We start from the raw sequence: 57,133 nt of genomic DNA, 5'->3' as shown, positions 1-57,133 counted from the left end.
CATCCGCGCGATCGAGGCTGTCACCTCCGTCCCGCTGGTCATCCACGGCGGGTCGGGTGTGCCGCACGGGCAACGGGCCGCACTGGCGCGCAGTTCGTCAATTTGCAAATTCAACATCGGGACAGAATTGCGTCAGGTCTTCGGCAGCGCGCTGCGCAAGACGCTGGCCGACGACCCTGCTCTGTTCGACCGGGCGCAGATCCTGTCCCGGATCGAAGCTCCGATTCGGAATGCGACCGTTGCCGTTCTGCGGTCCCTGGGCGACTGATCGAAACCCCGCTTCAGGATATGGCGACATTGGCACCGTTCAAGAACAGTTATACCGCTGCCTGCATCGCAATGTGATCACAGGGTGTAAGACGCTGTGTCTGTGGCAAGCGTTTCTCAAATCTCTTGATAAGAGCCTTTTATTCAATGCATGAGCGTATGTCAGACGATCTTTCGGGAATGTCCGACCAAGCTTCAATCGACCAGCTCCACCTCGCACCCCTGAAACCGCGCCAGGGCCTGTAGGCGACCCAAGTGATGCGTGCGCAGGAACGAGCCGTGAAATTTCGACGGCACCTTCAACCGCAAGACCCTGTTCCGTTCTCCCAACGATACCAGCGGCGCAAACCAGGCATTGAATACTCCGGGATCGTCAGCCTGCAATCGTGTGGCGATCTGCGACCATGCGCCTTCGCCCGCCACTGGAAAAGCCACGACTGTCGGATCGGACGCCGGTTCCGCAGGTTTGGCCCCCATCCGCTCCACGAAATCCGGGCCGACACATACCCAATAGGGTTCGGTCTGCATCAGGATCACATCCAGCCCCAGACCGTAACAGGCCACGCGACCGCGCGTCGAAGCACGTTTCAGAACCAGCCATCCCATATCGCGCAACCGCGCCATCTCACGCTTCACGGTGCGTTCATCGACGGACCAGAGCGCTGCAATCTCGCGCTGGCCTGTCGTCAACGTATCGTCCTGCCAGTTGTAGCGAGCAGTCACGAGGGTCATCAGGCGCAGCGCCAGACGCTGCCGATGTTTGTCACCTCCGCAGGCATAGGCCCCGAGGGCAGTCAGGACATCGTATTTCAGCGAGGCCGCATACCGCCCTGTAGCCCGCGTTGTCTCCCGCCGTTTCATTTGTGTCCTGTCTGGCCGAGACCCATCCTGTCCTCCCGCCCTTGCCGCTCAATCCACCGTTATTTCGGCAGTTGCCCTGATTTGCGTTGAGCGGACCGATTCTGTCAAGCACTCCCATGCCTGTCATTCATCCTGAAAGAAGAATCCGGTATGAATCTGGTATAGGGGGACACTCTGGTTGTCCTCCTATAGGACAGAAATGTCCCCTCAAAAAGCTTCGCGCTAGGGTCGATGTCACCCCAAATCAGTCTCTGGGACGCATATGGTGCCGAATCGGCATTGGCCCTTGCGTCATGGGTCCCGTCTTTCCCCGCGGGGAAATCATCCATCGCTGTTTCGTTCTAATCCGGGATTTACGCGGAGGTCAAATTCGGCGTATTCCTGATTACATGATCGAACAACGTTGAGGCAGACGGATGCTAGACTACCGCGACCTGCAGGAGCTGCGCGACAGCTCCCTCAAACTTCAGGGCTGGATACGACGGCAGACCTTTTCGCCTGGACATGAAAAGACGCTCCGCCGGTTCTCCTCATGGGAGGTATCGGAGCTTATTTTCCGCGTGAACCAGAATACCTTTCGCGGCCGCCTCGCCGCCGACCCTTCCCTGCCCTCCGGCGAAGTGGAGCAGGACGGACGGCAACGCTGGTTCAGCCTGGACGAGGTGAACGAGCTGCGCCGCAAGATGAAGATCAACCGCAAGTCGCTGATGCCCGCGCGCCCGACGGGCAAGCGCGCGATCCGGGTTGCCGTCAGTAACTTCAAGGGCGGCGCGGGCAAGTCGACGACGGCCCTGCATCTGGCGCATGCCGCCGCGCTTGACGGCTACCGCGTGCTCTGCGTCGATTTCGATCCGCAGGCGACACTCAGCCATTCGATGGGTCTGAGCGACGTTAGCGAGGACCACACCGTCTGGGGTATTCTGGCGCGCGATCTGATCCATGAAACACGGCGCATGAACAGCGCGACGCAGGGCGCAGAGTCGGGGCGCCAGATGCCGCAGCGTCGCTTGCCGACATCGATTGCCGACACCGGGCTTGGCGAATTGCGGGTGGCTGATTTCATAAAGCCGACCTGCTGGTCGACTATCGATCTGGTGCCAAGCTGCGCCAATGCGGCCTTTGTCGAATTCGCCAGCGCCCAGTATCGGCACATGAACCCGGATTGGTCGTTCTTCGCCGCCGTGTCCCGCTGGCTGGATGCCCTGCCCCGCGATGCCTACGATATGGTGATCTTCGATTGCCCTCCGGCCATCGGCTACCAGTCGATGAATGCGGTGTTTGCGGCGGATGTCCTCTATGTGCCGTCGGGGCCGGGGTATTGGGAATACGACAGCACCACGTCGTTCATCGGTCAGTTGTCGGAAGCGCTGGAGGATCTGGTCGGCTTCGGTGATTTCCCCGCGGGGAAATCGGATTTCGGCAAGAGTTTTCTGGACATCCGGTTTCTGCTGACCCGCTACGAGCCGGGGAATGATCTGCATCGCGCGATGAAAGATGCGTTCCACAAGGTTTTCGGTGACCGTATGGCGCTGCATCCGATCGAACACACGCGCGCGGTCGAGCAATCGGGGCGGTTCCTGAGTTCGGTGTATGAGATGGATTATCGCGATATGACACGGGAAACCTGGCGACGGGCGCGATCGACATTCGACGTCGCTTATGAGGAATTCAGGGACACCGTGCTGGCCGCATGGGACAATATGGAGGATGACGCATGAGCCGCAAACGCCGCATATTCGACGTGGATCTGCCGGAAGACGCCGTTTCAGAGCCATCCGACATGCCCGAGCTGGAGACGAAATCTGCGCGGCGCGGACCCATGGCTTCGGCCATCGGCGAAGTTGGCGATGCCCGGCGCTATCGTGAAAAGGTCGAGGCGGATATCAGGGCTGAAAATGACGCCCTGGCCCATGAGCTGGTACGCCTGAAGAAACTGGGCCTGGTGACCGATTTGATCCCGTTGGATTCGGTGCGCACGACCAAGCTGACACGGGACCGCCGTTTGTCGGACGACATGGATCTTGGCGATCTGAAAACATCGTTGCGCGAGATCGGGCTGAGCAATCCGATCCGGGTCGAGGCGGACGGGCAGGGCGGGTATGAACTGGTGCAGGGTCTGCGCCGATTGACCGCCTACCGGGAACTTCTGGTCGAAACCGAAGACGCCAGGTGGATGCATATTCCGGCGGGTATCTTCGCCACCGGGGAGAGTGACGCGGGTCTGTATCGACGGATGGTGGACGAGAACCTGATCCGGAAGGACGTCAGTTTCGCCGAGATGGCATCGTTGGCGCGGGCCTATGCCGCGGACGGGGTCGATGGCTGTGCGTCGCTGGATGCGGCGGTCAACGCACTGTTTGCAAGTGTTTCGCCCCAGAAGCGAAGCTATATCCGGCGGTTCGCTTTGCTGCTGGCACGTCTGGACAAGGTGCTGGAGCATCCGGCGGCGATGCCCCGCTCGCTTGGTCTGCAACTGGCAGATCGGCTGGAGGCCGATCCGGCGTTCGTAGGGGTTGTCAGCGATGCCTTGCGCGCCGCGCCGACGCGCGATGCGGCGGAGGAGCTGGCAATCCTGCGACGCGTGATCGAGGGGCATTCGGTGCCGCTACCGGTCAAGGCGCGGGGCGTGCCCAGGGGGCGGCGGGGCAGGGTGGCCCTGACGGTTCCGGTCGGACCGGGGGTGCGGGCAACAGCGACCCAGGGCAAGATGGAGCTGCGCGCCGATATTGATTTCGGGGCCGTGGACCGGGCCCGGCTGGAACGGGCGATCGAGGCATTTTGGCATGAGATCGGAGATGCGGAGTGATTTCCCCGCGGGGAAATGCAGTGATGAATTAAATATTATATTTCAATAGGTTGCCAATAAGTGATTGAATGGGCTAGTGGCTCTTGCCCTGTGCCGGGGGTGCGTCGTCCTGGCATCCGGCAACGTCTTGCCGAACGCTTTCCGTGGCTTTGGCCGCATTCATAATTCTGCAAAACTGAAGCGTATTTACCTAAACTTTTGGCAGGGTTGCGAAATATTGCCGATTAAATTACCCAAGGTCAGGGGGCGGCATGTCCATGGACTGCCGGACGAAGGGATGTGAGTGTGAACGGTTTCCGGCTTTTTAGCCTTCTGATGATCTGTGCCGCCAGCATATATTGGCCTCAGCAGAGTCTTGCCGCCGTCTACGAGGACTGGGCGGTATCCTGCCGAAATGACGTCTGTTTCGCCGAATCGACTGTCCTTGCCTCGGATCGGACCTGGTTGATGACGGTCCGTGCACGGGCCACGCATCCGGGTGCCGAGGTACAGGTCATCGTCCCGGCGGGCGTCCATATCGCCAGCGGCCTGTTCGTGGGCGTTCCTGGCGGAACGGTAAAGCAGGCGCAGTTCGTTCGCTGCGAAGCGCGCGCCTGCGAAGCGCAATTGAAACTTTCGGAAGCGGAATTGCTGGGCTGGAAGCGAGGGCGGGCAGCGCAGGTACGATATCGCCCGCGGGTCGCCGTGCGTCCTGTGGCATTTGAACTGTCGTTGAGTGGAATCACTGCCGCGATCCAGGACCTTGAGGAAAAGCAATGACGATGCGGGCATATCTTGCGGTCATGGCGGCCATCCTGACAATCCTCGGCCTGCCGCAGGTCGTACAAGCCCAGACCTTCGAGATTTCAGGCGTCGACTTTTCCGACAGCGTCTATCTGGACGAGGCGGAGTTGCAGGCCGTCGCCGCGCCCTACGTCGCGAGGCCCGTCGAATTCGACGATCTGCAAAAGCTGCTGGGCGAGGTCCAGGGCCTGTATTCCCGTGCAGGGATCGTGACGGCCCAGGCCATCATTCCGCCGCAGGAGTTGGTGAACGGTGTTCTGAAAATCGAACTTGTCGAAGCTTCGGTCGAGACAGTACGGGTCGAGGGGTTCGGCCGGACGCAACCTGATTTCCTGCGCCGCAACGTGTCGTTGAGACCGGGTGATCTGCCGGATTTCGAGCGGTTGGAACGTGATCTGCGGGTGTTCGACCTGAGCCATGACGTGACCCCGACGATTTCCTTCGAGCCGGGTGAGGCACCGGGGACGACGGTCGCTGTGATCCGTGGCGAGGCCCCGAAGCGGAATGTCTTCGGCGTGAGCCTCGACAACTATGGACGCGAAGAAACCGGAGAGGCGCGACTGACCCTGTCGGCGGTGCGGCGCAACCTGACCGGTGTGCGCGACACGCTGACCGCACAGACCACACTGACCAGCGGATCGGTCTCCGCAAACATCGGGTATTCGCGGCCCGTGGGGCCAGGAGGCGGGCGGATTCTGGGCTCGCTCAGTTATTCGACGTCGCAGATCATTGCCGGAACGTTCACGCCAATTGCCGTGTCGAGCGACAACATGGGCGTGACGCTGGCCTATCGCCGACCGATCCGGGTGCTGCCGTTCAGCCACGTCATCGTCGAGGGTGGGCTGGCTTATGAAACGTCGGAGTCGGTGACCAACGGCCTGCCGTTCTCGGACATCAAGCTGACGGAATTGTATGCGCAGGGAAGCTATTCCCGGCGGCTCGAAAATTCCGCCTTCAGCCTGTCGCTGGGTCTGCGGGCCGGATCGGCACAGGCGGCGGGCACCACACAGACCGAAGGCAGTTTCACGCTTCTGTACGGCAGCGCCAGCTATGCACGTCCCCTGACCGAGAGGTTCATGTTCGACGGCAACCTGCGGTTCCAGGTCGCGCCCGATCAGAACCTGCCGGTGGCGCGCCTGTTTTCGATCGGCGGTGTCGGATCGGTGCGCGGCTATCCCAACGATATCCGGTCGGGCGACAGCGGCGCGGTGCTGAACTTTCAGGTGTCGAAGCGCGAGCCGTTCAGCGTAGCGGGAGACCGGCTGTCGATTTCACCCTTTGCGTTTGTCGATATCGGGGTCGCGGTGCCGTTCAGAGCGACCAATGCCGGATTCAACAGCGATCAGGACCTGCTGTATTCGACAGGTCTGGGCGCGTTGTTCGATCTGAGCGGGCGACTTGACGTGCAGGCGGTCGCGCTGATCGGTGTGCCGCTGAAAGAGACCTTGGGATACCCGGACCCAAAGGCCCGCGCCTACATCGGACTGGATTATAAATTTTGAATGGTTCCCGGAGCGGAGCCCTGAAAATCGCGACTGAACTAAATGAATGAGGAACGAATGAAACTGACGGGATTGATACTGGCATTGAGCCTGACGGCAGGTATGGCAGCAGCGCAGGACGCCACAACCGACACGGAAACTGACGCTGCAACCGATGCGTCAGCAACCTCGCAGGATCTGGCGAACGGCACGACCTTCGGCGACTGGCTGGTGGCCTGCGAGGCGATCTCTGTGCGCGACACCGCATGTCGTCTTGTGCAGACGCTGACGCTGACCGACGGGCAGACGCTGGTCTCGAATTTCATCACCGTTCCGTCCGAGGATGGTGCCATCCTGATCGCGCAGGTTCCGATGGGCGTCTATCTGCCCGGCGGCGCGGTCTATCGCTTCGCTGGCGACGAGGACGCCGAGCAGCGCGAGATGATCTGGCAAAGCTGTCAGGGTCAGGTCTGCGAGGCTGCCGCGCCGCTGGACACCGAGGAGCTGGCCGCGATGGATGCGGCAGGCAAGCTTCTGTTCGGCTATCGCATCCGGCCCGACGCCGACCCGGTCGTGGTCGAGGTAGACGTGACGGAATTGAGCGAAGGCCTCGATGCGCTGCGCGCGGCCCGCAGCCAGTAACGACCACGCGCCCGTTGGCGCGTGATGTAAAGGCCGGTCGGCGCAGCCTGCGCCCGCCAGCAACCGAGACGAGTTAGGACGACCTGTGGTTGATCGCATCAGACAGACGAACGGAACGCGGGCAGGGGGCATCGGCCTTCTGTTGCTGGCCGGACGAATGGTCAGCCGAACGATCGCCATAGCGGCCTCCGTCTCGGTGGCCGTGGTGCCCGCGATGGCACAGGTCGTGGCCGATGGGGCGACGGCGACCAGCGTGACCTCCGGGGGCGCTGGCGTGACCAATGTCACGACGGCCACGGTGACGAACGGGACCGGCTACAACACCTTCAGCCAGTTCGACGTCGCGGCCGGCACGACCGTCAATGTGGTCGAGCCGACGGACGCAAGCGCGCTGGTGAACATCATACGGGGCGGGCAGTCGAACATCTCCGGCACGGTAAACGCGCTGAAGGGCAGTGCGGCAGGCCCGGTCGGCGGCAACGTCTTCTTCGTCAATGCAGACGGGTTCATGATCTCGGCCAGTGGCGTGATCAATGCCGGTAACCTGACGCTGAGCGCACCGAACCGCGATTTCGTCGACAATCTTGCAGCCGAAGCGACAGGGGGCATCGGGGGGTCCACGGCGGCGCTGTTCGCCGGGACGGAAAATCTGGTTGGCGGCGGCGATATCACGGTTGAAGGCGCAATCAACGCCAGCCGTCTGGACATGCGGGCCGGTGCGCGGATGATGATCAGCGGTCAGATCACCGTCGATGCACCCGATGCGACCGGTCGGATTCAGCCCGCGGTCAATGCGGAGGGCCGCCCCTCGGCCGGCGGTGTGTCGATCGGATCTGACGGAGTCGTGCGCCTGTTTGCCAAGGGCGACGTTGATCTGTCCCCGACCGTTGCGGCCCCGGCACCCAAGATCACGGCCAGCCGGGGCGATAGCGGCGGTCTGGTCGAGGTCATCGCCGAAGGCGTCCTGACGATCGACGCCGATTTCGACGTCTCGGGCATGAACGCGGGGCAGGGCGGTGCGGTCACGCTGTTCGCCGAAGGCAACGCCGCGATCAGCGACGCGACCGTGATCGATGCAAGTTCCGTCGCGGGCGACGCGGGCTTTTTCGCGCTGACCTCGAAAGCTGGCGATGTCACGGTCGGTCAGGTTGCATTCAAGACCGCCGAAACGGTGATCGAAGGCGAAGGCGTCACGGTTACCGGTGCCGTGACGACCGACGGCGGCAGCATCGCGCTGGTTGCCGACGACGCCGCGCGAATTGCCGCAGGAGCGAGCATCGATACACGGGTCAGGACGGGTGCCGGTGACATCGTTATCGTGGGCGAGACTATCAGCGTCGAAGCAGGTGCGAAATTGCAGGCGCAGAACTCGGCGGCGAGCGGACTCGTGGCCCTGACGGCACGGGCCGTCACCGAAGGTGTGGCGTGGAATTTCATCCCTGAAGAAAACGTCGCCAGCGTCACCATCGACAGCGCCACGATACGGGGTGGCACGGTGATCGTCACGGCGCTGGCCACGGCCTCCAATACCCTTGGCAGCGACGATGCCGCCACCGAGGCGGCGCAGGTCGCATCGATGGAGGACGGTGTCGCCGCGTTCGAGGCAGAGTTCGCGAACACCATCGACCGGATCGAAGGTCTGATCACCGACGGGTTCGAGCGCGGGTTGCAGACCGTTAGCGACCTTCTGCCGGTGCAAGTGCAGATCCTCAGAGCCGACGCGCGCGTGACCATTACCAACAGTGTCGTGAACGCGGATGGACGCTGGACACCTGCTGCCGTCACGACGGCGGATGCGACGGTCGACGGATCGGTTGACGGTGTCTTCTCCTCCACCGCACTTGGCGCAGGCACCACCCCGATGGGTCTGCGGATCGATGGATATGCCTTGTTCTCGGGCGGAGCGCTCGGGGTGAAGGTTTCCTTGCCGGCGGTGTTCGATACCGCTTCCGAGACTATGCTGGTTGCCAGTCACGCGCTGACCCAGTTTGCGATTGCCCCAAAGGCCTATGGGCTGGGCGTCGCGGTCGCGAACGCCAATACCACGTCGCGCACCACAATTACCGGTGGATCGCTGGTCAATACCGGCGGCGGTACGCGCCTTCTCAGCACGGCTTACGAAGATCATGCGCTGACCCTGAATGCCAGCAAGATCGCGAACGGTTCGAATGCGGTGGGCGTCGTTGTCCGCAGCCTTGAAAACCAGTTGCGCGTCTCGGGCGGCACGGTATCGACCACGGGCAACCTGATGTCCGAGGCGTTGACCGGAAAACGCCATTCCCTGTCCGTCGGGGCCAACGGCGGCACCAACGGTGTCGAGGCGGTGGCGATCAACGTATCGGTCGGGCAGGGGCTGACGGAAGCCGCGCTCGGAGGGGCGATAACGGTCGGCGGCGATCTGGGGCTGAGAGCGGAAACCCTGTATTTCGACAAGAGCTTCGCCACCACCGCCGCATTGGGTGCGGCGAATGTATTGACGACGCTTCGCAACAAGATCGTCGCGGGTGCCGCCCGCTCGCGCGGTCTGACCGCGATTGCCGACAAGGTTCAGGGCAAGCCCGCCGACCCAAACCGCAAGCCGCATTTCGGTATCGGTGCCGCCATCGGGGTCGAGGTCGATAACGACAATACGTTTGCCAGCCTAGGCGGCAGCTATCGCAATCTGGACGATCCGGCCCGTGCACTGATCGACCTGGGCACGACGACGGTTACGGCTGGAAATGTCGATGTCGTGGCGAATCTGCGGTGGGCCGATCGGCTGACCGAGGGTGGTGGCAGCCTGTCGAAGTCTGCCAGTGCGGCAATGGGCAAGATCAACTTCGTCGCCAAGAAACAACTCGCGATCTACAACGCCGCGAACGATCCCGATATCACCGAAGACGAATTGCTGGGTCGGTTCGACAACGCCATCATGCTGTCGGTCGGCGTCGGCGTCATGAATGGCGAGACGATGGCCGAGATCGGCGGCAATGCCACGATCAACGCCGCGACCCTGGATGTGAACGCGCTGACGCGCTATCCGAACACCAACGCCTTGGCCAATATCAAGACCGCATGGAGCGATTTCGCAACGGCGGTGTCGGATTACGAACTGTTGCCCGATGGCTTCGATCCGGCCAATCCGGGCGCCACGCAGCCGACGCCTCCACCCTTGAACGAGATGATGATCCTGGTCGATCAGGTCAATCCGCTGACCTATATCACGACCGAGGGAAAGGCGAAGGCCAAGGCCTCGACCCCCAGCGACGGAAGCCGCGACGGCATCGACGTCGAGGATCAGAAACTGGCCTTCGGTGTCACGACGGACGTTCTGGTTCTGGACAACACGACTGTGGCGACAATTCGCGATGGTGCGAGTCTGACCCTGTCGGCGACGGCGAACATCACGGCACTGCAACAAAGCCTGATGCTGCACATCGTGAACCTGCCCAAGGGCAATCCGCTGGGCGGCGACGTGAACGACAGCATCGGCGTCGGCATCAGCGTCGCGACGATGGCCAGCACCGTGCGCGCCGAGATCGAGGACGGAGCCACCGTCACCCTCACTAACCGCAGTGATCTGAATGTGACGGCAGGTCAGCGCAACATACGCGGAATGCTGGCATTTTCCGGAGGACAGGGGAAGAACACCGGGCTGAACGCTTCGGTCGCCGCCCTGGTCAGTCAGGCCGACACGCTGGCGCGGATCGGAGAGAATGCGCGTATCCTGGCCGGTGTCGTGGCCGTCGCGGCCGAAGACAAGTCTGTCAGCTGGTCCACGGCGGGTGCGGTCAGCGCGTCCGAGAACATCGGCTTCGGCGGATCGGGTGCGATCACCTTCACCAGTCGCAAGGTGCGTGCAGGCGTCATGGGGGTCGACGGGGCGGTCGGCTATGGCGCGACCGATACTGATGTCGTGATCGATGCCACATCGCTGGCGGTGACGGCATTGAACGACACGTTGGATGTGACCGTCACGGTCGCAGGCAGCAAGGTCAACGAAGGCAAACCCGACTCAGCGCCGGACGATCAGGGCCAGCAGGATCAGGACGACAAGATCATTCCCGACTGGCTGTTCGCCGATGAGGAAGAGGACGCGCTGAATGCGCAGAATAACGTGGAGACACCCGCCGCCGAGGACGGGTCGAAGCAGAAGAGCGGCTGGGCCGTTGCCGCCGCCGCATCGGTGAACCTGGTGCTGGCGAATGAAACCAGTGCGACGATCGCCACGGCGGGCCGGATCGAACTGACCGATGACCTGACGGTCACTGCCACCAGCAAACAGCTTGGCGTAACGGTCGCGGGGGCGATTTCCGCCGCCCTTGGCAAGACGCAAAGCGCGAATGCGCTGGCCGGGGCGTTCGGCGTGCACGTCGATACGCGGGCGCTGTCCGCCACCCTGCGCGATGCGACCGTGGTCGCAGGCGGGGCCGTCACCGTGGCCGGTATCGACCAGGCCACGGTCGTCAACGTCGCGGTCGGCGGCGCGGGCACATCCAAGGGCAAGATCGCGTTGGCCGGATCGGTTGCCGTGGCCGTTCTGGACGGTGGAACCGATGCGCTGATCGCGGATTCGGACGTGACGTCCGCCAGTCTTGACCTGAGCGCGACCGACACCAGCACGACGGTGAACGTCGGCGGCGCGGTCGGCATCAACATGTCCGCCAACGAAGGCGCGGGCGTCGGCGTCGGCGTGGCCGTGGCGGTCATCGACCGGGCAGCTCAGGCAATGGTGGCGGGGGTCTCGGCCTTCGATACGGGTGCGTTCTCGGTGACCGCGACCTCGACCCAGCGGATCTATGGCTTCGGTATATCGGCGGGGGTCGGCAAGACCGGACTTGCCGGATCGGTCGTCGTGAACACCATTTCGGGTGGGGCCAAGGCGCTTGTCGCAGGCACATCGACGGCGCGGATGGACCTGAAGGCCGAAAGCGTTGCGGTCGCCGCGACAGAAACCAACAGCATCTTCGCCCTGTCCGGCGCGCTTGCAGGGGGACGGCAGAACGCTATCGGTGCGGCAGTCGGCGTTAACGTCATTACGGCGGCGACCGAGGCGAAACTGGCCTATGCCGATGTCACCAACGCATCTCTGGGCACTGTCGACCTGACGGCCACCGGCACCAGCACCATCACCTCCATCGTCGTCGCGGGGGGTGCCACGCCCAATCAGACGGCAGTCGGTGCAGGTATCGGCGTCAATGTCATCACGGCGGGCGTCACAGCGAACGCGACTGGACTGGCAGTTACCGACGCGACAGGCTTTGCGGCCACGGCGACCGGCGGGCGTGAGATCTTCGCCATCGGCGGCGGCGCGGCCATCGGCGGGGCCGGCGCGGGTGGCGCGGCTCTGGTCGTCAACGTTCTGGCGGCGAACGACACCAGGGTTCTGCTGGACGATGCGAATATCTCGACCCGCGAGGGCGGCGCCATTACGGCGACGATGACGGCGGCGGATGTGATCCGATCGCTGGCGGTGGCGATTTCGGCCAGCAAAGGGACCAGTGTGTCCGGCGGTATCGCTGTCAACGTCCTGACCGGGAACAACGCCCTGTCGGCGAAAGGCGCGATATTGGCATCGGATGCCGGCGTGACGCTTGCCGCGAATTCCGGTGGAACCATCGAAAGCCTGTCGGGCGGTGCCGCGGTCAGCCTTGGCGGCACCGGCGTCGGTGCTGCGGTGTCGGCGAACTTCATCGACCGCACAAGCGATGTGATCTTCGACAATGCGGTCCTGACCACGAACAACAGTGCCCTGTCGATCACGTCGAACAGCACGACCGGTATCAAGGCGCTGGCCGTCGGGCTGGCTGTGTCGACCGGATCGACGGCGGTCAGCGGGTCGATCGCCATCGGCGACATCGGCAATACCGTACGCGCCGCCGGGGCCGGGGCGCAGCTTCTGGACAGCGGGGCAGGGTCCAAGACCATTTCGGCAATCAAGACGGACACGATCGAAATTCTGTCGGGTGCGGTGTCGGCCAGCGGATCGAATGCCATCGGCGGAGCCATTACCTCGGCCACGATCAATGGCGGCGCGGAAGCGCGGCTGACGGGTCTGGCGGGTCTGACGGGCACAGGCGATCTGACCGTAAGCGCAAGCAAATCCGGTGTGATCGATGCCATCGCGGTGTCCGGGTCGGGCAGCGGCGCAACCTCCATCGCAGGGTCCTTCGTGTTCACGATGATCGGCAAGCCGGGCGCGAATGCCGCCCGCAGCCAGGAAGTGCAGGGCGACACCGGCGGGTCCCCCGTCGCGGATGCCGAGGCGGATACGATCGCCGAGCGGGACAAGGCCGTCGCCGATCTGAACACCGCGCTGGCGAATAATGTCGGATCGCGGACGACCTTGCTTTCAACGCAGTCGCCGACGTTGACCAAAGACGACGTTACCGTCGCGGAACTCAGCGAAAATCTCACCGACGGACAGTTGGGCGCAACCAGCGTCACCGCAACCGACGGCGCCAGGATCCGGTCGCTGGCCGGGGGTGTGGCCGGAGGCGGCACGGCGGGTATCGGCGCGGGCATTTCGGTTAACCTGCTGTTCCAGCAGACCTTGGCCAGCATGAGCGTCACCGGCGCGAATACCATTACCGCAGCCAATGGCACGTTGGGTCTGCGCATTGCCGCTACCCAGACTGGCAGCGTCGAGACCGCGGGTATTTCCGGCGGTGTCGGAGGAACGGCGGGCGCGGCGGGCAGTATCGTCGTCAATGTCTCCGACCGCTCGACCGTTGCGGAGTTGCGAGGCACTACTACGCAGGCGACGCGCGCCAACCGGGGCATGAATTCCATCGCCGTCGAAGGCACGGATGTCGGCATTGACGTGACGGCCACGCAGACCGGAACCTTCAAGGCCCTGGCCGGAGCTGTCGGCATCGGCGGAACCGCCGGGGGCGGTGGCGCTGTCGTGGTCAACGTAATGTCCGACGATGCGCGCGCCAGCCTGAGCGACGTGGCGGTCAGCAGTTCTGATCCGGCAGACGCGGGAAATGTCGTCAATGGCGGTCTGGTGCAGGTCGCGGCAACACAGACCCTGACGCTGGAGGCCCTTGCAGCCGCCGCCGCCGGAGGCTCTACCGGCGCCCTGGCCGGCAGCTTTGCGATCAACGTGATCGACGGCGGCGTCACCGCGGAAGTCCTGCGGTCGCGCATCGCCGCCGGGTCTATTGCCATCAATGCCTGGGCGACGAACACGCTGCGTGCGAATTCCGGTTCCGTAGCGGCGGACGGCGGGGCGTCGATCGGTCTGGCCGTGGCGTCGAACACCACGGCGCAGAAAGTTCTGGCAGACATCGCGTCCAGCACCCTACAATCGGCGGGCAGCTTGACGGTCGGGGCGCAGGCGCTGACCGGATTGGGCGGAAACGCCATTTCCGGCGCCTTCTCTGGTGGGGTCGGTGTGACCGGCACGGGCGTCGGCAACGTGGCGCGCAACGATGTGCAGACGCGCATTCGCGCAGCGGGCGCGGCCGAAGCAAGCGATATGCTGGCGCTTGGCACGGTTGTGCTGCAATCGCGGGCGACCAATACGATCAGCCTGCTGGGTGGCGCGAAAGAAAAACCAACGGACAGCGATTCCGGTCCCGGCCTGAACCTCAGCCTGTCGGGTGGCGGGGCCGCCGGTGTTGGCGTTTCGGTCACCGTGAACCTGATCGAGAACATCGTCCGGACCGAAGTGATCGACGGCTCGGTCGCCACGGGTCTGGGCAACGGCGCGGCAGTCACAGCGCTGTCGGGTCTGAGCGGACGCGGCACAATCGCCGAGGCGACGGGCAGCACGAGCATGTCGATGGCCGCCGCCAACGGCTCCGCCGGAGGCGTGGCCGGGATCAGCGCGCTGGTCGTGGTGAACCTTCTGAAGGACAGCGCGCGCGTCGTGATCGGCTCTGGCACCCGCGAGACGGGTGGAGCGTTAGGCAGCTACTTCGATGGCGACACGGCCCCGGCACTTGGCGGAGCTACGGGTGTCGCCTTCGCGGCCTCCACGGCGCAGGATACGATCCTGAATGCGAAGATCGTCAATGCAGTCGAAAGTTATGCCGTGGCCATCGGCGTTGGCGGGTCCGCAGGAGTGGGCGCCGCAGTCGGCACGAACGTTGTCGGCAGCACGTCCGAGGTTCTGGTGAACACCGGCCAGATCGAAGCGAAGCGCGACGTCGGGATCTATGCCGAAACGCAGACGATCATGGAGAACTGGGTGATCGGGGCCGGCGGCGGGTTCGTCGGCGCAGCCGGCAGCGTCGGCGTCAGCATCCTGCGCGGTGATGCGCTTGTCACGCTGCGGATGGCACAGGTTCTGGCCAACCGGAATGTCGTGATCGACAGCTATGCCAAGAACGACGTGACCTCCTATGTCGGCGCGGCCAGCGCGGGCGTGGCGGCCCTGGGTGGTGCGGTCAACGTCACCTCTCTGACCGGACGGTCCGTGGTCTCGATGGAGCGTCAGACAGCCCTGGCGGCTCCGGTCGACGATACGACCACTGTGGGCATCGACGAAGACCGTGACAGCCTGATCGACGCGCAGGGCACCGTCACCGTGACAGCCCGCACGACAACGGATGTCGGCACGGCGGCAGCCGCCGGATCGGCGGGCGGAGGCGCGGTCGCCGTTGGTGCAAACGTGACGTTGAACGACGCCACCACACAAATCGTGCTGGATGCGGATCAGCGGATCAGTGGCGTCGGTGACGTCGCGCTATCGGCCAACGAAACCATCGATATCGACGGTCTGGGCGGTGCGATTGCTGCAGGGACCGGGTTCGGAGTTGGCGCAGGGCTTGACTACGCGCGACTGAGCGGTCTGACCGCCGTAACCATCGGCGACCGGTCGCAGGTCAATTCGCAAAGCGGCGCGGTGTCGCTGACGGCGAATTCGGCGCGCACGATCGACAGCATTGTCGGTGTCGGCGCTCTGGGCGGAGTCGCGGGCGTCGCGGCGGCGGTCGGCATCGTGGAGGCGGGTGGAACCGCGACCACCTCCGACAGCGAGGTCAACGACGACAACACGCAGGTCAGGGCGGATGCACAAAGCGGCCTTGCCGGAAGCGCCGACGAAGGCGACGGAACCGAAGCCGGAGCCAGCGCCGACGACAAACGCAATACTGCGAATGCGATGGCCGGATATGCCGGCGGCACGGACACCGACATGGAGGTCCGCACCGAACGACGCGCGCTGAACGTCACCGCTTCGGCCCAGCCGGATGCGGTGACGGTGTCACTGGGGCAGGATGCCTCGATCTTCGCGGGCGGAGCGGTGAACCTGACGGCAACCGCTGGTAACAGCATCACGCAGAACGGCGGCGCGGTCGCGGTCGGCGGTCTGGCAGGCGTGGTCAGCGGCACGCTGGTGACGAATATCGGCACGGCGGCACGCACCACTCTGGGCAATCGCAGCCGCATCGAAGCCGGCACAGACGTGACGTTGCGGGCGACGACCGGCGGTGTCGGCGGCGCTGCGGCGCTGGACGCGAATGCGGTGACGGTCGCGGCATCGGGATCCGTCGCGGCGGGCGTCGGCGTGGCCGTGGCCAACCTGAGCAGCGCGGCAGAGGTCACGCTGGGCGAGGGCGTCTCGATCACCGGCCCGGCGGCGCGAAACCTGAATTCCCTGACCCTGGAGGCCGCGCGCAGCGAAGTGCTGGACGTGCGCGTCGACAACGTCGCCGTCGGCGTGGTCGGTGGCATCGGCACAGCGGTCACACGGGTCAGCAATACCGGCGTGTCGGCGGTGAAGACGGCTACAGGCGGAACCCTTGCCGTGCTGCGCGCCACCACGGCGCGGATCACAGCCAGCGACGCCAGCCGCATGCTGGCCACATCGGTAGGCAGCGCGGGCGGCATTCTGGCCGGAGCCAACGGATCGGATGCCGAGGCGCGCAACAGCGGTCGGACCGAGTTGCTGCTGGATCGGGTCGATCTTCAGGGCACCACGTTGACGCTGGCGAATCTGTCGACTGCCGAGGCGCGGGCCAAGGCGACCGGCGTTGCCGTCGCCGGGGGCCTGGCCGTGGGTGTCAGTCTTGCGACCGCACGGGTGGACTCCACACTGACCACTCGCCTTGGCGGACGCACCGAAGGTCAGATCGTCGATATCCGGACGGAACTTTCCGGGGTTCGGGCGGGTCAGACCGACCCGTCGCGCAATGCCTATGCCGAAGCGAAATCCACGTCAGGCGGCATCCTCAGCGGCAACGGCGCGAATGCGAAGGCCTGGCTTGCCTATACGATCTCGACCGATGTGGCGGGCTCCCTGCGGGGCACGTCCGGCACGTCGTCGCGGATCACGCTTGGCTCCGATGCCAATACCGCGACGGCGGAATCCTTTGCCTCGGGCAAGGTATTCGGCGGCGTGGCCATCGGTGCGACGCTCTCGTCGGCCGGACAAGAGGCCGGAAAGGTCGCGTCGGTCAGCACGACATTCACCAATGCCACCGTCACCGGCCAGAATGTAAGCCTGCGGGCGACCAATGATCCGACTGTGCGAACCACCGCGGAAAGCGGCTCGGGCGGTCTGGTGGCCGGATCGGGTGCTGAAGTCGACCAGCGGATCAATGCGAAGACAGCCCTGACGTTTGCAGGCACGACGACGCTGGCTGCCCGCAACCTGAGCATTGCGGCGCGCCAGACCGGGCGCACCAGCAGCAGCCTCGATACCCTGTCCGCCGCCCTTGTGGGTGTATCGGGCGCGAAGGCCAAATCGACGCTGATTGCGGATACCGACGTCACGCTGGGCGGTGGCACGGTGGTTCTGGCCGATGCGCTGGACATTGCGGCGGTTACCCGGTTCGAACGTCCGCAACTTGCGGCAAATGACGGCTTCAACGTTGTCAGCGGTTCGGGCGGGGCACTGGACGTGGCGGCTATCGTCAGCACCGTGACGGTGGATGCGAACACCGACGTCACCATCGCCGGTGGCGCGCGTCTGACGCAGACCGCCGCGCGTGAAGCCGGGGCCCTGTTCCGCATCGGCGCGGCCAGCGACATGGAATTGAAAGACCGTCTGAATCTGGACAGCGGTGGCGCAATCGCTATTCCGATCGGCAATTCTACTGTAAATGTGCGGACCAATGGCGTGAAGGTCACGATCGGTGGCGCCGAGGTGCGGGCGACGGGTCTGTTGCAGCTTTATGCGGGTGCCGAAGCGGACATGCGGTCGGAGGTCGATACCTCGACTTACGGACTTGCGGGTGCAGGCACGGCGAACAGCCGGGCGTTGTTCGCCTCCGATACGCAAATTCTCCTGAACAGTGGCACGCTGCTGGAGAGCCTTGGCGATGTCGAAATGTTGGCGGGCTATACAGCCAATGGCGCGCAGGCGATCAAACTGCGGGCCGAAAGCCGGGTGTTCAACAAGACGGCCATCCCGATCCCGACGGTGCCGGTCGCCGATGCGACCGCCAACACGATCTCGGGTGTTTTCGTAGCCGACGGTGCAAAGGTGCTGGCGGTTCGCGACGTGACACTGTTCGCCGAAGAGGGCGGGCGCGACATCGTTGGCTATGGGCGTGGCAAGGATCTGTATCGCGAAGTCCTGGGGGCCATTGCCAGTGCAGTGTCCAACGCCTTTGGCGGCGACGACGTCAGCCTGGATATCGAAAGCGGGGAAAGCGTCAGCCTGTCCAACGATCTGATTACGGTGGACGGCATCGTCCGCGCCGGGTCGCGCAACAAGCAGGTCCTGATCCTGGATGCGAACAACGAAATTGATAACTCGATCGCCGGAGATTTCCCCGGCGGGCCGTTCACCAACGCCGACGCGGAGGGCATCACCTATCGCGTGCTGCTCAACCAATCGGTGTCGAGTGACCTGAGGAACCGTATCGACGAATTGACCGGGTTCCTGACCAACACCACGCTGAACCAGGACGCCAAGGCGGTCACCGCCTGGACCGCCGAGCGCGATCAGCTCAATACCCGCCTTGCTCTGGAGCCGGGCGGCACCCGCACCGTGGTCGAACTGGATCCGATCATCGCGATCGAAGGCAACATCTACATGCGCGCCGATGCGGTCGTGGGCGGGCCGAACGGCCTTTTGAAGGCACCGGGCGACAGCGTCGTGCTGGTGCAGTTGCAGTCCGGCGCGACGCTGAAGACATCAAGCATCACGATCCCGTCCGATGAAGGCGGACGCATCGTGTTCAATGACGTCGACGTGGACAGTGCCGCGAAGATCAATCAGGTGGGCGATGGCCGTGCCGGCAGCTATGCCTACAGCGTCGTCAACGGCGAAAGCTCCGACGATCCGGTCGTCAATCTGGCTACGGCCAACGGCGGGTCGATCATTGTGAACGGCGCAATCTCGAATTTCCGGGGCCTGGTCGAAGGAAACTCCGACAAGGACGTGGACATCCGTGCCGATATCACGGCCAAAACGCTCAAGTTCAACGCACTCAACGGCAGCTTCACGCAGGGCTTCACCTGGGGCTTCACCGAAGTCGATGGCAGCCCGGAGGCAATCTATGATGCGTTGTTCGACAGTTACGAAAATTACTACCGGACATTCGTCCGTGCTTCGGCAACCGGCACGGCGGTAACCTACTCTCGCGGCACAATTCCTCTTGCGCCGCGCCAGGGCGAGATCCGCGCCGGGGCAAACGTGTTCATCACGGCGGATTTCCTGAATATCAACGGTCTGGTTCAGGCCGGTCGGGGCACTTACGACGTGACGTTGGGTGCAGGGTTGCAATCGCGTCTGGACACGCTGGCGACTGTCGCGGGCGCGGGTCGCCTGCAATTGCACGATCCTCTGGAGACCGGGACAGACCTGGTTCCGCGCGACGTTAACATCACGTCAAACGTCGCGGTCTATTACAATTATGAGACCGACACGATCGAGCTGGACCCGATGCTTGTGCAGGGGGGGACGATTGTCCTGACAGGTCAGGTTCTCAGCACCGGATCGGGTGAATTGCAATCGCTGGACGGGTTTGGACGCATCAATGTCGTCAACGAGACGACCGCACCGATCTATCTGACGCGCACGGATCTGGGACCGGCGGGCGAGGGCATCGAAGGCCTGGTGCGGATTACGGACACGTCGAAGCCGCTGGGCGGCGGACGGTTCCTGACCACCGAATACCGGCGTCTGGGGAACACGATCCAGCAGGTGGACAACACGACGTTCACGACAGTGACCGACGAGTTCGGCCTGACCCGCGAAGTGCCCACATTCGAGGTGGCGTCGTTCGGCGGACGCTCGAGCACATATCAGCCCGTTCTGAACCGCGATTATGTCGTTCTGCGCGGTGAAAAAACCGTCACCGAAACCGATTTCCTGCGGAATGAACTTGTCGTCATCGGCATCAAGGGCAGTAAGACGACAGTCACCAACTCCACCACTGACACACGGGCATTGCCGATCGAACAGCTGGGAAGCGGACCATATCTGACGGCATCGCTGGGTGGGGACGACTATGGGTATGCCCTTACGGCCACTAAGCTGTCGGAGAGCACGCAAGAGGATGTGAACTACCGCAAGACCCACGACAGCGTGCGGTGGTATAAACTTGGCTCCGGGTATCGTCATTTTCGCTGGACCGACATTCGCACAACCGTGCAGCTCTATGAACATCGTCTGAAGGCCGATTATCCGATCGCTGTAACCTTTGGCGGCTCCGACAGTGGGTCATTCAACGTTGCATCCGTCGGGACGGTCATCTTTGGCGACGCACTGACCAATTTGTCCGGAACCAGCACGGTCACATCTACTACCGGGTCGATCCTGACCGGGGGCACCCAGATCGTGTTGGAAACCGGCGATCTGAGCCTGACGGCTCTGAACGGCCGGATCGGGTCGATCAACGGTGCATTCCGTATCGACCAGACTGCAGGCGCGGTTTTGACGGCACTGGCCGGAACCGACATCAACATCCGAGAGATGGACGGCGACATGAACGTCGCGCGCATCGCGACCACCAACCGCAGCGCCGATTTCGGGCGTAACATCGTGGGGGCTGTCAAGCTGGACGCACAGGGCGGTATCTTTGCCGCAACCGGTGCCTCGGCGGTTCAGGTCACCGGCAGCCAGATCGAGCTGAAGGCCGCGACCGGGGGAATCGGCGCGTTGACCATAGACACGCAGGAAGGCGATCTTATCGCGCTGGCGCAGGACAATATCGATCTGACCGAAGTTTCGGGCGATCTTGCCCTGCGGTCTGTCGAGAGCCAGTTGGGAAGTGTCGCGCTGACCGTGGACACGGGCGCGCTCTTGGACAGGAATGCCATCGAGACCCGCGATCTGAGGACCGAGGCGGAGCTGTCGACGCTCTATACCGAGCAGCTTGATCTGAATGGAAGCGAAGCGGCCGACCGTTCCACGCAGCAACTGGATGCGTTGCGCGCCGAACAGGTGCGGCTCTATGACGACTATTGGGATCGCCGCGAAGCCGGCGATACCGACCCCACCTTCACGCTGGATGCCGCGACACGCACCGTCCTTCTGACGGGTGCGGGCAACAGTGCGGCGGAACAGGCCAATTATGACGCGCAACTCGACATCTATGTCGCCCAGCGGCAGGCCTATTTCGACCAGTGGGATGCCGATGCGGCGCGCAACGACAGTTTCGTACCGGTTCTGTCCGCAGAACAGACGGCGTCCGCACTGGACGGGATCGAATGGACGGTAGACGAGCTGACACGCTCGCTGGATGCCGGGCTGATCCTTGGGACGGCGGACACCAATACGCGCGTCGAAACGCCGAACATCACGGCCAAAGGCGACATCACACTTCGGGTGCAGACCGAAGTGGGCGAATTGCGCGACCCCTATGTCATCTCGGGTGGTCGCCGTCTGACAACCGAGGACCTTCTGGTTCTCAGCACTGCGGAACGCTCGGATCTGGATCTGACCATTCCGGGTGAGGTAACGATCCGGCAGGCCGAAGACCTGAACTTCGCGATGGGCTCCGAAGGCAAGCTGACCATTTTCGCGGGGCAGGAAAATATCTTCCTCGGCTCCGATGGGGCGGCGGACGTGGCGCGCATCCAGGGCACCAAGGATATCCGTCTGAAGGTGGATGGCGACCTGACCAATGCGGGCACCAACCCGGTGGCCATCACCGGCAGTCTGATGATCCTGGAGAGTGGCAACAACGGGTCGATCGGCACGGCGGCCAACCCTCTGACGCTGGAGGTTCTGGCGGGTGGCAATGCGGTCCTTCGCGGCGGCACGGGGGTCTATGTCTCGGCACCCGTTGGCGATCTGCCGTTGGGCGAAGTGTTCAGCAATGCGCGGGCGGTCCTGTCTGCGCAGGGCGCGATTACCGATTTCGTCGGAAGCGGCGTCAGCCGTATTCGCGCTGCCTCGATCTCGCTGGATGGCGGATCGATCGGGACATCGGCAGTCAAGTTGCCTGTCTGGGTCGAGGGCATCGACGGAACGATCGAGGTTACAACCCGCGTCGGCGACGTGAACCTGATCAGCGGGCGCGACGCAGGCAATGGCGTTACCGCCCTGCGGTTCGGCAAGCTGGATGTCGCTCAGGGCGGCGAGATCGAGGCCGAAGGTGAAGCGACCCTGCTGGTGGCGGCGAATTTCGGCGGCACCTCCACATTGCGCTTCACACTGGCCGAAGGGCTGGGCGTCGATCCTTCGCTGGGCACCGCGACCGTCCTGACCGGCGGCACGGCGATCTTCACCAGCCGCGGCCCGGTTCCTGCAGGAACGGGTGTCCTGCGGACCAGCCTGTCGGGTGTATCCTTCGCCGGCACCGGCGCGACCGCTTTCACCTTGGCGAACGACCGCGATCTTGTGGTCGGATCAATCACGCAGAACGATGCCGACTCCACGGTCACGCTGACAGTCGCCGGGGCACTGGACGCGGGCACCATTGCGGTGCCGGGGCTGGTGCTTGCGACGGCGGAATCAGTGACACAGGGCCGCGTTTCTGCCGGGCGATTGGTGATCGACAGCACTGGCGACGTCGGTGCGCTGGCGGCGCTGGACCTGACGGTCGGCAACCTGAACCTGAAGACGGACGACGGCAACGCTGATCTGATCCTGCGGGATCGGGCGACCGAAATCGAACGGATCGTTCTGGGCGGGATCAATTCCCTGATGCTGGACGCCACGGGCAGCGCGGTGACGCTGGCCGCAGGTGAGGGCATCACGTCGCAAGGCGGGGCGCTGACCTTCGCCCTGTCGAGCCTGAACGCAAACGCCGACATCCGCAGCAATGGCGGAGCTATCGGAATCGACGCGACAGGTGTCGTGACGCAAAGCGCAGGCACAGAGATCAACGCCGGGGCCGGGACCATCCGGGCCGGACTGGCCGACGATGCGGTGTTGTCCGGGCTGGTCACGACAAACGCCTCCGCCAATGCACTGGGCCTCACGGTGGGCGGCACGCTTTCGGTCGCGGCAGGCGAATTGGACGACGTCCTGGTCGCCAACGCGGCTGGTGCGGTGACGACCCTGCGTCTTAACCGGGCGGCCCCGATCGGGCCGAACGGATTGCGCGTCAACCTGGATACACTGGATGCCGAGACGGCTTTGGGCGACCTGCATGTGCTGGAGCGTGATGATCTGATCCTGCGCTCCGCCACGATGGCGGACGGCGCGCTGGATCTGCACACTCTGGCCGATCTGACGGTGCAGACCGTCGCCGCCACCCGGCAGGTCACGTTGACCGCAGGCGGATCGCTGCGCGGCGAAGGCGCTGCCATCGGCGGCACCGACATCCGGCTGTTTGCCTTCGGCGGCGATTTGACCGGCGTGACCGGCAACCGCTTCACGGCGGACACGTCCGATGGGTCGATCCTGCATTTGCTGGCGCTGGACGACCTGCGCTATGTCGAGACGGCGGGCGATCTGGTCGCATCCTTCGCACTCGCGGAGCGGGGCGATCTGGAGCTGGAGGCCGCCGGATCGCTTACGCTGGGTCTGTTGGGCGCGGGCGGGACGTTGCGCCTGTCGGCGAATGGCGACCTGACCGTGAACCGGATCGGTCATGCCCGCGTGGACATCGCCGACGAGGTGGCGCTGCAACTGGTCCGGCCCGAACTGATGGGCATCAAGCTGGCGTCGTCGCCGATGCTGGCGTCACTGACAGCGAATGGTGTCGGTGCGACGCTTCGGGGCGGATTGCTGTCGGTCAAGGATCGATTGGAGCTCCGGGCCGAGACGGTGCTGGTCACCCTGCGGGACGACACTACGGAGGACGGACTCGATCTGGTGGTGACGGATGCAACCGGAGCGATGACCGGGCTGGTTCAGGTCGATCAGGTCGATGGCGGCATCGCACCGCTTCTGACCGATACTTTCGCACCGGTGACCGGGCTGGACCGGGACCTGGACTATACCGGCGAGACCCGACTGGTCGAAAGCCTGATCGGCAATGGCGAGGTCACGGTGCAGGGCACCGCGCTGTTGGCGGGGCCGGACTTGCGGATCGGCGGGGACGTCTGGCTGCGGCAGCGCGAATTCGATGTGCTGGCGACGATCACCTATGTCGACCTGGACCTGGAGGCGGACGCGCAGCTTCTGGATCTCAACCAGACCGGCTTCCAGGCGGATCTGCGAGAAGGGCTTGATCTGACGGTGAACAACATCCTGGTTCTCAACCGCCGGACTGGCGGGGTCGGGGTGAACGGCGGACAGGGCTTCGGCTTCCTGGTAGGAACCGAGACGGCGATTCTTGGTCTCAGCTTCCGGCAGGGGACGGGGGTCAACAGCACGCGCCGCTTCGGCGGCATCCTGGAGACAGGGGTCGTACGCCTGCCAGTGCAGGTCGACGAGGATCAGGAGGAGGAACAATACGTGCCGATGATCCAGGCCGCATTGCGGTGAAGGGGGCGTACGCGGGAGGAGAGCCTCCCGCGTTGCCGTGCGGCATGAGATCTGGCGGGCTATCGCGTTAATACGAAGCGATGGCCGGGATCGATCGCATGCTCTGATGAAACAAGCGACCGTTGCTGACCGCATCGCCCTTCGGGAAGACGGTCGGTGGTCAGTTTCGAAAGCTGTCGTGTCAGCACCAGGGGCTGTACCCGCCTAGACCATTTCTTCAGGGATACCGGGCAGATTTCGCCCGAACCGACGCGCCGGGGCGGAGGCATAGGGCACAATGTACCCATCCCGATCTTCCGGGGCACGGCGGGCATTGGCATGGGCCCGGGCCCACCACGCATCAACGGCGCGCTCTGGATCGAGAAAGGCATCGGGTACCGGCCCGTCAAGCCAGTGCGAAATGCACCTCATCTTCAGGTCTTCGATATGAGCCGGATCCGTCAGGGTCACCCCGGCCTCCGTGTCCCACCGGAAACTGCGCCCGTTCAGGTTTGCTGACGATACGATGGCGGCGGTGTCATCGAAAATGGACACCTTGGCATGCAGATAGATCAGTGGCGCACCATAAGTCGTGGCACGGCTGTTTTCCTCGGCCTTGCGGCGCTGCGCGGGGCTGCCGATGAACAGGCGGTCGCCGAAAGCCTTGCGCAGAATCGAAACGCATTTGGCCTGGAGAAATTCACCATATTTGGCATCACTGTCGCTGTTATTTTTGAAAGCGATATCGTCGGGTGCGGCGGGCAAGATCAGTACCATGCTCAGCTCGGGGGTGCGCCGGGCCTTGCGGGCCAGCAGACGGGCAAAGGACGTATCGCGGAAAAACTGACTTTCCAGATATATCAGGCCTGTCGCGGCACGGGCGCGTGCGGCATGTGCCTCGGCAAGTTCGGTGAGCACCGGCATTGGTGACATGAAAGTCGGCAGTGTGTTTCGGCGGCGCGAGATCGTCCGCAGAAGGTCAGGAGCATCGACAGGCGGTGCGCCGTAGGTGACATCACGAAAGTTCGCCAGATGCGCTTCGGTTTGCGCCGCGACCGGGCCGCGGATCAAAAGCTGCGTATCGTGCCAGGTTTCGGACGCGGGACGGTTGTGGTCAGGCGTGTCGTAGCGACGGTCGTTCAGGTCCAGGCCGCCTATATAGAGCGTGTTACCATCGGCGACGGCAACTTTCTGGTGATGCGTCACCGGGCACAGACGCGGCAATTTCAGGGATTTCAGTGTGACTTTGCGTTCACCATCCTCGATGAAATAGGGCCGAAGCTGTGGCAGTTCCGACAGACGTCGTGCGCGCGCAGCGGACGAGAGTGCATTCAACTTTACCCCGGTCCGCAACAAGAAACCGCGCGCGCGTATCCAGAGCACGAGGCTGGGCAACCAACCGACACGGGCCGGGTGCAGAGAGGCACTGGCACGCAGACGTTCAGGGTGACCCGACACTTCGGCAGCGGCCAGTGCCAGCCGCACACACCGCGTCGCACGTTGGTGATAATCAGGGCAGACAATGGCGTCAAAGTCACTGACCACGAGGTCTATTTCCACACCGCGCTTCAACGTATGGACGATCAGGTCGAACCAGTCCTTGCCGATCGTCCGCGCTTCGGGCGAATGAAGCTGGGTTCGGGGATCGAAGATACGAAACCCAAGGGAAATTCGACTTTCCGCATTCAGAAAAAGTCTCTCAAGTGCTGGAAAAGCCTGCGATGCGGTCAGCAGCGGTGTGGATTCGATAATTGCAGGAGATGTCTGCTTCGATGCTTGCGACATCAGAAAGTTCCTGGCGCTGGCGCGAATTCAGACGCCGTGAAAGTTACCGTGATGGTATAACGGCCGTCTGCCTGAGAGGTTGTCACATCGGCGGCAAGCTGCGTAGCAAAGGCCCGGATCAGTTTGTGTCCCATCCCATGTCCCGAACGGCGTCCATCGGGCTCATCGGATATCGGGTTGGATAATTCGAAGCGGCAGTTCCGGTCCGTGTCGCACGTGAATTTCACCGCCATCAGACGCGCCGCGCCGGACGGGTCGGTGGGTGCCATATGTTTGAGCGCGTTGATCACTGCCTCGGATGCCAGAAGCGACATCGGCACGGCCTGATCGGGATAGAGCCAGATATCGCCGATATTGATCTGCAACTCCAGATCGTTGAAGTCAGGAGTAATGTCTATGGTCTTGCTCACGACCTCCTGCACCAGGTGTGCGGCATCGACCAGTCCGGTCTCATTGGTCTGATACAGATCTCGGTGAATGGTCGCCATGCTCAGTACACGGTCCTGCGTTGCGCGCAGGGCGTCTTTCGCTTCCGGTGACGTGGCTTCGCGAATCTGCATGTTGATGATCGAGGAAATAAGCTGAAGGTTGTTCTTAACCCGGTGGTGGATTTCTTTCACCAGCACCGACTTTTCGCGGATGGCGTTTTCCAGACTGGCCTCGTCACGGATCAGGGCATCGGTCATGCGATGGAAGGCACGCTGAATGCGCAGAATTTCGGTTGGGGGGCTGAGGGCTGCATCTTCTTTTGGAAGTCGTCTGGCAGCGGTGAACAAGGCCATCTGGCGCCCAAGGATCTGAAGATGCCGTATGACCAGGTGATGCACTGCGAAAAGTGCGACCAGCAGTCCCGCAAACCACATCAGAGCCGGAAACAGCGAAGTCAGTATTTCACCATCCGCCTGCCGCGCCAGGCTGGCCGAGCTGTCCCATATGCCAAGAACATAAACCTGGCCCGGCTCGATCGTGGCGACGGTGTAGATGCGACGGCGCCCCTCGACATCTTCCAGGGTAGAGGCATCGTTATCGTCGACGATAAGATCAGACAGCTGTAAGTCGCGGGGCAGATTGCGCGCAACGTTCTCCGGCTCACCGATCGATGTAAGAATGTCGCCTTCGTCATTGAACATCACCAGGTTGAGAAGCGATTGCTGTACCGTCTCACGGCCGGGCGGGACCAATTTGGAAAGCGGGATCGAAATTGCGACATAGCCGGAAAATTCGTTCGTTGCACCGAAAACCGGCGTCGATACCATCAGGACAGAGGTTCCACTGATCGGCGCATTTTGGTTCAATGTGATCGTGGATATCTGGTTCGCGCTGAGTTTCGCAAAGGTCGCCGTGTCACTGAAATCGAGCGCACGTGTGGCGGAGTTACAGGTCGACTCCCCCGAAACGGTGGTGAAACCGGCATAGGAAAATCGATCCGATTTAGCGACAAAATCCTGCATGATCCGACTGCATGTGTCGGACTGATCGCGCAGTTCCAACATCACGATGGCCAGAGCATCCGCCGCACCGCGTGCAAGACGCAGGGTCAACTGCTCGTCCACGGCAGCCTGTTCCGTCAGGGCCAGAAGTGCCAATTCGGCATTGGCCTGCGCCTTGGACGCGACACTGAGGGTCTGCATCACGGCAATCAGGCCGATCGGCAACAGCGCAATCGACAGAAGCGCCGCCATTCTGAAGCGCAGACTTCTGTACCATGGGTCAGGTATATTTTCGGACGGCGTCAGCGGAGGACGCCGCCGCCGCCGGCAACAACCGCCATCGTTGCATTGTCTGTCATTTCCAGAGGGCTGTTTTCGTCAAGCGACATCAATTCGGTCAAGCGGGCGCGACCGCGATTAGCACGGCTCTTGATGGTGCCGATCGCGACGCCACAGATATCGGCGGCCTCCTCGTAAGTGTGACCGGATGCGCCGACAAGAATCAGCGCCTCGCGCTGTTCGTCGGGCAGGGTCTCGAACGCCTTCTTGAAATCGGAAAGGTTCAGATGGCCGTCATGGTCAGGCTTGACCGACAGGCTGTTGGTCATCGTGCCTTCCGGGTCGGACACTTCGCGGTTAAGCTTGCGACGGCTGGAATAATAAGTGTTGCGCAGAATGGTAAACAACCAGGCGCGCATGTTTGTTCCGGGCTGGAACTTATCGATGTTCGTCCAGGCCTTGACGACTGTGTCCTGCACCATGTCATCGGCCGTCGCTCCATTCCGTGTCAGGCTGAGAGCAAAGGCGCGTAAAGCGGGAAGGTGGTCAAGCATCGCTTCACGCGGGTCGCGATCACTCATCGCTTGTCCGCCTGCTCGGCGTCCTGAGCCTTTAGAACGGCCAGAAGGTCCTTGAATCGGTCCGGCAACTCTTCCTGAACAAGATCGGAGTAGACCCGCTTGAGGTTCTGATCGATAAGTGCAGCAATTCGCGGATCGCTGTCGTTGTCTTTCTGATTCATGTGCCAGCTAACTTGTTCGAGAATAGTTTTTCACCGTTTTCCGGGAACCGAACAGTGCAGAGCGCTGTTTGGTTCCAACAAAATCGAAAATAAGGCCTAAACGTATGTCGTCAACCATCGGGACCACAGACTTGTCGGACCGCATCGCATCTGAACTTCCTTACCTTCGCCGGTATACGCGTGCCTTGACCGGCTCGCAGTCCAGTGGTGACAAATATGCCATAGCTACTCTCGAAGCCATTCTTCAGGATCGAAGCATCTTCGCCGCGGACGTCCGCGTCCGCGTAGGTCTCTATAAATGTTTTCACGCCATCTGGAGCAGTACAGGCGCCCCTATCGCTGAAGCCGGTTCCGGCGTGATCGGACGCGCTCAGTCGCTGCTTCAGGCACTCGGGACGAATACGCGCGAAGCCCTGTTGCTGTCCACGGTCGAGGAGTTCTCGATCGACGAGATCGCGGCCGTGATGGACCTCGAACGCGACGAAGTGCGCCATCTGATCGCGACTGCCCGCAGCGACATGGAAGCAAGCGTATCGGGCCGTGTCATGGTGATCGAGGACGAGCCTATCATCGCCGCCGACATTACCGCGATCGTCGAGGACCTGGGTCACAAGGTCATCGGTGTGGCCCGCACCCGGACCGAGGCCGTCGCCATGGGCATGGACCAGAAACCGGATCTGATCCTTGCGGACATACAACTGGCGGACAATTCGTCCGGTATTGATGCAGTGAACGACCTTATGGCGGACATGCCGGATACGCCGGTCATCTTCATCACTGCCTTCCCGGAACGCCTGTTGACCGGGGATCGTCACGAACCGGCCTTCCTGATTTCGAAACCCTACAAGGAAGAGCAGGTCCAGTCCGCCGTCAGTCAGGCGATGTTCTTCGCTTCGACGGAAACGCTGCGGGCCTGACGAACAGCAGCCTTCGATTGTGCGCCTCGCGAAATGCGGGGCGCTTTGCTGTGAGGCCTAGAAAACCGAACAGGCCCGACACTATCGCACGCACAGGCATACGATTGCTGAAACAAGCATCTGGGTTCCTTTTCTGGATCGAGAACGATGTAGCGGCGGTAATCCCGCGCCGGGCCGGGCAGCCGGATGACGCAGCCTTGGTTAACTGACCGGGTTAGATCCGTCCGTATTGTATAATCGCTTTCGCTGGGCGCAGGATCGGGCGACATTCACATTACAGTGTCGGCCCGATAGATGGTCAGTGAACAGAAACTGTCGTTGGGGGGGTCATGGCCGTCAAATGCGAAAACTGCCCCTTGCGCAGCAAGGATATATTCCTGTCTTTCACTGCAGAAGAGCTGAAATTCATGCAGCGGTTCAAAGTCGGCGAATTGACCGTCGATCCGCAGACCACAATCCTGATGGAAGGGTCGAATTCACCGCAGTTGTTCACCGCTCTCCACGGTATGGGACTTCGCTACAAGCTGCTGGAGGATGGATCGCGTCAGGTGATAAACTTCGTGTTTCCGGGTGATTTCCTGGGCTTGCAGGCCGGAGTAATGGGTGAAATGGGGCATTCTGTCGAAGCCTCCAGTCGGATGACGCTTTGCGTGTTTGACCGGGCGGAGCTTTGGTCGCTCTTCAAATCTCACCCGGACCGCGCCTTCGACCTGACGTGGCTCGGCGCATCGGAGGAGCTGTTTCTGGGCGAGGCGCTGTCGACCGTAGGCCAGAGATCTGCCTTTGCATCTGTCGCCTGGGCGATGCTTCGAATTCACCGGCGCGGCATGTCGCTGGGACTGGTAGATCGCGGTGCAATGGCGCTGCCCTATCGCCAGCAGGATCTGGCGGATGCCCTCGGCCTGTCATTGGTCCATACCAACAAGACGCTGGCCAAATTACGCAATCGACAATTGATGCATTGGAACGATGGTGTGCTGACGGTCTCAAACGTGGAAAATCTGGCCATCGCGGCCGGAATCGAGATCGAGGAACCGCGCCGCCGTCCGCTGATGTAATCGGGCCATCTGACCGGGTCTGGGCAGAATGACCTGAAATTGGGCAAAAATTGCCCGGATGCTGCCACAATAGGGTCGCATCCTCGCGCAGGTGGGAGCGCTTGCGCAAAGGAACGCCTCATGGCGAATTGCATCGAACTTCCGTTCCTGGGGCAAACCTGCCTGGGTGATATGACTGTGCGTGTCGGTAACTTTCAGCTCGACCTGACCCATCCCGGTGTTCTGGCGATGCTTGTGATCGTAGCAGCACTTGGCATTTTCGTCTTCCGCAGCCCAGTCTGATCGCCGCGATTTCCTGGAAGGCGCGGAGCCCGAAAGCTCGGTCGCGCCAGGTTTGAATTGGATCAGGTGGGACTTACCGCTCAGTCCGCGCTGACGGTTCGCAGCTTGCCGACTGCTGCGATCAGGTCGGCGGCAGAATACGGTTTCTTCAGCACCGGGGCCGGGGGAAACCCATTCGCGGCACCAGTGGACTCGCCATAGCCAGTGGCCAGCATGAACGGGATGCGCCGTTCAACCAATGCCTCCGCCACGGTCAGCGACGTTGCCGATCGCCCGAGGTTGATGTCCAGAATTGCCAGATCGATGGTGTTGGCGTCCAGCAGTTCCATCGCCTGTTGCGCTGTGGCAGCGACCAGAACCTCTTCCGCGCCTTCGCCTTCGAGAATATCGGCGGCATCGAGCGCGATGACCATGTTATCCTCGACCAGAAGCACACGGCCTTCGATGCCTTCGGGCCGCGCTGCGGCGGCCGTGGCCTTGCCCCCGACGGTGGATGTCATTTCAGGTATCTGGGCGTCGGTTATATCGCCGACATGACGGGCCGGTATGACAAAGCGGGCCGAAATACCCGTCGACGGGAAGGTCAGCTCGGCCTCTCCGCCGAGTTCGAAAGGAACCGATTTCTCGATGATCGTCGTTCCGAAGCCCTTCCGTGTCGGCGGACTGACATCGGGGCCGTTCCGGTCTGTCCAGGTCAGGATGAAAGCACCGCCATCATCGATCTCGAATGTCATCGCCACATGCCCTTCCGGAACCGACAGAGCCCCATATTTGGCCGAGTTCGTGACCAGTTCATGCAATACGAGGGCCAGCGTCGCATAGGCGTCGGGTACCAGCGCGAGGTCCGGTCCGGTGATCACGATCCGCTCGGACCCGCCATAGGCCGCAAACTCCACGTCAATCAACTTGTGGACCGAGCTGGCGGACCAGTCGGTCTGGGTCAGTTGATCGTGGGCACGGGCCAAGGCGTCGATCCGGCCATCCAGGACCATGGCGAAATTCTCCGGTGATCCCGACGTGTCCCTGGTCTGGCGTACCAGGCCCCGGATCAGGTTCAGAATGTTGCGGACCCGATGATTTAGCTCGGCAATCAGAAGGGCCTGCGTCTCGCTGGCACGCTGCCGCTGGTGATTTGCCTCGTCGGTGATCTTGAGAACGACTTCCAGAAGGGTCACGCGAACCGATTCAGCCACGGCCAATTCGGCCTTGCTCCAGCGCGCACTCTTGCCTTCGACCTGCTGTTGCCACGCCTGAAAGCTGCTGCGCGGCGTCAGGCGGGGGCCAAGGGGACCGGTTTCCATCTTCGTTTCGGGCTTTCCTGCCCAGTGAACCGTTTCGACGACTTCGCGGCGGAACAGCACGATATAGTCGCGCGGTGACCGCGAAAGCGGCAGGGCAAGAATACCCGCTGCGGGATGTGAGAATCCACGCGCGGCCGGATATTTATCAAACAGGCGATGAGTCGAGAATATCTTGCCCGGTGCGGTGGCGATCAGATCGTCCACCAATCCGACGAACTCCGTTTCTGACGGAGCATGTCCGCGGGCGATATAGGCCCCATCAGACAGCACCGCGATGCCGTCGAAGTCGATTGCGCCCGAAATTTCCTGCGACAGGATATCGACATTTTCGGTGAAGTCGGCACCCCGGCCCGCCCGTGCGACCATCGCGTCGTGCAGGCTGCGCGCCTCGGTGCTGCGTGTCAGCACCTGATCCGCTTCCTTTTGCAGCAACTCATAGGAAAACAGCTGCGCGAAGATCTCGATTGCCGTGCGACGTTCCAGCCCGATGGGTTTCGGCCCGTCCAGATTATGACAGGCGAACAGACCCCAGAGCTTGCCCTTGTCGATGATCGACACCGACATCGACGCGCGGACCCCCATGTTGCGCAGATATTCCAGATGGATGGGGGACACCGCGCGGGTGACCGACATCGACAGGTCCAGCGGGTCACCGGACCCCATGGTTGCCGAAAGGATAGGGTGGGTCTGGGCGTCCACATCGGCAATCAGACGCATCGGATTACGGGTATATAGCGCACGCGCCTGCTGCGGAATGTCCGAGGCCGGGAACCGCAGTCCCAGAAACGAGTCGACATCCGGGGCAGTCGCCTCGGCGATTACCGTGCCCGATCCTTCGTCGTCGAACCGATAGACCATGACCCGACCGAAATCGGTCAGCGCGCGGATGGCGTGCGCGGCCTCCTGCGCGGCCTCCTCGACATGCGGCGCGGCGCGCACGCGTCTCAGGAGCGGGTGGATCAGCGACACCTCCTCCAACTCGCGGTCGTCCTTGCGCGGTTCCACCTCCAGCACCACCAGCTTGCCTGACAAATGCAGAGACAGGTCCGTCGCGCGCCCGCCGACCTGCACGCCGAAAACCCGAATACTGTCCTGCTCCTGACCGAGCAGGGCCATGCGCGCACGCAGATTCTGGACAATGTCCGCAGGCAAGTGATCCGTCAGCGTTTCACCGATGATCGAATGCGGATCCAACCCGATTATAGTTTCGAGATTGGTCGACACGTGCTGCACGACCCAATCCGACGTCATGGCGATCAGTCCACCGTAAGACTGAATCTGGCCCAGCAAATGGATTGGTTCACGATCACAATTGTTCAGATCGACGGACCCTATGGGGCGCTGGTCTTCAGGCATCTAGTGTCGCTCCTGTCAGATGGTGCCTGGCAGCGGCGGCGAATATGGCGAACCATGCGATTGCCGCAGCCACCGTTCTGTCGGCGGCAGCGCCGCGCGCAGGTAGTGCAATCAAACGCTCACTGAGATCGCGCCACGCGGCGGGATCAGGCGCATGGTTCAGATAACGCCCGGCATCCGGGGGCGACCCGGCCCAGGCATTTTGAAAGCGACGCGCCAGAACCTGTGTTCCAAGACGGGAGCCATGCCACAGATAGGCTTGCGCCAACGCATCGTCCCGAATGGGAGCAGCGATCAAAATGGCCGGGCAGCAACCGTCCAGTGCCCTCAGATCGGATGCCAGATCTGCCAGCGCGTCATCTATGCGTGGCATCAAGTCCGGGTCAGGGCAGGCCCAGAGAAGCGCGGTCAACGCATCCCGGTGCGACGCCAGAAAAATGCGCAGCCCACTGTAGGTGCCCAAGTCGCATCGGGCGAACAGGACATCGACAGCATCATGCGCTGACCGGGTCTCCTCGCGAAGACGGGATCGAAGGGTTTCAGTGACCAAGGGTCAATAGGCTCTTAAGGCGGTGTGTGCCCTGTCGTCATAGTAGCTGACTGACTCGCGTCAATAATATATGACATAGCAGCAGATTTATGCCGTCCAGGTTGTCAGCCTGCGGTTCAGACCGAGACGTCCGTCAGCATGGCAGCCCGGTCTGCATCGACCTGCGGCACGTCGCGGATAACTTTGCCACGTCGCAGGGCGATCAGGCGGTCGGCCAATCCCCAGGCAAAATCGAAGCGTTGTTCGACAAGTACGATAGCCATGTCGCCCCGGTCGCGCAGTCCGGCGATCACGCGACCGATCTGGGCGATGATATTGGGCTGGATGCCCTCGGTCGGCTCATCGAGCAGCAGGACTTTCGGACGCGTCACAAGTGCGCGGGCGATTGCCAACTGCTGTTGCTGTCCCCCCGACAGGTCGCCGCCGCGACGGGCCCGCATCTCGGACAGCACAGGAAACAGCTCGAAGATGTCCGGCAGAACGCGGCGATCAGACCGGGCCAGGCAGGCGAACCCGACCTCCAGATTTTCGGCGACGGTCAACGCAGGGAAGACCTCACGCCCCTGCGGCACATAGGCGATGCCCGCAAGCGCCCTGTCGCGTGCGCCCGGCGGCAGCGTCTCGCCGTTCAACGTCACCGTTCCGCCCATGGGATGCCGTCCCGCCAGAGCCTTTAACAGAGACGTTTTTCCCGTCCCGTTCAGCCCCATCACACAGGTGATCTGGCCCCTCGCGGCATGCAGGTCGATGCCATGTAAAATGCGGCTGCCGGCATAATCCAGCGTTACGTTTCTGGCGTTCAAACCCTGCGGATCAGACATCGTCGTCGCGCCCCAGATAGACGTCGATCACGCGCGGATCGGCACAGACGTGGTCCAGCGGCCCTTCAGCCAGAACACGGCCTTCGTGCAGGACGGTGACGCGGCAATTCAGGCGACGCACGAAATCCATGTCGTGTTCGATCACCACGACGGCACGTGTGCGCGCGGCGTCGACAAGCATCTGCGTGGTCTTTTCGCGCTCGGCCGTCGTCATGCCTGCTGCCGGTTCATCGACCAGCAGGACGCGCGGTTCCTGCGCCAGCAGCATTCCGATCTCCAGCCATTGCTTTTGTCCATGGCTCAACTCGCCGGCACGGCGATCCAGCGCATCGTCCAGGCCGATCTGTTCGGCAAGGGTGGCGGCGCGGTCGCGTTGCGGCGGGCGTCGGATCAGAACCGAAAACGGGTTGCGCGGTGATTTCAGGGCCATCACCAGGTTCTCGACCACGGTCTGATCCTCGAACACCGTGGGTTTCTGAAACTTGCGCCCGATCCCGGCCTGCGCGATCCGGGCTTCTGACATGCCCGTCAGGGACCGGGACAGCGAGCCATAGCGAATGGTGCCGGAATCGGGTCGGGTCTTGCCGGTTACCAGATCCATAAAGGTGGTTTTACCCGCACCGTTCGGCCCGATCACCGCGCGTAATTCCACTTCTCCGATGGAAAAGCTCAGGTTGTCGATGGCCTTGAACCCATCGAAAGATTTGCTGACGCCGGAGACTTCCAGAAGAGCACTCATGCCACTTCCTCCTTGCCGCGCAGGCTGCCCTGATCGGGGCCGAGCGGTCCGATGCCGCGCGCCCTCCGTCCGGTCCAGAGGTCAACCAGACCACCCAGCCCCTTGGGGGCGAACAGCGTGACCAGCACAAAGGACAGCCCCAGCAGAACCAGCCACCAGTCTGTCCATTTGATAACGTAGAATCCCAGATTGATGGGGGGCGCGCCACCGCCGGTGAACCAGCTTGACGCCAGCGAGACGACCGCCGCACCGATCACCGCGCCATACAGTCGCCCGCGCCCCCCGATCGCAACCCAGACCGCTAGATAGATCGATGCGATGGGCGCAATTTCTGCCGGGTTCACGATACCCGCCTGAGGATAGTAAAGCGCCCCCGCAAGTCCGGTGACCATGGCGGTGCCGGTGAAGACGGCCAGCTTGTAATGCTCGACCTCATAGCCCAGGAACCGGACCCTCGCCTCGTCGTCGCGGATGCCGCGCAAGACGCTGCCGAAGCGGCCCGAGACGGTCCAGGCGGCGATCAGATAGGCCAGCGCCAATGCGATTGCAGAGGCCCAGAGGAACCATAGCGAAACCACCGATTGCGCCACGTCGCGCAGGCCCGGAATGTTTTGCAGGCCCGACAATCCGTTGTTGCCGCGCAAGCCGCTGTCGTTCTGGAACAGCCAGAGTGACAGGGCCAACGTGCCCGCCTGCGTCAGGATCGACAGATAGACGCCGGTGACGCGGCTGCGAAAGGCCAGCCAACCGAAGATCAGGGCGATCAGACCTGGAACCAGCACGGCGGCGGCCAGTTGCAGCGGCAGTGACCCGGCCAGCGACCAGAGCCATGGCACGTCAGACGATCCGACAACGCCGAAGATCTGCGTGCCGATGGCCTCCTCGATTTGAAACGGGGTCGGGGGCAGGGGTCCGCCAGTCAGGGACGGCATGACGATATTCTCCGTCCGATCCCACATCAGCCACATGCCGATGGCATATCCGCCGATCCCGAAGAAGGCGAAATGCCCGAGGCTGAGAATGCCGGTGAAGCCCCAGACGAGATCCATCGCAAGGGCCGCAATGGCGAGGCATAGGGTCTTGCCCAGCAGTTTCACGAAAGACGTCGAGACGAGGCCCGCCTGTGCCATCAGCGTCGTCACGATGGTCACCAAGGCCAGCGCCGACAGAAAGATCAGGACCGAGGGTTTGCGAAGTATCATTGCGCGAACCTGCCCTTCTGAGCGACGATGCCACGCGGGCGGAACTGAATGAATAGGATGATGAACAGGATCATGTAGGTCTGCGCCGCCAGGGTGTTCGACGGGTTCAGCCACTCGATTCCCTTTTGCAGACCGCCGATCAAGCCTGCGCCCGCCAGCGTGCCGAAAACGCTGCCGACACCGCCGACGACGACCGTCATGAAGCTTTGCACGATATACCCCGCACCCATTTCCGAAGTGACCTGCGCGAACAATCCAATCGCTACACCGGCCACACCGGCGATACCGGAGCCAAGGGCAAACGTCGCCATGCCGACGCGGTCGGGGTCGATGCCAAGCGACGCGGCCATACCGGGGTTCTGCGTCACGGCCCGCACCTCCAGCCCCAGACGCGTGCGGCGCAGGATATAAACCAGCAGTGCCAGAAACATGGTGGCCAGCATGAATATTCCAATGCGGATATAGCTGATTCCGACCACATCGTTCAGCACCCAGGCGCCCGCCAGCCAATCGGGCGAGGTCAGGGGCACGGCCTGCGTGCCGAAGACGTTCTTCACAATCTGCTGCAGGGCGACGGAAATGCCGAAGGTCGCCAGCAATGTCTCCAACGGGCGGTGCGCCAGATGGCGGATCACCAGACGTTCCAGCGCGACCCCTGCGGCAGCGGCCACGGCGAAGGCCAGAGGCAGCGCAACCATCAGCGACAGGGTCTTGTCCGGGATGATCTGTTGCACGAGATAACCGGTATAGGCACCCATCATGATGAATTCCCCATGCGCCATGTTGATGACGCCCATCACACCGAAGGTGATGGCGAGTCCGATGGCGGCAAGGAAATAGATCGAAGCAAGCGATAGGGCGTCCAGCGCCAGATCGACGGCTTGCGCGCGGGCGACGCGGGCTTCGACTTCGGCCAGCGCGGCAGCGGCGGCGGCGGTCAGGATCGGGTCCGGCTCGTCATAGATTTCGGTGATCGGGTTCCTCTCCAACAGGGTCGCCACCGCGTTCTGGGCCGGTCGCGGCGGTGCCTGTCCGGCAATGGCCAGGGTTTCATAGGCGGTCCAGCGCGCGGCTTCGGTATTCAACATGGCGACCGGCGTGCCCGCGACGTGTTCGTCGGCAATGGCGGCGATCAGCGCGGCGTCGCGATCTGCCCGACTGACATCTGGAGGCAGGATGTCCGCCGCTGCCAGAAGCGCCAGCGCATCGGTCTGAGTGATGTCCTTTCCGACGCTCAAGACACGGGCGACATTGGCATTCTCAGGCGGGCTTCCAATGACCAGTTCCGTAGCCAGCAATCTATTCAGCGCGGCCCTGGCCTCCAGCGACAACTGGTCTGACATCCAGTCGATGGCCGCAAGGCGGGTCTCGACGTCGGTGCCGAACTGCACTGCGATCAAGCGGTCCAGTGCGATTTTGCGGGCGCGGATGGCCGGAACGTCTTCGGCCTCGATCGAGGCGCGCAAGGGGCCGAGCAATTTGGCGGATGGGCTGCGCGACAGACTGTCGAGCGCGGCAAGGCGGCGGGCCGGATCGGGATCGTTCAACTGAAACTGGACGAGGGCCGTGGCGATCAGGCGGCGCACACCTGCATTGGGTTTCAATTCGGAGACGTCACGGCGGGCGGCGGTTCCGGCATCGGCGCCGTCTTCCACCGACTGCAAGACCCATGTATCGCCCTCGCGTTTGCCATAAAAGAACGCCCCGTCAGCATCGCGCTGCACGACCCGCTTGTCGGCCCAGGCCTCGAGGAAATCGGGCATCGTCGGAATATCACTGCTTGTAAGAGCATCCAGCACCGGCTGAATCGTCTGCCGCGATGGCTTGGCGATCTGGTCAGAATAGGTCTGGAGCAAGTCCTGAACTCCGGCGTCCTGTGCCGCGGCAGGCAGGGCAAGGCAGACGCAGGTCAGGAAACAACGCAGCAGGCGGGCGAAAGTCATGGCGGGTCTTTCGGTGGGAATGGTCATGCGCCGACTCCGAAAACCTCGGAATCGGCGCGTTAGAGACTGCTAAGATCAGTAGTTCGACTGAATTTGCACGCAGCTTTCCGTCTCGGTGTTATACATTCCACACCCCAGACCGGGCCAATCTGACTTCAGCTTGGCACTTTCGGTCAGATAATCGGTCCAGGCATCGCCGGGCACCGGCTCGGTCTGGCTGATGATGTCGAATTGACCATCTGCGCGGATTTCACCGATCAGGACGGGCTTGGTCAGGTGGTTGTTCGGCAGCATCTCGGCGACGCCGCCGGTCAGATTCGGGAAAGTCTGGCCATACATCGCCTCGCGAACGGCATCGACATCGGTCGTGCCTGCGTCCTCAACCGCGTTCACCCACATGTTGAAGCCGATGTAATGCGCTTCCATCGGGTCGTTCGTCACACGGCTGTCGTCACCGATGAAATCGCGCCATCCCTTGATGAAAGCGGCATTTTCAGGCGTATCGGCGGTCATGAAGTAATTCCAGGCAGCCAGGTGCCCTTCCAGATTGGAAGTATCCAGACCGGACAGTTCCTCCTCACCGACTGAAAAGGCCACGACAGGGATATCGTCGGCGGATACTTCGGCGGCTGCCAGTTCCTTGTAGAAGCCAATGTTGGCGTCGCCGTTGATGGTGGAGATCACCCCGACCTGGCGGCCGTCTTCCGACATTTCCACAACGTCGCCAACGATGGTCGCCCAGTCGCTGTGCCCGAATGGCGTGTAGTTGATGAAGATATCTTCCTCGGCGATGCCCTTCGATTTCAGATAGGCTTCCAGGATGTTGTTCGTGGTGCGCGGATAGACGTAATCCGTGCCCAGCAGGGCAAATCGTTCAACACCCAGTTCGTCGAGGAAATAATCGACCGCCGGGATCGCCTGCTGATTGGGTGCAGCGCCGGTGTAGAAGACATTCCTGGACGATTCCTCGCCCTCGTACTGGACCGGATAGAACATCAGACCGTTCAGTTCCTCCAGCACCGGCAGGACGGATTTCCGGCTGACCGAAGTCCATGAGCCGAAGATGACGTCGACATTTTCCACGGTCAGCAATTCGCGCGCCTTTTCGGCAAACAGCGGCCAGTCGGACGCGGGGTCGACGACGACCGCCTCGACGTCGCAGCCCAGCAAGCCGCCTTTCTCGTTCTGCTGCGAGACCAGCATCTCGACGGTGTCCTTCAACGTCGTCTCGGAAATCGCCATCGTACCGGACAGGGAGTGCAGGACACCCACCTTGATCGGGCAATCGACTTGCTGTGCGGCAGCTGGCAGCGATGCGAGCATTGGCAGAAAGGTTAATGTGGTCAGGCGTGTCATGGTCATTTCGGATCCCCCGGTGTTCAAGACAGTCACATCCCCTTGACCGGCGCGTCCGAAGCGCAAGGTTATAGCCGCGCCAACCGCGTTGATTTCGGGCTTTGCCTAATTAATTGGCATAATTGACGTGCTGCGCTGCAGCGCGAAGCAACTGTGGCTTCTCTGCGGAAGGACATTTCAGGCATCCCTGGCCGCGCCCAACACGGATTCGAAGGCGCGCAAGAGCGCAATAAGGTTTGTTATGTAATGTAGCTACGTCGGTATATCGGCGAAAGGATTCTCGATTGTCAGCCCGTCGATCTTGCGTCCGTGCTGCATGTCTTCGCTGATCAGCACATCACAGCCCGCTTCCATCGCGGCAGCCAGCATCGTTGCATCCCAGACCGAATATCCCGTGATGGCGGCGATCCGCAAAGCCGCGTCATGCGTAGCGACAGTCAGCGGGACCACATCCAGCAAGGCGCGCAATATGGCGAGTGCCGTTCCGATCTCGTCCAGTGAGAGGCCCGCTTTCCGCCGCAGAACATGCGCCGTTTCGCCCAAGGCCTGCACCGATATCACACCGCCCCGACCGACGACGTCCAATGCGACGGCGCGCTTCGTCCCGTGACCGGCGACCGCATAGACGAGAATGTTGCTATCGATACAGGGCCGCTCAGCCACGCCCGGCATCGTCTCTGTCAAAGGTGAAATCGGCAGGCAACCGCCCTTCGAAAGCCGACAGACGTGCCAGCAGTTCGGCCCTGTCGGGTTTGCGTGTCACTTCCATCTCGCGCTCGCCTGCGATGCGGATGGCGATATCGTCGCCTTCCGACAGGCCAAGCGCCTTTACCACTGTAGCGGGCAATCGAATGGCAAGGCTATTACCCCATTTCGCAACCTGCATGGCGCGCTCCCTGATTGATATACACATTATGCAATGTATATCATGTTCGGCCTGGATTCCAGACCTGCCCCAAGCCAGTCTGCAAATTCTACTTACAGGATGTCTCGCACGGTCAGGACTGACGGCCCGATCAATCTTCATCCGGAGGAGAAGGCACCCAGACCACGAAGAATTGCCACGCCAGAAACGCGGCAGAAGCACCGAAGACGATGGCCCAGAACGGTTGGCCATTCATCAATTCGACCAAAGCCCATGCTGCGGGTAACACGACCGCCACCACCCTCCGCCAGAGTGGGTTGAAGAAAGGCGTGCGGACATCGAAGAACCCGCGTTTCATTCCAGTATCTCGGACACGGCAACGGCGCGCCTTTCGGCCACTGACCGCACTGCGGCTTCCGCCAGTGCCAGCGCGCGCAACCCGTCCTCTCCCGTCGTCGGCATCGGGGACCCTTCCGCCAGTGCCGCGACGAAGGCCGCGATTTCAGCGGCATAGGCTGCGGTATAGCGCGACATGAAGAAATCGAGCAGCGGCGGGCGGGTGTAGCCTTCCGCATTTGCCAGTTCGATCCGGGCCTGCCGGTGATTTTCCGCGGTAACAGAGCCTTCCGACCCATGTACCTCGATCCGCTGATCATAACCATAAGTCGCGCGGCGCGTGTTGTTGATCGTCGCCTGCTTGCCGCTCGCCGTGGTCAGGATCACATTCGCGCTGTCGAAATCGCCGACCTTGCCGATGGCAGGATCGGTCAGCACGCTGGCGGCAGCCATGACCGAGACAGGTTCTTCGCCCAGCAACCACCGGGCCACGTCGAAGTCGTGGATTGTCATGTCGCGGAAGATGCCGCCAGACCGTTCGATATAGCCGATCGGTGGAGCGGCAGGGTCGCGGGAGGTCAGTGTGACCATCTCAACATCGCCAATCTTGCCGTCGTCGATGGCAGCCTTGAGCGCGCGAAAGTCCGGATCGAAGCGACGTTGAAACCCGACCATCAGCTTGCCATCAACCCGGTTCACAACCTTGAGGCAGTCCTGAACACGGGCGACTGACAGGTCGACAGGTTTTTCGCAGAATACCGCCTTGCCCGCCTTCACGAAGCGCTCGATCAGGTCGGCATGGGTGTCGGTGGGGGTGCAGATGACGACGGCGTCGATGTCGGACGCCGCCTCGATCTGCGCCATGTCACGGATCTCGCAACCGTGTTTGTCGGCAACGGCCTGCGCGGCGGCCGGCATCGCATCGGTGACCGCGACCAGCACGGCACCTGGGACCGACGCGATGGCATCGGCATGCACCTGACCGATCCGGCCTGCGCCGAGAACGGCAAAACTGACTGTCATGGCATGTCTTTCAGGAAACTTCGAAATTGTATTCCGGCTGCGTCTTTGCGCCGGTAATATAGGCCACCACGTCCTGCCCGTCGGTGTCGCCCTTGGCAAGGTTGGCAACCATGCGCCCGCGGCGGAACACAACGATCCGGTCGCACAGATCCATCACCTGCCGCATATTGTGCGAGATCAGGATCAGCGGCTCGCCCGCTTCTTTCAAGGTGCGGATGATATTTTCGACCTGCGCGGTTTCCTGCACGCCGAGCGCCGCCGTCGGCTCGTCCATGATGGTCAGCTTGGAATGGAAGGTCGCGGTGCGTGCGATGGCAACGCATTGCCGCTGACCGCCCGACATATTGCGGATCGTGTTGTTGATGTTGGGAATCTTCACGGCGGTCTTTTCCAGACCCGCAATGGTCGCTTCGCGCATCGCCTTATAGTCCAGGATCGAGAACGGCCCCAGCCTGATCTTGAAGATCTCGCGTCCCAGAAACAGGTTGTCGGGCACGTTCAGGTCATCGGCCAGCGCCAGCGTCTGAAATACCGTCTCGATCCCTGCATCCCGCGCGTCCATCGGGTTTTCGAAATGCCGCTCCTTGCCGTCGAAGATCAGCTTGCCGCGGGTCGGAACCTCCACCCCGGTCAGCTGTCGCACGAAGGTGGATTTACCAGCCCCGTTGTCGCCCATGATCGCGACGTGTTCTCCGGCGCGCAGCGTGAAATTCGCGCCGGTCAGGGCATGCACCCCGCCGTAGTGCTTGGTCAGATCCTGCGTTTCCAGAATGATATCGCTCATGATCCTATCCCTTCAACGAAGCGCGTTGCTGGCGCCATTGATCGAGCACGACGGCCCCGACGATGATCACGCCCTTGACCATTTCCTGATAATAGGCGTCCAGCCGCAGGAACGTGAAACCCGAGATGATGACGCCGAAGATCAGCGCGCCGATACAGGTGCCGATGATCGATCCGCGCCCGCCCGACAGCGACACGCCCCCGATCACCGCCATGGCGATGGCATCCAACTCGTACATCAGGCCCATGCCGGTCTGCGCCGTCAGGTTCTTGGACGCCAGAACGATGGCCGAAAACCCGGCCAGAGCGCCCGCGATCGCATAGACCAGTGTCTTGTGCCGGGCGACCTTGATGCCCGACATCCGGGCCGCGTCCTCATTCGAGCCGATGGCGTAGGTGTGCTTGCCATAGACCGTGTATTTCAAGATCAGGTGGAACAGGATCGCCAGACCGGCGAACCAGACGACCGGCATCATACCGTCGCCGATGGCCGCGAAACTTTCGGTCGGGAAGGACACCGGCTGTCCCCGCGACCACCACTGCGCCGCGCCGCGCGCCGCGACCATCATGCCCAGTGTGGCGATGAAGGGCGGAATACGCGTGAAGGCGATTAGCAGACCATTGATCATGCCCGCACCGATCCCGACGATCAGGCCCAACAGCACCGGCAGGATAACCGGGAGGTCCATCCATTCAGGCCCGAACAGCGACTTGGGGTTGGGGTTGCCGTTGACCATGCCGGTCTGCGCAAAGGACATTGTCACCATTGCGGTCAGTCCGACAACCGACCCTGCGGACAGGTCAATGCCGCCGGAAATAATCACCTGCGTCGCGCCGAGCGCGATGATCCCGACGATGGAAACCTGAAGGATGATGATCTTGATCCGCGCCATGTTCAGGATCGTGCCGTCGCGCGCTTCGTTGAAATCGAACAGGAAAGACTGATCCCTGAATGTCATTCCCAAAGCCTCGAAGGCCAGAAGGATCAGGATAAGAGCGATGAAGACATTTGCCTCGTTCGGCCAGGATCGCTTCTTGGCATCGAAGGTCAGACCCCCGGTTCCATGGGACGTCTCGGCCATCTGTTCGCTCCTCGTGGGTAAAGTAGGGCCGGAACGCATGTCCCGGCCCGTGCTCGGATCAGTTCTTGGAGGTGAAGTCATCCACGTTGGCTTCTGTCACCAGCTGGAACGGAATATAGACCTTCTGGTCGACGTCCTCGCCATTGGCCAGGGCCAGTGCCGCGTCGATTGCACCCGCACCCTGACCGGCGGCATCCTGGAACACCGTCGCGTCCAGATCACCGGCCTGCAGCGCCTGCAACGCATCCTGCGTCGCATCGACACCGACCACCACGATGTCGGCCATGTCGTAATCCGCAGCCTTCAGGGCCTGGATCGCGCCGAGGGCCATCTCATCGTTGTTGGCGAAGACGACCTGAAACTCGTCGCCCGCCGAGATGAAGTTTGTCATCAGGTCCGAGGCTTCGTCACGTGACCAGTTGGCGGTCTGCTTGTCGATCAGCGTGATGAAGTTGCACATGTCGATGCCGATGATGTCCTCGACATCCTTGGAGCGCTGCACGGCCGCCTGGTTCGACAACTGGCCCATCAGCATGTAGCCCTTGGCGCCCCCGGCATAACCCATCGACCGCAGCATCTTGCAGGCCTCGAACGCGGCGAGGGTGCCGGATTCGATCTCGTTCGACGCGACAAACGCCTGATTGTCCGGCAGGCTGTCGACGTTCGCAGGCTCCCGATTGACATAGACCAGGGGCACGCCGGCATCTTCGGCGGCCTTGGACATGGCGTCGACGGCGTTGGTGTCGACCGCGTTGACCACGATGGCGTCGACACCGCTGGCGATGAAGTTGTTAATCTGGTCCAGCTGTGCCGCGACGTCGTCCTGCGCGTCCTCGACCTGAATATCGACACCGTCCAGCGTAGCAGCGTGGTCCTCCATGCCGGTGCGCAGGGTCGTCAGAAAGTTGTCGTCAAAGCGCGCCATCGACACGCCGATGCTCTGGGCCATCGCGCTGGTGGTCATCAATGCGGCCACACCGGCCACGATAAGGGTCTTTGTCATCTTGTTTCCTCCCTGGTGAGTGTCCGGTGCACCCGTTTCTTTTGGCCGGAGCCCCGTTGATCGGGGTTCGATCCGTCGGTTTCAGGCGGCCTGTGCCGACCCTCGCGTTCGGATGAATTCCATTGATTGTCTTAATGCGCCGACCGGATCGGGCAGCGCGTGAAAGTCTGGCGAAAACGCCTCGAACGAAAACGGCCCGGTATATCCTGCCGTCAGCAACCGTTCGATCTGATCCAGATTTCCCAGCCGGTCGGCACCATCGATCAACCCGCGATGCGCATCGGTCATTTCGGATGTCTGCACGTCGGGGTCCGTCACGCCGGAAATGTGAACGATGCCGGTTTGCGCAGCGAAAACATCCGGTTCGCCCGACAGGTGATGGTGGAACGTGTCGTGGACCAGCCGCAACGTAGCGGATGCGTCCAGAGTGTCTATCGCGTCCAAAGCGGCGCGTTTCAGGCGAAGCGACGATGCGCTGAACCCCAAGGGCTCGACCAGGCCGGTCAACCCGTGATCCGCCAGCATAGGCATCAGATCACGCAGTGCCATGACCAGATCGCCGGTGCCGCCGTCGCATCGCGGGATCAAGGCAATGGCTTCAGCCCCGGCCTCCGCCGCTGTCTGCATCAGAATCTGTGCCTGTGCCCGGCGATCAGATGTCCAGTCGTCGAACGCTGACACCTCGGCCAGCGCCAGAAGACGCAACCCGGCATCGCGGGCCAGCGCTCCTGCGTCCCCGGCGGACATCCCGTCAAACAAGGGCCCCGGCAGATCAGTGCGAACCTCCACCCCGATGCACCCCAATTCGGATGCGGCGCGCAACAGCCCGGCAAAACCCATCCGGGCGACACTCATGTGGTTGAGCGCGAACTCCAACGACTGACCTCCTCCGCGATCCTCGCATCGCCCGCCAACTGTGCGAGAGGGACTAACGCCGGGTCAATGGCAGGCCGGTTTTCCCATCATCAATGAGGGACATGGGGCGCTGCCTTGCAACAACTCCATCATTCAAATCGATTCCGGCATGTGGATGTCTGGTCGCAGGAAGGTCTGCCCCGGCAGTGGCACCCCTTCGGATGTGTGCGCCTGATGGGCCAGGGTGAAAAGATTGCGACAGATCGTATTGAGCGGTGTGCCGATCACCATCTCCACATATCGGTCCGCCAATGCTGACCGGCTTTCGGGGGTCAGTTCGTTCACGACCAGCGCCACCTCACGCGGTTGACGAGCTTCGCGCAGGGCCGCGATCGCCCCCTCCATTCCACCTCCGGCGCAATAGATGCCGCGCAGATCAGGATGCCGCGACAACAGGTCCAGCGTTGCCTCGTAGGTCAGTTGCCGGGTCTCCAGATTGACCAGCGTATCCAGAATGGTGAACTCCGGCGCGAACTCCCGCTGATAGCTGCGGAACCCGGTTTCGCGCAGCTCGTGTCCATGCCAGCGGTGACCGCCCACGAACATTGCCAGCTTGCCGCTGGTGCGTGCAGCAGTCGTCACCATATGCGCCGCCATTCGCCCTATTTTCATATTATTCAGACCGATATAACTGTCGCGCGTACCCTGGCCGAAGTCGTTGCACAAAGCAAAACAGGGAATACCCTGTGCGTGCAGACGCTCGATCGCGGTCGTCACTTCGACATGGTTCACGGCGACCGCCGCGACGGCATCGACCCGACCTGCAAAGCCTTCCATAAGCCGGGCGAAATCGGCGGGCTGCTGGGTCGGCGAAAACTCGACGATTGCGCGCCCCCGGATATCCGGCGCGTGAATTGCCGCCTGTTCCGCAGCCCGTTTGAAGGCCTGCGAGAAAGAGTGCCGCTCCTTGCTCAACACGAATCCGATGGTCAGGCGCGGCAGGTCAGAATGCACCCGGTGTCCGATCAATGCGGCGGCATGATAGCCGATTGACTGTGCAGCCTCATAGACGCGCCGCGCCGTCTCAGCGCGCACTGACGCGCGTCCATTCAGCACACGATCCACGGTCGCGGTGCTGACCCCGGCAGCGCGAGCCAGGTCATTGATGGTCGGACGATTGGACATCATGGCCTCTCGGAATCATGATGGTTTCACATCATTCTATGCTGCTCAGTGATGTTTTCTGATTTGTTTAGACAGAACAAGTCTTATTTTTCCGTCATTTCGGCACCGTAGAATTGGAAAATTTGCAACCGATTGCAATTTCGCCCCCGACAACAGAGAATCAGGGCCGGAAAACAGGGGGCAAAACATGCCGATCACGCTGAAGGATGTCGCCCTGCGCGCCGGAGTGAGTCGCTCTGCCGTGTCGCGAACATTCACCGAAGGCGCCTCGGTCAGTCCGAAAACCCGCGCCAAGGTCGAACGCGCCGCCGCCGATCTGGGCTATGCCCCTTCGGCCCTTGCCTCTGCCCTGTCAACCGGGCGCACCAAGCTGATCGGGCTTGTCGTTTCGAACTTTCACAACCCGATCTTCCTTGAAGTCTTCGACCGGTTCACCCGCGGATTGCAGGAGCGCGGCCTGCGCCCCCTTCTGGTCAACCTGTCCGGCGAAACTGATCCCGAAGCTTCGGTGCGGATGCTGCGGCAGTATTCGGTGGATGGGGTGATCGTCGCCTCCTCCACCCTGCCCCCCAGCTTTGCAGGCGCGTTCCGGGCCGCCGGTTTGCCGGTCGTGCACTCCTTCGGGCGCTGGACCGACAGACCCGAAACCCACGTCGTCGGCATCGACAATGTGGACAGCGGACGGATGGCCGCACGCACACTGCTGGACCGGGGTTATCGTAAGATCGCTTTCCTTGGTGGCCCGGAATCCGCCACCTCGACGCAGGACCGGATGGCCGGGTTTCGGATGGCCCTGCCCGTCGACACTCCGCTCTCGACCAGTTTTGCCCTGACCTACTCCTTCGGTGCGGGTCGATTGGAAATGCAGCGCCTGCTCGCCGATGGTCCCCCGGCCGAAGCGTATTTCTGCGGCGACGACGTGCTTTCCATCGGGGTGTTGTCGGCCCTGTCGGACGCGGGCCTGTCGGTGCCCGGCGACGTCGGCGTGATCGGGTTGAACGACATGGAAATGGCAGGCTGGGAGAACATCAACCTGACCACGATCCGTCAACCCATCGCCGAAATCATCGACGCCTCGATCGAACTGGCCGTCCTGTCGGTGGAAGACCCCGACCGCCTGCCCGAAGCGCGCCTGTTCCCCTGCCGGGTGACCGAGCGGGGGACATTGCGCCCCCTGCCCCGGCGTTAGCGGAACATGGGTGGTCGCGCATCGACCCAGGCTCCATCGGCCTTGCCCGATTCCGCCACTGCAAAGACCGCCGCCATCGACCGCAGACCGTCTTCGGCCCGTGGATACAGATTTGCCGCCGGGTCCATAGTGCGCCCATCCTTGCGCGCTCGGATCGCCTCGGCCAGATCGGTGTAGATATTGCCGAAAGCCAGCGGCATACCTTCCGCGTGGCCCACTGTGACGCGACTGGTCCGGTCAGCCTCGGGCGAGAGGTTGCCTTCGCCACGTTCGATCACCTGCAATCGCTGACCCAGAGGCATGTAATACAACTGGTTCGGCTGTTCCTGCGACCAGCGCAACCCACCGGTTTCGCCGAATACCTGTATGGCCAACCCGTGCTGCCGACCAATCGCAATCGACGAAGTCCAGAGCCGCCCCACTGCGCCACCGTCCATCCGGAAGTTGACCATCGCGTCGTCTTCCAGCGTGCGCACCGGAATGCCGGACACGATATCGGCAGAGAGCCTTTCGACCTCTTGCCCGGTCACGAAACTTGCCATGTGCATGGCGTGAATGCCGCAATCCGCAAACTGCGCGCTGACCCCCGCCTGGGCCGGATCGTAGCGCCAGCGGACACGTGGATTGTCGGCGTCAGTCGCGTCGGCATGGTGGCCGTGGGCAAATTCGGCCACCACGACACGAACCTTGCCGATATCGCCCCGCGCCACCATCGCCCGCATGTGTCGCACAAGCGAATAACCGGAGTAGCCATAGTTCACGGCGCAGATTCTGCCAGTGTGATTGGCCAGATGCACCAGCTCTTCGCCTTCGGCGACGGTCATGGTCATCGGCTTTTCACACAGCACGTGAAAGCCGTTTTCCAGGAACGCCCTGGTGATTTCGAAATGGGTGGCGTTCGGCGTGGCGACAGTGACCAGATCGACGCGATCCGGGCGATCCTTTTCGCCCGCCAGCATATCCTGCCACGACCCATAGGCGCGGTCGGCGTCCAGCCCCAGTCTCTGGCCATAGTCCCGGCCCTGGTCTGGCCTGTGATCCAGCGCGCCGGCAACGAAGGCAAATTCCCCGTCCAGACCCGCCCCCAGACGATGCGCCGGCCCGATCTGGCTGCCTTCGCCGCCGCCGACCATGCCCCAGTTCAGTTTCACCATCTTAGAATCCGATCGATTGCAGGTATTCACGGTTCGCAGTCGCGTCGCCCAGAGTGTCAGGGTTCAGTGTCGGATCGCAGTCCTGTTCAACCGTGCACCATCCATCAAACCCCTCGTCCAGCAAGATTTGGCGAACAGCCGGGAAATCCACATCGCCCTGCCCCAGATTGCAGAAAATCCCCTGCCCGCAGGCCCTGTAGAAATCAGTCCGTCTGGCGACGACATCGGCCTTCACCTTCGGGTCGATGTCCTTGAAGTGCATGTAGCTGATGCGTTCGATGTGCCGCTTCATGAAAGCCACCGGATCATAACCGGCATAGGAATGATGCCCTGTGTCGAAGCAGATCTTCAGGATGTCTTCAGGAACTTCATCCAGCAAACGCTCCAGCTCGGGTTCGAAATCTATGAACCCCGCGGCATGGGCGTGGATGCCGACGGTCAGACCATACTCCTCCGCCCCGATCTTCGCCACCGTGGCGATGCGATCGCGGAAGGCCGCCCATTCATCCTTGTCCATCTGCTCCGCCTCGGACGCGCGCCCGGCGGTCGGTGCCCGACGCGGCGAGATACTGTCGATCAGCACCAGATGCTTCGCGCCATGCGCGACCAGCGCCTTGCAAGTCCGGATGGCGCCATCCATCACGTCGTCCCATTGTGCGGGGTCGTGGAATGCCCGGAACACGACGCCCCCGATCAGCGTCATATCGTGTTTCGCCAGACCCTCGGCCAAAATGACGGGGTCTTCGGGCATGAACCCCACCGGCCCCAGTTCGATCCCCTTGTATCCGGCTTCGGCACATTCCTTCAAAACGTGCTGCCAGGTCGGATTACGGGGGTCGCGGGCGAATTCGACGCCCCAGGAACACGGCGCATTGCCGATACGTATCGTCATGATCTGGCCCTCACAAATCGACCCATTGCCGCTGCTCCGAAGAGGTCCAGGCAGCTTCGACCACCCGGTTGACCTCCATCCCGTCGCGGAAAGTCGGGAAAATGTTCGTATTCGTTTCGATGGCGTGCAGGAAATCCCGCGCCTCGATGATGATCTGATCCTGATATCCCGTGCCGTGCCCCGGTCCCTGACAGAAGGCGGCATAGTTCGGATGTGCCGGGCCGGTCAGGATTTTGGTGAATCCGCGCCCTGCCTCGGGGCCATCGGCGTAATATACGTGCAATGCGTTCTGATCTTCCTGATCGAATCGGATCGTGCCTTTCGTCCCGTGGATCTCATAACCGTATCCCATCTTGCGCCCCGTCGCCGTGCGACTGACGTAGAGCTGACCCATGACGCCATTTGCAAAGCGCAACATCATCTGGGCATGGTCGTCGTTCGTCACCTGAACCGGGCCATCCGGGCCGGGGCGGGTATCATGAATCGTCTCTATCTGTGCCATCAGTGACTTGATCGGCCCCATCAGCGCCAGCGCGCAATTGATCGGGTGCGGGGCCAGATCACCCATCGTGCCCGACGCCCGGCCTTCGGTCCGCCAATAGGCGGGGGCATCCGGATCGGACAGGAAATCCTCGGTATGCTCTCCACGAAACCAGGTGATCCTGCCAAGCGCTCCGGATCTGACCAGTCGGATCGCCTCTTGCGTCGCGGGGGTGCGAACGTAGTTGAAGCCGGTCATGTTGATGGCATTCGCCGCTTCTGCCGCCATGACCATAACGGCACTGTCGGCGGCGTTTTCACCCAGCGGCTTTTCGCAGAACACCGGCAGACCGCGTGCGAAGGCGGCTTCGGCGATCTCCCGATGAGTGGATTGAGGTGAGGCGATGATGATCGCTTCGACCTCCGGGTCGGCGACCAGCTTGCGCCAGTCCGATGTCGCCCGCGCAAACCCATAGGCCGCGCGATACCGCTCTGCCGAAGCGTCGGATGTGGCACAGACCATGACGAGTCTCGGACGCAAAACCGTCTCGAACACAGGGCCGACGGCAGACATCGCCACCGCATGGGCTTTGCCCATATAGCCTCCGCCAATGATGCCAATGCCGATATCGCGCATAGTCCCCCCGGTTCCCGATTAGCAATTGCAACCGGTTGCAATATCCGTATTCTGGGATTCGAAAACGTGCAAGCGCTTTTCACCGGGAGGAATGCCGCAATGACAGAAACGATCCGCCTTACGGTGGCACAGGCCATCGTGCGTTGGCTTCTGGCGCAACATATCGACATCGACGGAACCCGGACGCGCATCTGCGGCGGTGGCTTCGGCATCTTCGGTCATGGCAACGTGCCCTGTCTGGGCGAGGCGCTGTATCCGGTGCGCGATCAACTGCCGCTCTATCGCGGTCAGAATGAAACCAGCATGGGGTTCGCCGCTGCCGGCTATGCCAAATATCATCTGCGCCGCCGCTTCATGTTCTGCACCGCAAGCGCTGGCCCCGGCACAGCAAATCTGCTGACCGCCGCAGCACTGGCCCACGCAAACCGTCTGCCGATGCTGATGCTTTGCGGCGATACCTTCCTGACCCGCCTGCCCGACCCGGTGCTGCAACAACTTGAACATTTCGGCAATCCGGCACTGGGCGTGAACGATGCCTTCAAGGCTGTCACCCGGTTCTGGGACCGCATCACCCATCCGGCGCAGATCCTGCAATCGCTGCCTGCCGCTCTGGCGACCATGCTGGACCCCGCCGATTGCGGCCCGGCGTTTCTGGGCCTGCCGCAGGATGTGCAGGGCTGGGCCTGGGATTATCCAAAGGCTTTCTTTGACAATCGGACACATCGCATTCGCCGACAGATGCCCGATACGGTCGAAATCTCCGAGGCTGCCGCAATCCTGAAATCCGCTGAACGTCCAGTCATCATTGCCGGCGGAGGCGTGCAGTATTCCGGGGCTGTGTCCGAGCTGACGCGTTTCGCCGAAAATCATGATATCCCGGTATTAGAGACAATTGCCGGCCGGGCAAATCTTCTGGACGATCATCCGCTGAACATCGGTCCGGTCGGCGTCACCGGATCGAACTCGGCCAACTGGACGGCGGAAAACGCCGACGTGATCTTCGCCGTCGGCACCCGCTTGCAGGACTTCACGACCGGCAGCTGGACCGCCTTTGCGCGCGATGCCAGATTGCTGACGCTCAACGTCGGGCGTCACGATGCGGCCAAGCATCTGGCCACGATGGTCGTAGGCGATGCAAAGTTGGGACTGAATGCTGTCGGCGACGCTCTCGGTAATCACAAAACGCCCGCGGAATGGACCGCAAAGGCCAAGGCCGAGCGCGCAAAATGGAACGATTACCGCGCCGAGAACGTGACACCCGGCAACCGCCCGAACTCCTATACCCAGGCCATTGGCACGATAAATGCGCTGATGGCCCCGTCCGACCGCGTCGTCGCCGCCGCCGGGGGGCTTCCCGCCGAAGTTACCGCCAACTGGCGCACCCTGAAGGCGGGCACCGTAGATGTGGAATTCGGCTTCTCCTGCATGGGTTACGAAATCGCGGGCGGCTGGGGCGCGCGCATCGCGCAGGCCGAGGACGAGCCCGACAGCGACACCGTCGTGCTGACCGGCGACGGCAGCTATCTGATGCTGAACTCTGACCTCTATTCCGCCGTCCTGACCGAAAAGAAACTGATCGTTCTGGTACTCGACAACGGCGGTTTCGCGGTCATCAACAAGTTGCAGAACAACACAGGGCAGGACAGTTTCAACAACCTGATCGCGGATACACCGACCGCCACCCGCCAGGTTCGTGTCGATTTCGAATCCCACGCCAAAGCCATGGGCGCACATGCCGAAACCGTCTCTAACGCGGGCGAACTGGCCGATGCCTTCACCCGTGCCAAGGCCTCTGCCCATACCACCGTCATCGTCATGCAGGTCGATCCCTATGATGGCTGGACGTCTGAGGGGCACGCCTGGTGGGAGATCGGAACGCCCGAAATTTCGGAAACCAGGTCCGTCACTGCCGCGCACAAGGATGTGGAAGCCACGCGCACCAAGCGACAGAGGAAAGGCATATGAAAACCTACAAAGCCGATGCAGCCGATCCAGACGCCATTGTCGACGAATTGTTAAACGGCGGCGGGGCCGTGATGTTCAAAGGCCTGTTTGCACCCGAGGATATTGCCGAGGCCCGACGCATCATCCTCGAACATTCCAACAACGATGCGGCCAAGGTCACGCATTTTCAGGGGGCCGCCGCCAAGGATGGCCAGCTGGCCCTGCAACGACGGGTCTGGAACCTCTTGGCCAAGGGCGACGTGTTTGCCCGTATGGCCACGCACCCGGTCTTGATGAAAGTCCTGTCGAAATTCCTCGGCACCGGATTCATAATGGGCTCCATCGCGGCCAACCGCATCCTGCCGGGCGGGCCGGGTCAGGAACCGCATGTCGATTATCCCTATTGGGATTTCCATGCGCCGGAAACGCATCCCATCGGCCTGAACGCCAGTTTTCCGATGAACGCGCAGGTCACCGTGATCCTCGATCCGTTCACCGAGGCGTCGGGCGCGACCGCCTATGTGCCCGGCACGCAGAAACATCTGCGATATCCGGGGCCGAAGGATGATTTTCACGGCAAAGCCAAACGCATGCTGGGTGAACCGGGTGACACTGTGCTGTTTTTTGGCGCCGCCTGGCATTGCGCGATGCCGAACCGTTCCGACCATGAACGCTGTGCGGTTCTGACGAACTATCTGCCCAAGTGGGTCAAACCGCTGGAAGATATGCCCGCCGCCCTGCCCCGCGAACTTCTCGACACCGCTTCCCCTGAACTGCGTCAGCTGTTGGGGTTCGACTATCCTTATCCCGAAGTTCTCGACACCGCCGATGCCGTTAATGCGGAAGGGCTAAAATGAACCTGTCGGACAGGGATTTCCTGATCGTCGGGCGCGCGGGTATGGATTTCTACCCCGACCCGCCCGGTACCCGCACCGAAGACGCCGAAAGCTTCGTGTCCTGCCTGGGCGGAAGCAGCGCGAATATCGGCGTCGCGCTGGTCAAACAGGGCTGCAAGGCCGCCCTGGTGACCCGTGTCAGCGACGATGCAATCGGACGGTTCGCCATCAACCAGCTGGACCGCTACGGTGTCGACCGCACCTGTGTCAAACCCGTGGGCGGCGAAGCACGCAACTCGCTCGCTGTGGTCGAAACCCGGATGGAGGACCACCAATCGGTCATCTATCGCAACGGCGCCGCAGACTTCGAGATGACGGTCGCTGATGTAGAGGCAGCGCGGTATTCGGGCCGCAGCGCCCTGATCACCACCGGCACGGTCTTTGCCGCCGATCCCAGCCGCACCGCAGCCTTTCGCGCCTTTGATCTGGCGCGAAGCGCAGACATCCCGCTGATCTTCGATATCGACTACCGCCCCTATTCCTGGACAAGCCCGCAGATTGCCTCCGACGTGCTAAGCCGCGCGGGCGACCTATGCGACGTCATCATCGGGAATGACGTCGAATTCGGATTTATGGCCGGCGACTATGAAAAGGGTCTCGAAAAGGCTCGAACGCTGGCGGAACAGGGCAAACTGATCGTCTACAAGATGGGCGAGAAGGGCGCGATCACCTTCCATGACGGTGACGAAATCCGCACCGGCATCTATCGCACAGATGCCCTGAAACCCACCGGCGCGGGCGACAGTTTCATGGGCGGGTTCATCGCCGGTCTGGCCAACGGCCACGACGTGAAATCGGCCGTCCTGCGCGGGTCGGCCAGCGCCGCGATGGTCGTTGCCCGCGTTGGCTGCGCCCCCGCCATGCCGACCACACTCGAACTCGAGGCCTTTCTGGCCAATCACCCCGGACCCACGGAGTAGCCCCGATGCACATCCCCCCCCATGACAATCACAACAAGCCGATCGTCGACGTCGACAATGCGACGGTTCCGCTGAACTACTTCAATATCGTCAAGCTGAATCAGGGCGAGACCTTCGAATATCGCGTTCCCGGATACGAGACCTGCATCGTGCCTGCGACCGGCACGGTGACCATCGAAACCGGCGGCGAGACCTACAAGGATATCGGTGTCCGCACCGGCGATGTCTTCGATGGCGACCCCGAAGGTGTCTATGTCCCGACCGATACGGGCGCGCAAATCACCTGTCGCAGTGCCACCGCCGAAGTCTTCATTGCAGGCGCCAAATTCGCCGACACGCTAAAGCCTTTCGCCGTCCGAACCAAGGATCTTGACAAGGTGCAATATGGCAGTGACGACACCAAGACCCATCGCCGCATCGCGCATATCCTGGGCGCGCAATACCATGACCGTGTTGGTCGGTTGCTGGTGTCGGAACTGTTCACCGTCGGTCAGGGCGGCTGGTCCGGTTTTCCCAGCCACAAGCACGACACCGACCGCCTGCCCGACGAGACGCGGCACGACGAGACCTATAACTTTCGCTTCAAACCGAACTACGGCTCGGGCGTGCAGATGCTGCAACGCGAAGATAACAAGCCCGGCGATGCCTATCATATCATGGATGGCTCCACGATCTGTCTCGACAAGGGGTATCATCCCTGCGCCGTTCTGCCCGGCTATGAAATGTACTACTTCACCATCCTCGGCGGACTCAGCCAGCGGTCGCTGAAGCAATACTTCCAGCCGACGCACGCCGAACAACTGCATACGATTCCGGGCATCATGGATATGGTGGCCAAGTTCAAATGACCCTCGTTCCCCTGTCCGACGTGCTGCAACCCGCGCTTCGGGATGGCCGCGCCATCGCCGGTGTCGTCTGTCTGGGGTGGGAGGATGCGCGCGCCTATACCGCCGCCGCGCAGACATTGGGTGTGCCGATCATCCTGCAAGCCGGGCCAGGCTGTCGCGCGCATACCCCCCTGCCCGTTCTGGGCGCGATGTTCCGGTCGCTGGCGGCCGACGTCGACGTGCCCGTCGTGGTTCATCTGGATCACGGATACGAAGAATCCGATTGTGCCGCCGCGATTGATGCTGGGTTCACCTCCGTCATGTTCGACGGGTCGAAACTGTCGCTGGCCGACAACATCGACCGGACCCGTGCCATTGCTGACATGGCCCATGCCGCGGGTGTCAGTTGCGAGGGCGAAATCGGGTTCGTCGGCTATGCCGCAGGTGCCGAGAGCAAGGGGACCGACCCCGGCGAAGCCGCAGAGTTCGCCCGCGAAACCGGCGTTGACGCCATGGCGATTTCCGTCGGCAACATGCACTTGCAGACCGGTGCGGGCAATGGACTGGACGAAGCCCGCATCCGCGCGATCGAGGCTGTCACCTCCGTCCCGCTGGTCATCCACGGCGGGTCGGGTGTGCCGCACGGGCAACGGGCCGCACTGGCGCGCAGTTCGTCAATTTGCAAATTCAACATCGGGACAGAATTGCGTCAGGTCTT

General features: G+C 62.2%; 40 protein-coding genes. 16 read left to right on the top strand and 24 right to left on the bottom strand.

Translation table 11 applies throughout. The features are described from left to right. The coding region (locus AC13C2_RS00440) for a class II fructose-bisphosphate aldolase (RefSeq protein WP_482885583.1) at window positions 1–268 on the top strand (268 nt) is incomplete at its 5' end. Between the two features lie 194 nt (window positions 269–462). On the opposite strand, the gene AC13C2_RS00435 is transcribed toward AC13C2_RS00440, so the two are convergent. Next, window positions 463–1,128, bottom strand: coding sequence for a DnaA N-terminal domain-containing protein (locus tag AC13C2_RS00435; protein ID WP_482885582.1), 666 nt, complete (start codon window positions 1,126–1,128; stop codon window positions 463–465). 416 nt (window positions 1,129–1,544) lie between these two features. On the opposite strand from AC13C2_RS00435, the gene AC13C2_RS00430 reads away from it, so the two are divergent. The 6 genes from AC13C2_RS00430 to AC13C2_RS00405 all read left to right on the top strand — a co-directional run bounded on the left by AC13C2_RS00430 (window position 1,545) and on the right by AC13C2_RS00405 (window position 24,604). Continuing rightward, window positions 1,545–2,846, top strand: coding sequence for an AAA family ATPase (locus AC13C2_RS00430; protein WP_474522643.1), 1,302 nt, complete (start codon window positions 1,545–1,547; stop codon window positions 2,844–2,846). Beyond that, complete coding sequence (locus AC13C2_RS00425) at window positions 2,843–3,934, top strand: ParB/RepB/Spo0J family partition protein (RefSeq protein ID WP_482885581.1); 1,092 nt, start codon at window positions 2,843–2,845, stop codon at window positions 3,932–3,934. Before AC13C2_RS00430 ends, AC13C2_RS00425 begins: the two co-directional genes overlap by 4 nt. Window positions 3,935–4,249: 315 nt before the next feature. Next, window positions 4,250–4,693, top strand: coding sequence for an invasion associated locus B family protein (locus AC13C2_RS00420; protein WP_482885585.1), 444 nt, complete (start codon window positions 4,250–4,252; stop codon window positions 4,691–4,693). Continuing rightward, window positions 4,690–6,219 carry a ShlB/FhaC/HecB family hemolysin secretion/activation protein gene (locus AC13C2_RS00415; protein WP_339643703.1) on the top strand — a complete coding sequence of 510 codons (1,530 nt, stop codon included), beginning with the start codon at window positions 4,690–4,692 and terminating at the stop codon, window positions 6,217–6,219. The genes AC13C2_RS00420 and AC13C2_RS00415 overlap by 4 nt, the downstream gene beginning before the upstream one ends. Window positions 6,220–6,276: 57 nt before the next feature. Beyond that, the gene (locus tag AC13C2_RS00410) at window positions 6,277–6,840 is read left to right on the top strand and encodes an invasion associated locus B family protein (RefSeq protein ID WP_482885580.1); all 564 of its coding nucleotides are present in this window, start codon (window positions 6,277–6,279) and stop codon (window positions 6,838–6,840) included. A gap of 85 nt (window positions 6,841–6,925) precedes the next feature. Further along, window positions 6,926–24,604, top strand: coding sequence for a leukotoxin LktA family filamentous adhesin (locus AC13C2_RS00405; protein ID WP_482885579.1), 17,679 nt, complete (start codon window positions 6,926–6,928; stop codon window positions 24,602–24,604). 204 nt (window positions 24,605–24,808) lie between these two features. Here the strand turns inward: AC13C2_RS00405 and AC13C2_RS00400 are convergent, their stop codons facing one another. From AC13C2_RS00400 to AC13C2_RS00385, 4 genes are read right to left on the bottom strand one after another with little or no spacing between them, the layout of a single operon-like run. Further along, entirely contained in the window at window positions 24,809–26,368 is a 1,560-nt protein-coding gene (locus tag AC13C2_RS00400; RefSeq protein ID WP_482885578.1) for a phospholipase D family protein, read from the bottom strand. Beyond that, complete coding sequence (locus AC13C2_RS00395; protein WP_482885577.1) at window positions 26,368–28,050, bottom strand: histidine kinase dimerization/phosphoacceptor domain -containing protein; 1,683 nt, start codon at window positions 28,048–28,050, stop codon at window positions 26,368–26,370. Before AC13C2_RS00395 ends, AC13C2_RS00400 begins: the two co-directional genes overlap by 1 nt. Before the next feature lie 50 nt (window positions 28,051–28,100). Continuing rightward, window positions 28,101–28,658 (bottom strand): RNA polymerase sigma factor, encoded by a 558-nt coding sequence (locus tag AC13C2_RS00390; protein WP_482885576.1) that lies wholly within the window; start codon window positions 28,656–28,658, stop codon window positions 28,101–28,103. Beyond that, the gene (locus AC13C2_RS00385) at window positions 28,655–28,819 is read right to left on the bottom strand and encodes a NepR family anti-sigma factor (RefSeq protein ID WP_339645915.1); all 165 of its coding nucleotides are present in this window, start codon (window positions 28,817–28,819) and stop codon (window positions 28,655–28,657) included. The genes AC13C2_RS00390 and AC13C2_RS00385 overlap by 4 nt, the downstream gene beginning before the upstream one ends. 104 nt (window positions 28,820–28,923) lie before the next feature. On the opposite strand from AC13C2_RS00385, the gene AC13C2_RS00380 reads away from it, so the two are divergent. From AC13C2_RS00380 to AC13C2_RS00370, 3 genes are all read left to right on the top strand, one after another. Further along, window positions 28,924–29,736: a response regulator gene (locus tag AC13C2_RS00380; protein WP_092765333.1), complete on the top strand. Its 813-nt coding sequence runs from the start codon at window positions 28,924–28,926 to the stop codon at window positions 29,734–29,736. A gap of 329 nt (window positions 29,737–30,065) precedes the next feature. Then, window positions 30,066–30,794 (top strand): Crp/Fnr family transcriptional regulator, encoded by a 729-nt coding sequence (locus tag AC13C2_RS00375; protein ID WP_482885575.1) that lies wholly within the window; start codon window positions 30,066–30,068, stop codon window positions 30,792–30,794. 120 nt (window positions 30,795–30,914) lie between these two features. Beyond that, a complete protein-coding gene (locus AC13C2_RS00370) occupies window positions 30,915–31,076 on the top strand; it encodes a hypothetical protein (protein ID WP_175495942.1) in 162 nt (53 codons plus the stop codon). Between the two features lie 80 nt (window positions 31,077–31,156). On the opposite strand, the gene AC13C2_RS00365 is transcribed toward AC13C2_RS00370, so the two are convergent. From AC13C2_RS00365 to AC13C2_RS00290, 16 genes are all read right to left on the bottom strand, one after another. Then, window positions 31,157–33,733 (bottom strand): HWE histidine kinase domain-containing protein, encoded by a 2,577-nt coding sequence (locus AC13C2_RS00365; protein WP_482885574.1) that lies wholly within the window; start codon window positions 33,731–33,733, stop codon window positions 31,157–31,159. After that, a complete protein-coding gene (locus AC13C2_RS00360; protein WP_482885573.1) occupies window positions 33,726–34,106 on the bottom strand; it encodes a hypothetical protein in 381 nt (126 codons plus the stop codon). The genes AC13C2_RS00365 and AC13C2_RS00360 overlap by 8 nt, the downstream gene beginning before the upstream one ends. 293 nt (window positions 34,107–34,399) lie before the next feature. Beyond that, complete coding sequence (gene urtE, locus AC13C2_RS00355; protein WP_482885572.1) at window positions 34,400–35,104, bottom strand: urea ABC transporter ATP-binding subunit UrtE; 705 nt, start codon at window positions 35,102–35,104, stop codon at window positions 34,400–34,402. Continuing rightward, on the bottom strand, window positions 35,097–35,843 hold the full coding sequence (urtD, locus tag AC13C2_RS00350; RefSeq protein ID WP_482885571.1) for an urea ABC transporter ATP-binding protein UrtD: 747 nt from the start codon (window positions 35,841–35,843) through the stop codon (window positions 35,097–35,099). The genes urtE and urtD overlap by 8 nt, the downstream gene beginning before the upstream one ends. Next, window positions 35,840–37,045, bottom strand: coding sequence for an urea ABC transporter permease subunit UrtC (urtC, locus tag AC13C2_RS00345; protein ID WP_482885570.1), 1,206 nt, complete (start codon window positions 37,043–37,045; stop codon window positions 35,840–35,842). Before urtC ends, urtD begins: the two co-directional genes overlap by 4 nt. Beyond that, the gene (gene urtB, locus AC13C2_RS00340) at window positions 37,042–39,015 is read right to left on the bottom strand and encodes an urea ABC transporter permease subunit UrtB (RefSeq protein ID WP_482885569.1); all 1,974 of its coding nucleotides are present in this window, start codon (window positions 39,013–39,015) and stop codon (window positions 37,042–37,044) included. Before urtB ends, urtC begins: the two co-directional genes overlap by 4 nt. Window positions 39,016–39,063: 48 nt before the next feature. Continuing rightward, entirely contained in the window at window positions 39,064–40,311 is a 1,248-nt protein-coding gene (gene urtA, locus AC13C2_RS00335) for an urea ABC transporter substrate-binding protein (protein WP_482885584.1), read from the bottom strand. 285 nt (window positions 40,312–40,596) lie between these two features. Further along, a complete protein-coding gene (locus tag AC13C2_RS00330; protein WP_092765317.1) occupies window positions 40,597–41,016 on the bottom strand; it encodes a PIN domain-containing protein in 420 nt (139 codons plus the stop codon). Further along, a complete protein-coding gene (locus AC13C2_RS00325) occupies window positions 41,000–41,230 on the bottom strand; it encodes an AbrB/MazE/SpoVT family DNA-binding domain-containing protein (protein WP_482885568.1) in 231 nt (76 codons plus the stop codon). The genes AC13C2_RS00330 and AC13C2_RS00325 overlap by 17 nt, the downstream gene beginning before the upstream one ends. Before the next feature lie 130 nt (window positions 41,231–41,360). Then, the gene (locus tag AC13C2_RS00320) at window positions 41,361–41,567 is read right to left on the bottom strand and encodes a hypothetical protein (protein ID WP_482885567.1); all 207 of its coding nucleotides are present in this window, start codon (window positions 41,565–41,567) and stop codon (window positions 41,361–41,363) included. After that, window positions 41,564–42,568 carry an inositol 2-dehydrogenase gene (gene iolG, locus AC13C2_RS00315; RefSeq protein WP_482885566.1) on the bottom strand — a complete coding sequence of 335 codons (1,005 nt, stop codon included), beginning with the start codon at window positions 42,566–42,568 and terminating at the stop codon, window positions 41,564–41,566. Before iolG ends, AC13C2_RS00320 begins: the two co-directional genes overlap by 4 nt. 10 nt (window positions 42,569–42,578) lie before the next feature. Further along, on the bottom strand, window positions 42,579–43,352 hold the full coding sequence (locus AC13C2_RS00310; protein ID WP_092765309.1) for an ATP-binding cassette domain-containing protein: 774 nt from the start codon (window positions 43,350–43,352) through the stop codon (window positions 42,579–42,581). Window positions 43,353–43,356: 4 nt separating this feature from the next. Then, complete coding sequence (locus AC13C2_RS00305; RefSeq protein ID WP_092765308.1) at window positions 43,357–44,433, bottom strand: ABC transporter permease; 1,077 nt, start codon at window positions 44,431–44,433, stop codon at window positions 43,357–43,359. Window positions 44,434–44,491: 58 nt separating this feature from the next. Next, complete coding sequence (locus tag AC13C2_RS00300; protein WP_092765306.1) at window positions 44,492–45,436, bottom strand: sugar ABC transporter substrate-binding protein; 945 nt, start codon at window positions 45,434–45,436, stop codon at window positions 44,492–44,494. 81 nt (window positions 45,437–45,517) lie between these two features. Then, the gene (locus AC13C2_RS00295; protein ID WP_482885565.1) at window positions 45,518–46,312 is read right to left on the bottom strand and encodes a TIM barrel protein; all 795 of its coding nucleotides are present in this window, start codon (window positions 46,310–46,312) and stop codon (window positions 45,518–45,520) included. A gap of 132 nt (window positions 46,313–46,444) precedes the next feature. Next, a complete protein-coding gene (locus tag AC13C2_RS00290) occupies window positions 46,445–47,476 on the bottom strand; it encodes a LacI family DNA-binding transcriptional regulator (protein ID WP_482885564.1) in 1,032 nt (343 codons plus the stop codon). Between the two features lie 187 nt (window positions 47,477–47,663). On the opposite strand from AC13C2_RS00290, the gene AC13C2_RS00285 reads away from it, so the two are divergent. Further along, window positions 47,664–48,665: a LacI family DNA-binding transcriptional regulator gene (locus AC13C2_RS00285; RefSeq protein ID WP_482885563.1), complete on the top strand. Its 1,002-nt coding sequence runs from the start codon at window positions 47,664–47,666 to the stop codon at window positions 48,663–48,665. On the opposite strand, the gene AC13C2_RS00280 is transcribed toward AC13C2_RS00285, so the two are convergent. From AC13C2_RS00280 to AC13C2_RS00270, 3 genes are read right to left on the bottom strand one after another with little or no spacing between them, the layout of a single operon-like run. Next, window positions 48,662–49,819 carry a Gfo/Idh/MocA family protein gene (locus AC13C2_RS00280; protein ID WP_482885562.1) on the bottom strand — a complete coding sequence of 386 codons (1,158 nt, stop codon included), beginning with the start codon at window positions 49,817–49,819 and terminating at the stop codon, window positions 48,662–48,664. The genes AC13C2_RS00285 and AC13C2_RS00280 overlap by 4 nt on opposite strands. A gap of 1 nt (window position 49,820) precedes the next feature. Beyond that, a complete protein-coding gene (locus AC13C2_RS00275) occupies window positions 49,821–50,711 on the bottom strand; it encodes a sugar phosphate isomerase/epimerase family protein (RefSeq protein ID WP_482885561.1) in 891 nt (296 codons plus the stop codon). Between the two features lie 10 nt (window positions 50,712–50,721). Beyond that, a complete protein-coding gene (locus tag AC13C2_RS00270; RefSeq protein WP_482885560.1) occupies window positions 50,722–51,828 on the bottom strand; it encodes a Gfo/Idh/MocA family protein in 1,107 nt (368 codons plus the stop codon). A 99-nt stretch (window positions 51,829–51,927) separates the two neighbouring features. Between AC13C2_RS00270 and iolD the strand changes: the two genes are divergently transcribed. The 5 genes from iolD to AC13C2_RS00245 all read left to right on the top strand — a co-directional run. Then, complete coding sequence (iolD, locus tag AC13C2_RS00265; RefSeq protein ID WP_482885559.1) at window positions 51,928–53,793, top strand: 3D-(3,5/4)-trihydroxycyclohexane-1,2-dione acylhydrolase (decyclizing); 1,866 nt, start codon at window positions 51,928–51,930, stop codon at window positions 53,791–53,793. Further along, entirely contained in the window at window positions 53,790–54,629 is an 840-nt protein-coding gene (locus tag AC13C2_RS00260) for a phytanoyl-CoA dioxygenase family protein (protein ID WP_482885558.1), read from the top strand. Before iolD ends, AC13C2_RS00260 begins: the two co-directional genes overlap by 4 nt. Next, window positions 54,626–55,588: a 5-dehydro-2-deoxygluconokinase gene (iolC, locus tag AC13C2_RS00255; RefSeq protein ID WP_482885557.1), complete on the top strand. Its 963-nt coding sequence runs from the start codon at window positions 54,626–54,628 to the stop codon at window positions 55,586–55,588. The genes AC13C2_RS00260 and iolC overlap by 4 nt, the downstream gene beginning before the upstream one ends. A gap of 5 nt (window positions 55,589–55,593) precedes the next feature. Next, the gene (locus AC13C2_RS00250; RefSeq protein WP_092765286.1) at window positions 55,594–56,436 is read left to right on the top strand and encodes a 5-deoxy-glucuronate isomerase; all 843 of its coding nucleotides are present in this window, start codon (window positions 55,594–55,596) and stop codon (window positions 56,434–56,436) included. Beyond that, window positions 56,433–57,133, top strand: a 701-nt coding sequence (locus tag AC13C2_RS00245) for a class II fructose-bisphosphate aldolase (RefSeq protein ID WP_482885556.1), incomplete at its 3' end; no start/stop codon positions are given. The genes AC13C2_RS00250 and AC13C2_RS00245, both read left to right, overlap by 4 nt.

Source organism: Jannaschia sp. L-14R, from assembly GCF_056857695.1.
The sequence above is the reverse complement of the archived record's forward strand: the minus strand, read 5'-3'. Positions and strand labels throughout refer to the sequence as shown.

What these genes read in the sequence shown, in the direction of transcription:
- AC13C2_RS00270 (WP_482885560.1), bottom strand. Translation starts at nt 51,828, where the DNA reads ATGCGCGATATCGGCATTGGCATCATTGGCGGAGGCTATATGGGCAAA.
- AC13C2_RS00395 (WP_482885577.1), bottom strand. Translation starts at nt 28,050, where the DNA reads ATGGCGGCGCTTCTGTCGATTGCGCTGTTGCCGATCGGCCTGATTGCC.
- AC13C2_RS00325 (WP_482885568.1), bottom strand. Translation starts at nt 41,230, where the DNA reads ATGCAGGTTGCGAAATGGGGTAATAGCCTTGCCATTCGATTGCCCGCT.
- AC13C2_RS00375 (WP_482885575.1), top strand. Translation starts at nt 30,066, where the DNA reads ATGGCCGTCAAATGCGAAAACTGCCCCTTGCGCAGCAAGGATATATTC.
- AC13C2_RS00410 (WP_482885580.1), top strand. Translation starts at nt 6,277, where the DNA reads ATGAAACTGACGGGATTGATACTGGCATTGAGCCTGACGGCAGGTATG.
- AC13C2_RS00285 (WP_482885563.1), top strand. Translation starts at nt 47,664, where the DNA reads ATGCCGATCACGCTGAAGGATGTCGCCCTGCGCGCCGGAGTGAGTCGC.
- AC13C2_RS00300 (WP_092765306.1), bottom strand. Translation starts at nt 45,436, where the DNA reads ATGACAAAGACCCTTATCGTGGCCGGTGTGGCCGCATTGATGACCACC.
- AC13C2_RS00390 (WP_482885576.1), bottom strand. Translation starts at nt 28,658, where the DNA reads ATGAGTGATCGCGACCCGCGTGAAGCGATGCTTGACCACCTTCCCGCT.
- AC13C2_RS00275 (WP_482885561.1), bottom strand. Translation starts at nt 50,711, where the DNA reads ATGACGATACGTATCGGCAATGCGCCGTGTTCCTGGGGCGTCGAATTC.
- urtC (WP_482885570.1), bottom strand. Translation starts at nt 37,045, where the DNA reads ATGATACTTCGCAAACCCTCGGTCCTGATCTTTCTGTCGGCGCTGGCC.
- urtA (WP_482885584.1), bottom strand. Translation starts at nt 40,311, where the DNA reads ATGCTCGCATCGCTGCCAGCTGCCGCACAGCAAGTCGATTGCCCGATC.
- AC13C2_RS00320 (WP_482885567.1), bottom strand. Translation starts at nt 41,567, where the DNA reads ATGAAACGCGGGTTCTTCGATGTCCGCACGCCTTTCTTCAACCCACTC.
- iolD (WP_482885559.1), top strand. Translation starts at nt 51,928, where the DNA reads ATGACAGAAACGATCCGCCTTACGGTGGCACAGGCCATCGTGCGTTGG.
- AC13C2_RS00330 (WP_092765317.1), bottom strand. Translation starts at nt 41,016, where the DNA reads ATGCCGGGCGTGGCTGAGCGGCCCTGTATCGATAGCAACATTCTCGTC.
- AC13C2_RS00310 (WP_092765309.1), bottom strand. Translation starts at nt 43,352, where the DNA reads ATGAGCGATATCATTCTGGAAACGCAGGATCTGACCAAGCACTACGGC.
- iolC (WP_482885557.1), top strand. Translation starts at nt 54,626, where the DNA reads ATGAACCTGTCGGACAGGGATTTCCTGATCGTCGGGCGCGCGGGTATG.
- AC13C2_RS00420 (WP_482885585.1), top strand. Translation starts at nt 4,250, where the DNA reads ATGATCTGTGCCGCCAGCATATATTGGCCTCAGCAGAGTCTTGCCGCC.
- AC13C2_RS00385 (WP_339645915.1), bottom strand. Translation starts at nt 28,819, where the DNA reads ATGAATCAGAAAGACAACGACAGCGATCCGCGAATTGCTGCACTTATC.
- AC13C2_RS00260 (WP_482885558.1), top strand. Translation starts at nt 53,790, where the DNA reads ATGAAAACCTACAAAGCCGATGCAGCCGATCCAGACGCCATTGTCGAC.
- AC13C2_RS00280 (WP_482885562.1), bottom strand. Translation starts at nt 49,819, where the DNA reads ATGGTGAAACTGAACTGGGGCATGGTCGGCGGCGGCGAAGGCAGCCAG.
- AC13C2_RS00305 (WP_092765308.1), bottom strand. Translation starts at nt 44,433, where the DNA reads ATGGCCGAGACGTCCCATGGAACCGGGGGTCTGACCTTCGATGCCAAG.
- iolG (WP_482885566.1), bottom strand. Translation starts at nt 42,568, where the DNA reads ATGACAGTCAGTTTTGCCGTTCTCGGCGCAGGCCGGATCGGTCAGGTG.
- urtD (WP_482885571.1), bottom strand. Translation starts at nt 35,843, where the DNA reads ATGAGTGCTCTTCTGGAAGTCTCCGGCGTCAGCAAATCTTTCGATGGG.
- AC13C2_RS00400 (WP_482885578.1), bottom strand. Translation starts at nt 26,368, where the DNA reads ATGTCGCAAGCATCGAAGCAGACATCTCCTGCAATTATCGAATCCACA.
- AC13C2_RS00360 (WP_482885573.1), bottom strand. Translation starts at nt 34,106, where the DNA reads ATGCCACGCATAGATGACGCGCTGGCAGATCTGGCATCCGATCTGAGG.
- AC13C2_RS00380 (WP_092765333.1), top strand. Translation starts at nt 28,924, where the DNA reads ATGTCGTCAACCATCGGGACCACAGACTTGTCGGACCGCATCGCATCT.
- AC13C2_RS00430 (WP_474522643.1), top strand. Translation starts at nt 1,545, where the DNA reads ATGCTAGACTACCGCGACCTGCAGGAGCTGCGCGACAGCTCCCTCAAA.
- AC13C2_RS00250 (WP_092765286.1), top strand. Translation starts at nt 55,594, where the DNA reads ATGCACATCCCCCCCCATGACAATCACAACAAGCCGATCGTCGACGTC.
- urtB (WP_482885569.1), bottom strand. Translation starts at nt 39,015, where the DNA reads ATGACCATTCCCACCGAAAGACCCGCCATGACTTTCGCCCGCCTGCTG.
- urtE (WP_482885572.1), bottom strand. Translation starts at nt 35,104, where the DNA reads ATGTCTGATCCGCAGGGTTTGAACGCCAGAAACGTAACGCTGGATTAT.
- AC13C2_RS00415 (WP_339643703.1), top strand. Translation starts at nt 4,690, where the DNA reads ATGACGATGCGGGCATATCTTGCGGTCATGGCGGCCATCCTGACAATC.
- AC13C2_RS00370 (WP_175495942.1), top strand. Translation starts at nt 30,915, where the DNA reads ATGGCGAATTGCATCGAACTTCCGTTCCTGGGGCAAACCTGCCTGGGT.
- AC13C2_RS00425 (WP_482885581.1), top strand. Translation starts at nt 2,843, where the DNA reads ATGAGCCGCAAACGCCGCATATTCGACGTGGATCTGCCGGAAGACGCC.
- AC13C2_RS00290 (WP_482885564.1), bottom strand. Translation starts at nt 47,476, where the DNA reads ATGTCCAATCGTCCGACCATCAATGACCTGGCTCGCGCTGCCGGGGTC.
- AC13C2_RS00435 (WP_482885582.1), bottom strand. Translation starts at nt 1,128, where the DNA reads ATGAAACGGCGGGAGACAACGCGGGCTACAGGGCGGTATGCGGCCTCG.
- AC13C2_RS00365 (WP_482885574.1), bottom strand. Translation starts at nt 33,733, where the DNA reads ATGCCTGAAGACCAGCGCCCCATAGGGTCCGTCGATCTGAACAATTGT.